This window comes from Oceanobacillus sp. B139/18 (assembly GCF_055524595.1).
This window is the reverse complement of the sequence record NZ_JBVFXI010000002.1, coordinates 115,343-173,013: the sequence shown is the minus strand read 5'-3', so window position 1 is coordinate 173,013 and position 57,671 is coordinate 115,343. Positions and strand designations below refer to the sequence as shown.

The following is a 57,671-nucleotide window of genomic DNA, read 5'->3' as shown; positions in this document are numbered from 1 at the left end:
TGAGGAGCATAATAATGATGAAGCTTCACAAGAAGATGGGACCGATCATGAAGACCATAATACAGAAAGTAATTCAGAGGAGGAAGAAGACATGGACCATAAACATGAGCACGAGCATGGACATGAAACGGATTCAGAAGTAAAAACGGATGTGTCCTATGATAATGAAGAACTTGTCATCTCATTGGAAGATGATACAGGAGCAGCACCAGAACTCGCTATCGAGCATGAAAAAGAAATGCATTTTATTCTGATCTCTAACGATTTGGAAGAGTATTATCATCTCCATCCTGAAAAAGAAGAGGAAGGAAGATTTCGAGTTAATCAAGCCTTAGAAGATGGAACGTATCAAGCATTTGTTGATATTGTGCCGGAAAACAAAGCTTATACACCTGCTCCAAACCTATTACAGGTTGGAACAGAAGAAACAGCCAAAGCACATTTACATGCGGATAATGAATGGACAAAAGAAGTAGATGGAAAAACAGTGACCTTAGAAGAAGTGGAAGCAATAGCTGGAGAAGAGGTTCCTTTGAATTTTGATATGCAAGGGGAACAACCGGAAACACACCTTGGTGCTTTAGGTCATGTGGTGATTGTAGATGAAGAGGTAGAAGAATATATCCATGTTCACCCTGCGTCAGATGATTCCACGACGTTTAATGCTCATTTCACAAATCCAGGGATGTATAAAGTCTGGGCAGAATTCAAATTTGATGGGGAAATTCATGTATATCCATTTATTTTAGAAGTAAAAGAGTAACTCATTTTAATATAAATCAAATGGAAGGAGTGAGATAAATGGCTAATTATCAATTAGAAATTTATACAAGACCAACTTGTTCTGATTGCCAAGACTTGAAAAAATTCTTGGAAAAACATCGGATACCACACAAACAATATGATTTAACCAAGCAGCCAGAAAAAGAAAAAGAGCTTAAAAGTCGAACAGGGGCTAGAGTGGTTCCCGGAATTGTCTTTTCTCAATCCTCCATTTTAGGTCTAAGAAAAACAAGAAAAAGTATGACAGGGTTTGAAATGAATAAAGAGGAGATTAAACGGCTCTTAGAAGTTGGATAAGGAGTGGTTTATCATATGACACCTTATTTTTAAGGAGGTGATATAAATGGCTAAACCAACGTGCTCTTGCTGCTCACCAAAAGAATCAGCAAAGACTGAGAATGCAAAAACAGATCAGCCAAAAAGTTCATCGAAGAAATAACGTATAAGGCAATCCTAGTATTGTAAGTTTCTCTTTCTGATATTAAATCGTCAGCTGAAACGGTTTAGAGGAAAGTTTAGGTTGATAGCCTAACATTCAGTGAAGGAAAATTTTACCCTTCACTGAATGTCCTTTTAAAATATATAAGTATTTTTTTAATGAAGAGGTGGATTATGTATAAAACAGTCATTTTAGGAACAGGTCCTGCTGGTTTAACATCTGCCATTTATTTAGCCAGAGCAAATATGGAACCATTAATCTTAGAAGGTCCAGAACCAGGTGGACAGTTAACATTGACAACAGCGGTCGAAAATTACCCGGGCTTTTCTGATCCAGTGATGGGACCAGAATTGATAGATACCATGCGGGCACAAGCGAAACGATTTGGAGCACAATTTAAAACGGCTTTAGTAAAAGAAGTAGATTTTTCAAGTCGTCCCTTTCGTTTAGAAGCAGATGGTCTCGGTGAAATTCAAGCGGAATCTGTGATTGTTTCTACTGGTGCCCGGGCGAAAATGTTGGAGATTCCAGGAGAGGCAGAAAACCTTGGTCGCGGAGTAAGTACCTGTGCAACATGCGATGGTTTCTTTTTCCGTGATAAAAAAGTGGTTGTTGTTGGCGGTGGAGATTCTGCTATGGAAGAAGCTTTATTTTTAACAAAGTTTGCGAAAGAAGTACAGGTTATTCATCGAAGGAACGAATTGCGAGCTTCTAAGATTATGCAAGATCGAGCAATGAATAACGAGAAAATATCTTGGATTTTTAACAGTATACCGATGGAAATTCTTTCTCAAAATAATCAGCTCACAGGAATTCGTGTTAAGAATAAAGAAACCCAGGAAGAACAACTTATTGAAACAGATGGTGTCTTTCTAGCGATTGGTCATATACCTAACACCGATTTTTTGAAAGAAGCCATCAATATTTACCCGAATGGATATGTTAAGGTTGAACCTGGTACGACAAATACGAATATACCAGGTGTGTTTGCAGCAGGTGATGTGCAAGATCAAAGATACAAGCAGGCTGTCACAGCAGCTGGAACAGGTTGCATGGCTGCCATGGATGTAGAGACATTTATAGAGACGAATCCTTTAAAGTAACTTTTTTAAACAAGGAAAAGGAAAGGAGGGATTTGTAATGGTCAAAGAATTGAGAGCTAATGAGTTTGACACATTGGTAAAAGCAGAAGAAAAACCTGTTGTGTTGAAATTTACCGCAGACTGGTGCCCAGGCTGTAAGCAGCTAGCTCCTATCGTTGAATCAGTTGCAGAAGAGTTGGAAGAAGAGATTGCATTCTATCATGTTGATGTAGATGAAGAGTTAGAGTTTGCCCAGCAATATCAGGTGATGAGTATTCCAACTTTAATTCTTTTCAAAAACGGGGAAGAGGCAGACAGAGTAACTGCACCGGAAGCAAGTGAGGAAGTCGTTCGAGACTTTTCATCACAATAATAGAGGTTAAAGTTAAGGTACTATCTTTCATGGTGAAGGAGATATCTCTATGCTAAAGGAATTGAAAACAGATGACTTTTGTACTTTAGTCAAAATGGAAGAAAAACCTGTTGTACTCAACTTTACGGCAGGATGGTGTCAAGGTTGTCAGCAGGTGACTCCCATTATTGAATCGGCAGCAGAAGAAATAAAAAATGTCATGTTTTATGATGTTGACGTAGATAAAGACCTAGAATTTGCTGTTCAGAGGTATAACGTGATAGGTATTCCAACTTTAATTCTTTTTAAAAATGGAATAGAAGTCGATCGGCTAACTACCTTAAAATTAAATGAAAAAACAATCAGAGATTTTTCTACACAATAATAGAAAATGAAATCAAATATCTTTCATAATGAAGGAGGAATTCCAAATGTTGAAAGATTTAAAAAATAACAATTGGGTGAGTATCATATCAAATATAGGAGGTGTGCAACATGGCTAATTCTAATAATCCTGAAGTACCTCGTGCAAATGCTCGACAATGGTGGGGGCTTGTCGTGTTAGTTTTACCTTCAACATTACTGTTCATGATGTTAACTATTTTGTTCTTAGCTGCCCCCAGTATGGCAGCTGACTTAGGGCCTTCCAGTACGCAATTGTTGTGGATTCTTGATATATACGGTTTTGTGATGGCAGGATTCTTAGTCGCAATGGGAGTTCTTGGAGATAGAGTAGGGAAACGATTATTAATGGTAATAGGTGCTATCTTGTTTGGAGTTGTTTCTATATTGGCAGCATTAACAAGTGATCCATCCATGATGATTGCTTGGCGTGCTGTTTTAGGTTTAGCAGCAGCAATGATGGTACCTGCTACACTTGGACTGATTTTCGTTCTGTTTCAAAATGCTGAACAACGCGGGGTTGCGATTGGTATTTGGGCAGGTGGAATTTCAGCCGGTGTAGCCCTTGGACCATTATTAAGCGGTCTGCTTTTAGAAGTATTTGGCTGGCAAGCGACATTTTTAGTAGCAGTACCAGTTATGTTAGTTGTTGCACTAGGTGCACCTATTCTAGTACCTGAACACCGTGATCAAAATAGTGGAAAGCTTGATTTATTCAGTGCTCTATTATTAGTTGCTACATTGCTAGCGATAATTTACAGCATTAAACAATTTGCAGCACAAGCTGCTGTAGGTCCAACAATTACTTTGTTAGTTGCAGGTATACTAGTGGGAATTTGGTTTGTAGTTCGACAACTACGAGCAAAACAACCTTTATTAGATGTTCGGTTGTTTAAAAATCGTACGGTTAGTGGTGCGCTTAGTGTATTCTTACTTTCGGCAGCAGCACTTGGTGGAGTATATTCTCTTTTCACTCAATACTTGCAGCAGGTACAAGGACTTTCGCCGATGACGGCAGGATTTGCTATTCTTCCAGCTGCCGCAGTATTGATTGTAGTCTCTACGCTTTCACCGATGATGGCACGCCGTTTTCGTCCAGGTAATGTTATTGCAATAGGTCTAGCAATTCAAGTGATTGGTTATATACTCTTTACACAACTTGACGCTGGTACGGGGCTTGCACTTGTTATTGCAAGTTTTGTGGTCACCTATCCTGGTGTAGCTCCATCGATGGCCTTAACTACCGATTTAGTAGTTAGCTCTGTTCCGCCAGAAAAAGCAGGAGGAGCTTCTGGTCTTGCGACAACAGCTAATGATTTAGGTATTTCGCTTGGGGTCGCAGTAATTGGAAGTATTGGAGTAGCAGCTTATCGCAGTGAAATTGTCGATACACTACCTCAAGATTTGCCTCCAAATGTTGCAGCAGCAGCTTCAGACAGTATTGATGGTGCTATTGTCTCAGCTTCTAATGTTTCGGAAACGCTTGGGGAGTCTTTGATTATGGCGGCTCAAAATGCGTTCACCAGTGGATTAAATACTGCCGCTATCGTTTCAGCTATAATTGCAGGAGTAGCAGCAATTATTTCCGCAACACGATTACGTCATATTCCACCTTCTGGTAAAGCACAGCAGAATGGAGAGGAATAATAAGCGGGTATATAAGTATCATTCATTCTTAAGAGTGATAAAAAAGCACAAAATGAAATAAGTTTTGTGTATATATTTTAATTAAATAAATACCTAACCTAGGTATAGTAGAAAAGAAGATTTAATTTAAATATCATTTGAAATAACACAATAAAGCAACCTGTATCTTCGTTATAAGAGAGGGTTGCTTTATTGCTCTCTACTAGATATTAGACGCTAATAACAAATTAATAATAGATATGGATTAAATAGTCAATACTTTATTACAGCCCGATAACTTATTTGTTATTCGGGTTTTTTCTTGTCTTTATAAGGATCTTCTCTCATTTTTGGCAAAATATGTACTACTATTTGTAGTAATGACAAAGGAAGAGGAGGAATTAATGCTATCACTGCTTTTACGAAAATGGAAGGAGCTGAAAATTATGAAGTTAACTTCCTATGAAGAGCATAAAAAGCATACTTTTGATAGTTATTGTAAGAAAACTTTAAAAAATGAAGTGATTAACATCCAAAGACAATTACAACGCCAGCGTGAAGTAGAGGTATCTTTTACAACTTTATCAAATTTTGAACCTCAAGAACTTGCAGTTATTGATGATTATGTCCTGGAAGGGTATTATTTTCAAGTTTTAGGATATGAAGTCATTTTAAAAAATGAAGAACTAATTCGTTCACTTTGTCACTTATCTGATAAAAAACGAGAAGTTATTCTTTTATCCTACTTCTTGAATATGACAGATAAGGAAGTCGGAAAAATATTGGGTCGTGCTCGAAGCACAGTACAATATCAAAGAAAGAAGGCACTAGAAGAATTAAAACAGAGATTGGAGGGGAATGATGATGGATCAAAATCAATTGATTTCTCTTAATTCAGTAAATGAATTGTTACCTTTCTCTATTATTGCAGAAGCTTCAAAGGGTGAGGTAGAAGCTATAAACGCAGTGCTTAAACATTATGAACCTTATATAAATAAACTATCGTTACGGTTAGTACAAGATGATTTTGGTGCTTCTCAAATGGTAGTAGATGATTATACACGTAGACGCTTAGAAACAAAATTAATTACAGCTATATTAAGATTTGAATTGACTTAGGGTTTTTATTCTTAAGCATTTTAATCCTCGTTCTTCCTAGTTGATATTTGATAAAGAAAGCTTTGAGAAAATTCAATGTTGTATTAGGAACAAATCAGAAATGTTTTAAATAAGAAAAGAGACAATTTGGAGGATTACAAGACAAATGATTATTATTAGCTAAAACTATCACCACTTTGTAAAGGTGATTAAAGGAAGTGGTGATAGTTTTGCAGCCCATGATGATTATAAGTTAATATTTAGCTTTTTCATTGTAACAAGTTTGCTAGGTTTATTGAGATCGTGGGCTCCTTTGCTGACTCTCTAAACATAAGTAAGATTTCATTTTTAGAATTAATTTGTTCTTCTAAACTATTTAGAAGATGATCATTTGTCATTAGTTGATTATACCTTTCTTTATTCACATTTATTGCTAAAAAGATTCCTTTTTTGTAGTTGTATCTATTAATGAATTGATCAATTTTCTTAATATCATTTAGCATATCTGTTGTAGAAAGTTTAGGATTAGCTTTGACTTCAATAATTAAGTCTTGATTTTCATATGTACCCGGTTCATGTATTAAAAAGTCAGGGTAATATACTCCGTCTGTACTATTTACTCCAAATAATTGTGTGATTTCATCACTTACTTGAGCCTTGCGAAGTTCAGCTTGTAAAATCACTTTTTCATTCAACCTATTTTCTTCCATAATTTTACGCAATTGATGATAAAGCTCATAACAGAAAACTCGCTCATTATGCATACTCAAATATGGCATTAGCTTTTCACGCTTTTTATCCTGAGATTTAATATTATGAACATTTAACATAGAATCAATCCAATTTTGGTTTCCAAAATACACTTCTTCCACATTATTGATTGCTCTGCGAAGAAATTTAATGTATTCATGAATGTTCAAGTTTTATTCCTCCAATCCTACCTATTCTTTCCTTTAAATACATAATATCATAAACACGTTATAGCCAATTAGTATTAAATTCTTAATCGTAACAGCTTAACAAATGTAGAACATTTACCAAACACATGCAAGTTCAATTTATGATTTCTTTTTTTGGTTTTTACTCGTTTTTGGCAAAATGGTTCTTTCTATTTGTAGTAATAGCAAAGGAAGGAGAGAAAGGAAAGTCAGCATTTCTTATTTAAAAAAATAGATGTGTGGCATATGGAACTTTCCTTTTTCTTTTAGCAGTCACTTAAAGTGGGAGAATGATTTTTAACGTTCTTTGATAAAGAAAGCATGATTAATCTCATGCATTATAAATTGGAAAATCAGATACGTTCTGCTGATGAAGAGCTACTTGATTCTTGCGCCATGACTTTCTGCTGAAACGAGCGATAAACAAAGAATCTAATGTAATCGTGGTGGATTACTGGCGATGACTCATTAGCAGTATAATGATACTCCCCTACCGTCATGGTTCGAGCGTTTGGAGCGTCGCAAGCTATGAGTAGGGCTGGAAGAAATACTTGCAGGGGTGAAATTCCCGTGGAGCTGTACCAACAGCCGTCTGATTTTTTATTTTGAAATTCTTTGAGGAGGTAGGTTTTTATGAAAAAGAATTTGATTAAATACAGTATGCAAATTTCTATGTTAAAACAATTACTGACTTATAAGTTAATTTCAGAGGAAGAATATAAAATGGCAAAAAGTAAATTAATGAAAGATTATCATATTATCTCTGATATTACAGGCTGACTTTTATTTTAAATCGCCGTAGAATATTGGTAATAAAATCCAAGGAGGGATTTGTAATGTCAGAGGTTGAAATTATAAAAGGAAACAATTCCCGTTTTAGCCATCGGCGAGGCAAAGCTATTGAACAGCGTCGAGTAGCTGCATATTGTCGGGTTAGTACAGATGATGAGGATCAATTAAGTAGTTATAAGTCACAAGTTACCTATTATAAGGATTTAATTAATAACAATCCGGAATGGGTATTTGCTGGTATTTATGCTGATGAAGCGATTACAGGAACACAAACGGTTAAGCGGGAAGATTTTCAAAGAATGATAAATGATTGTATGAATGGAGATATTGATATGGTTATTACCAAATCAATATCTCGTTTTGCAAGAAATACTTTAGACACGCTTAAATACGTTCGAATGTTTAAAGAAAAAGATATTGCAGTCTTCTTTGAAGATGAAAAAATTAATACGCTTACGATGGATGGAGAATTGTTACTTGTAGTATTGAGTTCGGTTGCTCAACAGGAAGTTGAAAATATCTCTGCTAATGTAAAAAAAGGCTTAAAAATGAAAATGAGCAGAGGGGAGCTGATAGGTTTTCAAGGTTGCATTGGTTATGATTATAACCCGGAAGATAAAACGCTTACTATAAATGAAAAAGAAGCAGAAATAGTACGATATATATTTGAAAGATATGTGCAGGGTGCAGGAGGAAAGATGATAGCAAAAGAGTTGGAAGCTTTAGGCCATAAAACAAAAAAAGGCAATACAAAATGGCAAGACGCAACTATACTTCGTATTATTAAGAATGAGAAATATAAAGGTGATCTTTTAATGGGGAAAACCTTTACAGTTGATCCTATTACAAAACGTAGATTAAGTAATTTTGGAGAAGAAGATCAATACTATATAAAAAATAACCATGAACCAATTGTCAGTGCTGAAATTTTTGAAAAAGCAGAAGAGATTAGAACACGCAGGAATCGGAACAAACTTAGAGTAGACAGAAATGGTGGCAAGAGGGAAAAGTATAGTCGTAAGTACGCTTTTAGCAGCTTGCTTGAATGTCCTTATTGTGGAAGCATATTGTCGAGACGAAGTTGGCATGGTGGCAGTTCATATCATAAAATAATATGGCATTGTATGACTAGTACAAAAAAAGGAAAACAATATTGCCCAGAGAGTAAAGGGATACAGGAAGAAATAATTGAAAAAGCATTTTTAGAAAGTTATCGTCTTATGTGTAATAATAATCAAGATGTCTTAGAAGAATTTTTGGAAAGAATGGAAGAGAGTTTAAGTGTAAATACAGCATATGAGAAGGTTTCTAAAATTGAGATAGAAATTGAAGCTTTAGAGAAAAAGAAAAATAAGTTGATTGATATGCATATAGAGGGTAGGCTAGATAAAGAAACATATGAAGATAAATATAATAAGACAATCAAAAAACTCGATGACAAGAAACGAAGAAAAGCCTATTTACAATCAAGTCTTGATGATGAAAAAGATATTAAAGAACGATTGTTAGAATTTAGAAAATTACTAGAAAAAGAAAATGGTCTAAATACTTTTGATCGATATGTTTTTGAAAGTATAATAGAGAAAGTAATAGTTGGTGGTGTGGATAATGAAGGAAATGACAATCCATATAAGTTAACATTTATTTACAAAATTGGAACAGTCGATTCATTAGATGGAAATAGTTTTAAACCTCCGAGAAAAAATAAAAAAAAGGAATCTTTTAATGAATTGTATTCCAATACTGAAAACGAGGAAAACGAATTGCGTTCCAATAGCAATTACCACACACGTGGAGGCTGTGACTTTACTTGAGCGTCGAATGTAACTATATAAGAATACTTAGCTTATCGCCAAGCCTGGCGGAAAACTCAGTTACACTTAAGCAGCAGGTAAGTTTTATACTTTTGCCAATGAAATAAATACGTTTTGAAGAAAGTGATATAAAAGCTTACTTCAAAGCGTATTTTTGTTTGCTTATATCAATAATTATCTCGAATTGTAGCTGCTATAAAAGGGAATGTAGAAGCAATAAGTACGGTACTCAACTACTATGAAACATACATCAATAAGCTTTCGCTACGCTTATTATATGATGAATTTGGTTTTCGCGTATGATTGCTGATGAGTATACACCTCGTATATTTGTCGAAGTGATAGGAAATGATTTAAAATTACTCACAAAATTTAGAGAATTAGCGAAATAAAGGAAGCATTTTTAACCAGATTATTTCGTAAGCGCTTAATTTATTATATAATAAAATGTAGACAATAAGATGGCGAGGGTTCTAAATGAATGGAATTATGAGATTTATGTACCAATTGGGTACGTGGCTATTTAACATTATGTATCTTCAAATGCTGTGGTATCTATTTACAGTGCTTGGTTTAGGGGTATTAGGTATTATTCCTGCTACATTGGCAACTGCAGGTGTAATCCATAAGTGGTTTAAAGATGGTACCAATATCCCTATTTTTGCTGAGTTTTGGGATACCTATAAAAAAGCATTTATAAAAGGTAATGGCTTGGGGTTGATCTTGGTAGTACTTGGTATGTTTTTTTATGCGGATTATGTTATCTCAAGAGATTTTATTCAATCTTTTTATTTTCATGCGTTTATTGTGGGAGTGATTGTGATTTATACGATTTTGGTATGTCATTTCTTCATTATATATAATCGATATGAGTTAACATTTTTCCGGTATTTTAAACAAGCTTTTTTGATTGCGTTAATACGGCCGTTTGAATCAGTGGCCATGTTAATCTCCTTGCTCCCTTTATACTATCTATATAATTTTTTGCCTGTTTTAATTATATTTATAGGAGTACCCTTAACACTTTACCCCATTCTTTGGTTTTCTTACCGGGCTTGTATAGCTGTAGAGAAGAGGAGTGTAGAGTTACAAGAGGATAATATCAAAGAAAACTAAGCAACAGGGTAATTGTGCAGGGGGGACCTCGTTGATAAAATCAAAGTTATTTAAACAATATATTATTTCTTATTTTATCGTTTTTTTAGTACCTTTCACCGTGATGTGTTCGATTGTTTATTTAAACTCTGTTTCTGATTTAAAAGAAGAGATAGAACAATCGAATATTGGCGGATTGGAACAAATTGCTACGATCACAGATGAAAGAATTAATGAGTTGGATATGCTTGCGAACAGAATGGCATATGATCCCAGGTTGACTCCCTATATGATCAGTCACGAATACTATAGTTCTGAAGCAATTAGTGAGTTAAGAAAATATAAAGCGAACAGTTCGATCATTGATGAGATTATGATTTATTACCACGGTTCTGGTCGAATTTTTTCTTCTAATGGTGCTCACTCTTTGGCTACTGCCTTTGATAATTATAATTGGGATGAAGAAGCTGTTTCAGAAGCAATGGAAGCCAGTGTACCTTTGACAACAAGAACAGAACAAGGCAATGGAGGAAGAGATGGTTTTCAGTATATCAATTATTTTGTGCCCCTGTCTTCAGACAGTAATAATAGCTATGGTACAGTTATCTACTTAATTCGAGAGAGAACTTTGGATAACCTGATAGATAATACGTTAAATGAAACACAAGGGAACGGTTTTATTATATCTGAGCAAAATCAAGTTATTGGTTCGTCGATAGTGGATGAAAATATTGATATCAGCAGTCTTGAATTGGATGAAGCCGTTAATGGTGAAGTGACCAGTATAGAACAAGGTGGAGAGAATTACTCCGTTGCCATGGTGGAATCAGAAATGACAGGCTGGAAATTTGTTATCATGATGAAAACTTCTCAGTTTTTTGAACGTTTAGAGAGCACCATTTTGGTTATGGCTTTGTTGTGTATCAGTCTATTTATAGTAGGGAGCTTGCTTGTCTTATGGCTGGCGAAAAAGCAGTATCAGCCAATCCGTTCTTTATTTAATTCTATTAACCAAAATAGAAAACTAGAAGTTAAAGGCATAAATGAACTAGAAACAATTAAACGAACGGTAACCTCTGTGTTTGAAGATCATGAGAAGTTAAGTGAGACGATGTATAAGCATCAATCCTTTGTGAAAGATCAATTCCTTATCAAAATTATCAAAGGTGATTTCAATAGTGAAGAGGAAATTGACAGCTATAATGAAACCCTATACCTTGATATTAATGGGGATTATTATTGCTCAATGATTATTTCACTTGATAAGCAAAAATTGCTTACAAATAGAATTATTGAACGTGAAACACTTTATAAATTATTTACCGATGTTTCCCTGGAGTATGTTACGGCATATGGTATTGACTTATTAAATATGGATGCAATTGCACTTGTGGTGAAATTTAATGGAAATAAATCAACCGCACAACAGAAACGGAAAGACTTCGTCAATCAAATAAAAGAAGATATAAGTAATATTTTTGAGATTAAACCAACGATTGGTATTGGTAAAATTTACGATAATAAGACAATGTTCAACCGTTCTTATATTGAAGCATTAGTAGCATTAGAGCATAAATACTTCTATAGTCAAGGCAGTAGCATCTATTTTGAAGATATAAAAGAAAGAGAATTTGATATAGGTTATCCTCGTGAAGATCTATTGAAGGTTGTTCAGAGTATTAAACAAGGGGATAAAGAAGTTGCTTACGAAACTCTTTCGACTATATTCAGTCAGTTACAATCTAATGAGCAATCTGTCTCTTTCTTACGGGCGATTTGTTTTGATGTCATTAATACGATTATTAAAACCATTACCGAAATAGGCGTCACTCCATCACAGCAAACCTATGAACAGATCTTTGATTTTGGCTCTCAAGAACAACTGCATGAACAGTTAAATGATTTAGTTTCCCTTGCATGTAAAGAAGTTAATAAGAATAAGAAAAGTCATAATGAACAGCTGAAGAACAATATAATTGATTATTTAAACAAAAATTATATGCTGCATGATCTATCCTTAGAGAAAATAGCGGTTAAATTCCGTTTGTCAGCTTCTTATGTCAGTCGATTCATTAAGGAACAGACAGGCTATACCTTCAAGCAGTATGTACAGTATTTACGTATGAAAGAAGTAAAGAAACAACTTACAACCACAGATAAGCCGATTAAAGCGATTGTATTAGATGTTGGTTATAAAGATGTTGCCAACTTCACCCGTAAATTTAAAAATGAAGTGGGTATGACACCAGGTAAGTACAGACAAGTTTATACGGAATAAGAGGAAAGCTGCTAAAGCACAAGACTTTAGCAGCTTATTTATTTTAGCATAGGAATTTATAGAATTATTGCCTTGTGGATAACTATTTATATAAAATCAGCCGTGTCCAGCTCCGAGCGCCAAACTTTAGAGATTTCAAGGCGCGCGCCCTACGATAACTTGGTGATTGGCAAGCCGATAGGCGCAGACAGAACCATAGTCGCACTTATGCCCTTGGGTGAAAGTCAACATCGGTTCGTCACCTCACCGTGTCTCCTTTATCTCAAAAGTAAAGGAAGTTAACCCTCGAAGACCAGGGGCGCAATTTCTACGTTTTTAAGCAGGCGCTCTACGCTTTTGTTCATGAGATCAGAAAGTAAAAAAAGGTTAGGTGTGACTCGCTCTAGAAATATACTGCACTTTTCGCGGGTTTGCGCTCAGCTCACCCTCGCAAAAGAAGAGAATTTTTTTCTGTGGGGGCTGCGCACTGCATTTTACAATGCGCAGGACGAGCAAATTCAGGTGTGGAGGTTGACAAGTGACGTCACGTTTTTAACTTGTAAGGCACTTGTCATTTTTTATACTGAAGTCTTGCCTATTTCTTCTGCTAGCTATGAATCAGTGTATGTTCTACTCCAATAAATTAACGAAAAGATAGGATGGATGAGCATGCTAGGAAATAAGAATATACAGAGGCAGCAAAAGTTCTATCAGACACTACTTAGTATCAAACTATATGGGAGGAGTGTTTGACATAACCATACAAAGAGTAAAGAATAGGGTAGAGTTGATGGTAGCTTGTCAAAGTTGCTGAGGTTATTCATCCTATAAATTGCCTTGGAAAACAAAGTTATGTCAAGTTCTACATATATTATGAGTTTTACATATAAAATACACCAAAAACAGCTATTAATTAAGGATTACCCATTGTTAACTGTTATTTTTCTGACAATTCATTGTCAGAAATACATATTGAAAGCGCTTTATATATGGTTGTATAGTGAAAGCAGTTACAATACTGGCAGGAAAGAATTCAGTTATAAAAATGAGCAGGTTATAGCAAAATGTTTTGACTTGCAAAGATAATAATAAAAACCACATATTGATAACTCTTACCGTAAAGGTTTGTGATGAAAACAGTTACACGAAAAGCAACAACTGTAAAACAAAGGAGGAAAGTAAATATGGCTTCAGAATCAGCAGTGGCTAATAAAGAAAAGAACAAACCTATTAATAATGCTAGAAAGACAAATTCATTTAAGAAGATTATACAAAATTGGCAGTTATACATTTTTATATTACCAGCAGTTTTGTATTTTATCATCTTCCATTATGTACCGATGTATGGAATTCAAATTGCATTTAAGGATTACGTACCATCACTTGGCTTCCTAGGTAGCGATTGGGTAGGTTTAAAACACTTTGAAAGGTTCTTTGATTCTTATTATTTCTGGGACCTATTAAAAAATACTTTAGGAATCAGTGTGTATGAATTAATTGTAGGTTTTCCACTACCAATTATACTAGCTTTATTATTAAATGAAGTAAAAGATGGATTTTATAAAAGGACAGTGCAAACGGTCACTTATGCGCCACATTTTATCTCTGTCGTAGTAATTTCAGGTATGATTATTGCTTTCTTATCACCGGCAACCGGTATTATTAATCACTTTATTTCATTCTTAGGCTTTGAGCCAATTAATTTTATGAGTGATCCAAGTTGGTTTAAGACGGTTTATGTATTCTCGGGAGTATGGCAAAGTGCCGGTTGGGGTACCATTATATACTTAGCTGCTCTATCTGGTGTAGATCCTCAGCAGCACGAGGCTGCAATTGTCGATGGGGCATCAAGATTTCAAAGAATTATACACATCAATATTCCAGCACTAGTTCCTACAATGGTTATCCTTTTAATCATGAACTTAGGGAATATCATGGCACTTGGTTTTGAAAAGATCTTACTTTTACAAAACCCATTGAACTTAGAATCATCAAACGTAATTGCAACATTTGTTTATCAGGCAGGTTTATTAGACGCTCAATATAGCTTCGCAGCGGCAGTTGGTCTATTTAATTCTGTTATAAACGCGATATTGCTGATCGTTGTTAACCAAATTGCTAGAAAAACAAGTGAAACTAGTCTGTGGTAAGGGGGCGTTGAGATATGGATTCCAATCTTAATGAAACGAAACAGGATAAACTCTTTAAATATTTTGTGTATTTTTGTTTAACAATTGCTTTGCTACTCGTACTTTACCCATTAATTTATATTGTCAGTGCGTCTATTAGTAACCCATCCTATGTAAACTCTGGGGAAATGTGGCTCTGGCCAAAGGATATTACTTTTGAAGGTTACCGGTTAATCTTTGGTAATGATTCTATTTGGAGAGGCTACTTGATGACAGTAGTTTACACAGTGTTAGGTACATCTATCAATCTATTGATAACGATTCCAGCAGCTTATGCGTTAGCACGTAAAGATTTTTATGGAAGAGGTTTCTTTACTGGTCTATTCGTTCTAACCATGTTCTTTTCAGGCGGGTTAATTCCAACGTATTTAGTAGTAAGAGATCTAGGGTTAATTGATACAATCTGGGCAATGGTACTTCCTAATGCCGCATCAGTATGGAATATTGTTATTGCGCGGGTATTCTTTCAGTCTACGATTCCAAGAGGCTTGGAAGAAGCGGCAACGATCGATGGTGCCTCTAACTTTAAACTGTTTTTCAAGATTATTTTACCTTTATCGGCTCCAATTATTGCGGTAATGGCATTGTTCTATGGTGTAGGTCACTGGAATGGTTACTTTAATGCATTGATTTATATTTCTGATCGAGAGTTATTCCCATTACAGTTAGTGTTAAGAGAGATCTTGGTTCTACAAGATATGTCTTCTAATAACACAAATATGACAGGAGAGGCTGCCCAGTTAATTCATAGTAATCAGCAACTGGCTGCCGTCATTAAGTATGGAGTAATGATTGTTTCCTCTTTACCTGTAATCATTGTGTATCCATTCTTACAGAAATACTTTGTAAAGGGTGTAATGATTGGATCTTTGAAAGGTTAATTGTGAATATATAAATAAACAAATGACATAATGTGTGTAACTAGCGGCATCTTGGATGGATTACAGCTATTAGTCTTAGCTGGCAGACATGTTAAGTACGACTGTTGTAGGATTTCTGCTGCAAGGGCTGCCTGGTAAATAAAATGACTATAAACGTTCATTTTTAGGAGGTGAATTTAGTAACCAGTAGTAAGTACAGCTAACAAGGGATGCCCAATTCGATAAAAAGATTATTAAGGGAGAGAGGTTACAAAATATGAAAAAACATTTTTTATCAGTTCTAGTCAGTGTGCTATTCGTTAGTTTATTTGCTGCATGTAGTAGTAACTCATCTGATGATGAGAGAAAACTAGCTTCAACCGAAGAAACAGTAGAAATAAATGAAGAAGGGTTTCCAATCGTTGATGAGAAAATTACGATTTCGTTAATGGCTCCAGGTACTGGGGTGGAAGACTGGGCAAATATGGAAACTCTTCAGGAATATTCAGAGATGACCAATATCGATTTGTCATTTGATACCCCTCCAGTAAGTGATTTCCAAACAAAATTGAATTTAGCATTTGCAAGTGGTGATATTGCAGATATTATATATGCCGCTGGTTCTGACGATTTTACTCCTGGTATGGAGGTTGATTATGGACAGCAAGGTGTATTACTCCCATTAGAAGATCTAATTGAGGAGCATGCGCCAAATATTCAAAAGTTATTAGATGAAAATCCAGAGATAGAGAAATCAATCACGACAGTAGACGGTCATATCTATTCTCTACCACGTGTTGCAGAGGGTGGTTCATCGGCACAATGGGTTACAGGTCCGATGTGGTATAACGGACAATGGTTAGATGAGCTAGGTGTGGAAGAGTTGCCAAAGACAGTGGATGAATTTTACGATTTGTTAATACGTTTTCGTGATGAAGATCCAAATGGCAATGGGAAAGCGGACGAGATTCCATTGTTAGACGTAAAAATGGACAGTACCCGTCCATGGTTACTTGCGGCATTTGGGCTAAAGGAATGGGGAATTGAAGAGGTAGATGGTGAAGTACGTTATACGCCAATTACCGAAAATTATAGAGAATATTTAATCTTTATGAATCAGTTATATGAAGAGGGGTTGTTAGACCCGGAAACATTCTCACAATCAGATGAACAAAAGAAAGCCAAAGGTCAACAAAATAGATTAGGTCTATTCCCGGATTGGTTCTCATTCTTTACAACTGGTGAAACAGAAGAAGAAGCGATGAATAATCCAATGTTCCATCCACTTACAAGTGAATGGTCTGAAGAGGCTGTAATGCCGCTAAGTTCAGGGATTTCAAGAGGAACTTTCTCTATTACAGTAAATAATAATAATCCAGAAGCTTCGATTCGATGGATTGATTATTTCTATTCAGAGGAAGGTTATGCCTTCTTGAATATGGGACCTGAAGGAGAACTGTGGGAACGTGGTGAAGATGGTGAAATTATCGAGCTTGATCCTCCTGAAGGATATGATAGTGCAGAGGATTATCGCGGGACATTAACACCAGATTATGGTATTGCTACACCAACAGTAACCTATCCAATTGAAGGAAAAGAAGAATCTGAATTTGATCAATTCATTAGAGCAGAAACAGAAGAAAAAATTGAACCATATGGTGAAGTACCATATCCGCTAGTATATTTAACTAAAGAGGAGCAAGATGAGTTAAACACGATTGAAGTAGATTTAGAATCTTATGTAAGGCAAATGGAGGCTAAATTTATTACAGGTGTTGAGCCAATTTCGAATTGGGACTCCTATGTGGAAACGATTGAGAATATGAATCTTGATAGATATATCGAAATCAATCAAGATGCTTACGATCGCTGGGTAAATAACTAATAGATAATAGCAAGAGAATGACTCGTTTTTTACAACCAAATTTTAAAGTAAAAGGACGAGCCATTTTTTTATTTAGATGAAGAGGATAGAGTCTCTCCATAAACATGAAATAAATGATGAAGCGGAGTTTTTCTGGCTTGGTTAAGGAGTGAATATGCATATGTGGTTAACAGAGAAGAAATTAAATGGAAGAATACAGGAAATTGCACCATACCGCTATCGAGATATACAAAAACTTGATACATGGCAGTATACCGAAGATAAGGCTGGGGAAATTGCAGCCTGGCCACCGACAGACTTATCACAGGCGAAGCCAATTAAGATAGGGGATCGCTGGAGCGGGAGGGATTTGTATGTCTGGCTTCAAAAGAAAGTAGCTATTCCTGATGGATGGCAGAATAAAACAATCGTAGGTTTTTTTGATTTTGGCGACACAGGGGCAGGAGGCAACTCTGGTTTTGAATCCTTACTGTTCATTAATCATAAACCATATCAGGGAGTCGATTCCAATCACAAAGAAGTCTTTCTATCAGAAGAGTTGACAGGGGAAAAGATCCAGCTTGACTTTCGCTTATGGACAGGATTGGAAGGCGGTGGGCAGCCAAGGGAACAGCACTATCGCTTTCAACATGCATGGCTTGCTGTATTAGACGAAGCCGTTGATCATTTTTATTTTGATGCCAAGGCGATTCTGGAAACCATTCAAGCTTTGCCAGATACACAGCTGGAGAAATCAAAACTTTCCCAATGTTTAAATGAAGCATTCGTACAGATTGATTGGCTGAATCCAGGCTCAGAATCATTTTATCAATCAGTATATCAAGCCAATCAATATTTAACAGAGCAGCTAAAGAAGATGCCAAAATGCAGTGAAGTCATTTTTCATTGTATAGGGCATACTCATATTGATGTGGCATGGTTATGGCGATTAAAACATACTCGTGAGAAGTCGGCCCGTTCTTTTAGCACTGTATTACGGTTAATGGAGAAATATCCAGAATATCTTTTCTTGCAGAGTCAGCCGCAATTATATGATTATATCAAACAAGATTATCCAGAACTATATCAGCAAATAAAAGAAAAGGTTAATGAGGGTAAATGGGAAGTAGAAGGCGGAATGTGGATAGAATCTGATTGTAACATCCCTTCAGGCGAATCCTTAGTCAGACAGTTACTCCTTGGTACTCGATTCTTCAAAGAAGAGTTTGGGAAGGAAAACGAGGTACTTTGGTTACCAGACGTATTCGGCTATAGCTGGGCTTTACCACAGATTTTGAAGAAGTCAGGATTTAAGTCGTTTATGACAACGAAGATTAGCTGGAACCAATATAATCGAATGCCGCATGATACTTTTCAATGGCGTGGAATAGATGGTAGTGAAATTCTGACACACTTTATTACAACAACAGAGCCATGGCCTGAATCAACCTATTATACGTATAACGGCTATATGGAACCGAAAATCACCCTGGATTCATGGGAAGCCTATCAAAACAAAAATCTCAATCAAGATTTACTGTTGGCTTATGGTTATGGAGATGGCGGCGGCGGTGTAAATCGTGAAATGTTAGAAATGCGCCGACGTATTGATAAAATTCCTGGACTGCCACAAGCCAAACCTTCAAAAGCAAAGAACTATTTTGAACAATTGCGAAATAAAGTTGCAGACACCGATCAATATGTGCATACATGGGATGGGGAACTTTATCTGGAATTCCATCGTGGCACCTATACATCTCAGGCATTTATGAAAAAGATGAATCGCAAGTTAGAGCTCTTGTATCGTGAAAGCGAATGGCTGAATAGCTGGGCAAGTGTAACTGGTCAAGGAGTGACGTATCCAAGTAAGATATTGACCGATGGATGGAAGATTATTTTACGTAACCAATTCCACGATATTATTCCAGGGTCTTCTATTAAAGAGGTATATGAAGATGCTGAGGTGGAGTACAAAGAGGCGGAAGAGCTTGGTCAACAAACATATGAGCAAGCAATGAAAGTACTTGTTTCTTCTAAAGCCAATCTTTCGTATCTGGTCTTTAATGCTGCTTCTTGGAAGCGAGATGATTTAGCCTTTGTTCCTAATCAAACTGGAGGAATATGGAAGGATAGTCAGGGCAAACTGCTAGAAGCTCAAGAAGTAGAAGGTGGGAGCCTTGTAAATGTTCAAGCCGTTCCAGCGTTAGGTTACAAAACAATCTATTTTGAACCAAAAGAGAAAAAAAGAAAAGAATCCAATTTCCAACCATTACCTAATGGTGTCGTTTCACCATTTTACGAAATAGAGTGGAATGAGCAAGGTCAGTTAATCCGTATATTCGATCGTATAGCGAATCGGGAAGTACTCGAGGCAGGTAGAATTGGAAATGACCTGCAAATTTTTGAAGATAAACCATTAATGTTTGATGCATGGGATATTGACATCTTCTATCAAGAAAAAATGGAACATGTTGATCAAGTGAAGGTTATCGAACAACAGGAAATTGGTGCGCTGTTTACCAGTATTCGTTTCCAGTGGAGCTATGGTTCCTCTACGATTTCACAAGATATGATTTTATATGCAGATCAACCGCGAATCGACTTTAAGACAACGGTTGATTGGCAGGAACGCCAGCGATTATTAAAGGTTGCCTTCCCAGTGGATGTACGTACAACGGAAGCAACTTACGATATCCAATATGGCAATGTAAAACGTCCTACACACTGGAATACGAGCTGGGATTACGCCCGATTTGAATCAGTGGGACATAAGTGGGCAGATATCCAAGAGCCGGGTTATGGCGTAAGCTTATTAAACGACAGTAAATACGGTTACGATATCAAAGACAATGTCTTGCGTCTGTCCTTATTAAAGGCACCGACCTTTCCAGATCCAGAGGGGGACAGGGGCGAACACCGATTTACTTATTCCTTGCTGCCTCATCTAGGAGATTGGCGTGGAGCGGAAGTACCACAGCAAGCCTATTATCTTAATGATAGATTAAAGGTAACTCCAGGTGAAAAAGAAGCTTCAGAACAGTCATTCATTGCTTCCAATGCAAATTATATCGAAATTGATGCAGTGAAACAGGCGGAAGATAGTAAAGAAGTTATTGTTCGTCTTCATGAATTCCATGGACGTCGTGGTCAAGTAAGATTAATAAGTGACTTAGGGATAGTCTCATGGCAGACATGTGATTTAATGGAGCGAAAAGAAGGGGCTAAACAAGAAGGTGACATTGTCTTCGATATAACCCCGTATGAGATTAAAACGATTGCTATAGAGTTTAATGAATAATTTGGAGGTAGAAACATGCAGGATACACAACAGAGAACTGTTCATATCATTTCCCATACTCACTGGGATCGAGAATGGTATTTACCATATGAAAAACATCATTTTTTACTAGTAAAATTCATGGATGAACTCATTGATACATTAGAAATTGATCCAAACTATAAAAGTTTCCATTTAGATGGCCAAACAATTATTCTTGATGATTATCTGGAAATACGTCCTGAAAAGAGAGAACAAATCAAGAAACTAGTTGAGGCAGATAGAATTCATGTCGGACCATGGTATATCTTACAGGATGAATTTTTAACCAGCAATGAATCCAATATCCGTAACCTGCAATATGGAATGAAAGACGCAAAGGAATGGGGGAATATTTCAAAAATTGGTTATTTCCCTGACTCCTTTGGCAATATGGGACAAGCTCCGCAAATAATAAAACAAGCAGGCATTCATCATGCGGCATATGGGCGTGGTGTAAAACCGACCGGATTTAATAACCTTATCAGTGAGGCAGATATGTATGAGTCTCCTTATTCTGAAATGAAATGGCAATCACCGGATGGCTCAGAGGTAATCGGAATTTTGTTCGCTAATTGGTATTGTAATGGCAATGAGATTCCAACGGATAAAGAAGCTGCCAAGAAATATTGGGATGAACATTTAGAAGCTATGGAAAAGTATGCCTCCTCTAATCATATGTTGATGTTAAATGGTTGTGATCATCAGCCCGTACAGTACAATCTGTCGAAAGCCATAGAGGTGGCACAAGAACTTTATCCTGATGTTCAATTTGTTCACTCGAATTTCAATGATTATGTGGCAGCACTGGATGATCAATTAAATCAAGAAAAGTTAAAAACGGTGGATGGCGAATTACGCAGTCAGCATACAGATGGCTGGGGGACATTAGTAAATACAGCTTCTTCCCGTGTTTATTTAAAGCAAATGAACCAGGAAGTACAAACTCTGCTGGAGAGTGAATTAGAACCATTAGCAACATTTGCTTATCTTGTGGGCGAACAATATGATCACGATATTTTAGAGTATGCTTGGAAAACCTTAATGCAAAATCATCCTCACGATAGTATATGCGGGTGTAGTGTCGATGAAGTCCATCGTGGAATGGTGACACGTTTTGAGAAAAGCAAGCATATGAGTGAGAGTCTAAAGAAAGATGTATTAGAGAAATTAACGAAACGGATAGATACAAGTGTATTTAAACAATATGGAAAGAAACCTGTTCCATTAGCAGTGTTTAATACAACAGGACATCAGCGTACAAGTATAGCAACAGTACAAGTTGATTTAGAGCGTCAATATTATGCAGATGGTGTCAATCGGCAACAATTAGTTGATAAAGATATTAGCGGATATAAACTAGTAGATTCTACTGGTAATGTTCTGCCATTTACTTTAGAAGATAAAGGGGTTGTATTTGATTACGACCTGCCAAAACATCAATTCCGTCAGCCGTACTTGACGAGAAGGGTAATTATTTCATTCGAGGCTGTGGAGATGCCTGGCTTTAGTCACCGTGCTTATGCCTTGGTAGAGACAGAAGCTCAAGTAGCAGAGGAAGCTAAGATTGCCTCTGCTGATAAAGTATTAGAAAATAAGTGGCTGAAAGTTAAGATCCAGCTAAATGGTTCACTTTCTATTTTTAACAAAACAACGAATCAGTCATTTGACCATGTATTAGTGTATGAAGATACGGGAGATATCGGCAATGAGTATATGTATAAACAGGCTAATGATGATCTTACTATCACAACGGAGGATCTAAAGGCAGATATTCGTTTGCTGGAGAATGACAGTTACCGTGCCACCTACGAAATTATCCATCAATTAGAAATACCAGAAAGTGCAGATGAGACATTAGAGCAAGAACAGCAGGCTGTTGTGTGGTTTACCAATCGAAAGGCAAAGCGCAGTAATAGGACAACCTTACTTACTATTCAAACCCAGGTTTCCTTAACAGAATATGGTAGAGGAATAGATGTGGAAGTAAAGTATACGAATAATGCCAAGGATCACCGCTTACGTGCATTGATCCCTACCAATATTCAATCGGATCACCATTATGCCGATTCTATATTTGAAGTAGCCAAACGTCCCAATGTGCCGGCAGAGGAGTGGACTAATCCCAATTGCTCTCAACATCAACAAGCATTTGTCAGTATGCATGATGAACAGAAAGGCTTGACCATTGCCAACAAGGGACTAAATGAATATGAAATATTAAGGGATGAACAGAATACAATTGCTATTACCTTGTTACGTGCAGTCGGAGAACTTGGTGACTGGGGACATTTTCCAACACCAGAGGCTCAATGCTTAGGAGAACAAACGGCAAGCCTTAAGATCTTTCCACATGGAGCAGATGATACTTGTTATGATGTCTATCAGCAAGCCTATTTATATCAAGTTCCATTATCGACTTTCGCTCTTCCTGAACAAACACGGGAATTAGCAGCAGAACACAGCTATATCCAGATCGCCTTACCAAGTCAGGTAGCTTGGTCTTCCTTGAAGGTAGCAGATGATACGAAGGACGTATATTTGCGTTTGTTCAACATGTCTGACCAGGAAGGCAACGCAACTATTGCTATAAATCAAGCGGCAGAGGCATATGAGAGTAATGTAATAGAAGAGAAATTGGCAGGAATAGCGAATGAGATTAAGCTATCGCCTTATCAAATAAACACAATTGGATGGAGATTAAAATAGAGGGAAGTGAAATGATTGACAAATCAATTACAACTTACTACATCGATTAAGCAATTAATCGATGTAGTAAAACAACATTATCAAAGAGAGCCGAAGCTTCAGCATTTATTTGAGAATTGCTTCGTCAATACGTATCAGACAACGATCCGCCCGCAAGAGGATGGTACTACCTTCGTTATTACGGGGGATATACCGGCGATGTGGTTACGTGATTCGGCTGCACAGGTACGCCCATACCTTATGTTAGCAGGTGAAGACCAAGCGATAGCCGATATAATAAAAGGGGTAATCGAAAAACAGTTTGCTTTTATTAATCATGATCCTTATGCAAATGCGTTTAACGAAGAACCTAATGGAAATAAATACCATGAAGACCAAACGAAAATGACAGATTGGATCTGGGAACGCAAGTATGAGATTGATTCCTTATGTTACCCTATTCAATTAGCTTATCTATATTGGAAAACAACTGGTCAAGTCAGCCATTTTAACGATACTTTTAAGAGTGCCGGTGAAAAGATCTTAACAGTATGGAAAACCGAACAACGCCATCATGAAGACTCCGATTATCATTTTGTGAGAGATAATGGTCCTGTACAAGATACACTGTCACATGAAGGTGCCGGAGCACCAGTTGTCTATACTGGTATGACTTGGAGCGGATTCCGGCCTAGTGATGACGCTTGTGAATACGGTTACTTAGTACCAGCGAATATGTTTGCTGTTGTATCTCTGCAGCAGTTAGCTGAGATTGCAAATGAGGTTTTAGGTGATCCCTTATTAGCAGAACAAGCAGAGAAATTAGCAGAGGAAATCGATAAAGGGATCAATGAATACGGTACAGTGAATCATCCGACATACGGTGAAATCTATGCCTATGAAACAGATGGACTTGGTAACTATGTACTGATGGATGATGCCAATGTGCCAAGCTTGTTATCTATCCCTTACTTAGGATACCGCCCATTTGATGACAAAATCTATCAAAATACCAGAAGGTTTCTCTTAAGCGAAGAGAATCCATATTACTTCACAGGAAAAGTAGCAAGTGGGATTGGCAGTCCACATACACCTAATCAATATATATGGCATATTGCATTGGCTATTCAAGGATTGACATCGATTGATGAGACAGAAAAGCAACAAATCACTGAATTATTTAAAACAACAGATGCGAATGAGAACTTAATGCATGAAGGTTTTCACGTAGATGACCCAAGTCAATATACAAGACCATGGTTCTCTTGGGCAAATTCGATGTTTAGTGAGTTCCTGTTGAGCAGGATAGGACGTGTTGTCAAAGGGAGTCCGCTTGATAAAGTAAGGAGCTTGTAAATAGTTTTACTTAAAGACTAGGGAGGATTGTCAAAGATCTAGCCAACCATGCTTAAGTTAGGGATCATAAGTTTTGCCCATATGCATGCATTAAATTATGCTGCCGCTCTAACCAAAAGCAACCAAGCAGAATTAGTGACAATCTGGTATGATGGCCACCATCGATCCGAGCTAGTCAAGGCCAAAGACTTTCCCGACATGGGGAGATGTGACGATGTCTATCTTTGGTGAAGAAGGTATGCTGGAGGTGGATGCCTTTAAACAGCACCATCTATTCTATAATGATAAAGAGAATAAGCTAGAAGAACAGACTTGGGCAGATGATATAGATTAGGCACTAGTAGAGGACTTTATTGATTGCGTGAGAACCAATCGTGAACCATCTATTGCAGGAATAGACGGCTTAAGAACTTTGGAAGCTGTCAAAGCAGCCTGCCTATCCAACCAAGAAAATAAACCAATAACAATTGAAGCGATTAGAGGAGGAGTCTCTATATGAAACTAGGAATGAGCTCATACAGTTTAGCAAATGCTCTCCACTCTGGAGAAATGACTATTTTAGATGTGATGCAATGGACTAAAGATTTGGGTGGAGAACATATTGAAATCGTACCGATCGGTTATACATTAACCAATAATCCTCAATTGATAGAAGATATTGTCAACAAGGCAAAAGAATTAGATTTAGCTATCTCTAACTATGCCATTGGTGCGGACTTCTTGTCTGGGGATGATGAAGCTTTTGAACAAGAAGTGGAGAGGGTTAAGAAGGAAGTCGATATTGCCAACCAATTAGGTGCGAAACGAATGCGCCACGATGTATCGTTCAAGCCTCCTCATGAAGCTGGCATTGAGCAGTTTGACAAAGATCTGCCAAAGATTGTGAAAGCCTGCCAAATCATAGCGGATTATGCGAAGCAATATGATATTGTAACTAGTATTGAGAATCATGGCTTCTATTTACAAGCAAGTGATCGTATTAATCTTATTATAGCGAAAGTAAATCGTTCTAACTTCAGGCATACCTTAGATACGGGTAATTTCGTCTGTGTCGATGAAGATCCTGTCTCTGCCATCAAGAAATGCTTAAATAATATCTCTATGCTGCATGTAAAGGATTTCTATGTTCGTCCAGATTCTCATGCTAATCCGGGGGAAGGCTGGTTCGGATCTGCAACAGGTAATTACTTAAGAGGCGCTATTACAGGACATGGTGATCTGCCATTAGCCGATATTCTCAAGATTGTAAAAGAGAATGGCTACCAAGGCTTTGTATCGATTGAATTTGAAGGAATGGAGGAGTGCAAGAAAGCGAGTGCCATTTCATTTGAAAATATCAAACAATTATGGAAATCACTTTAAGGGAGGATAATCAAATGAGCAAAATTAAAGTAGGTGTGATTGGATTAGGTTCTATTTCGGAAATGCACATCCAATCCTATCAGAAATCAGATGAGGCAGAGCTAGCTGCACTTTGTGATATTAATGAAGAACGTCTCCATAAGCAGGCGAAAAAATTGGGTGTAGAACATACATACACCGATTATCACGAGTTATTAGCCAATCCTGAAATTGATGCAGTAAGCATCTGTACATGGAATAACACCCATGCCCAAATTGCAATTGCTGCATTAAACAGTGGAAAAAGTGTGTTATCAGAAAAGCCTTTATGTAAAACGATAGAAGAAGCGAAGGCTGTTCAGCAAGCAGTAAAAGTTAACCCTGAACAATTCTTACAAGTGGGTTATGTGCGCCGTTTTGGTACAAATACCAAAGTTCTCAAAAAATTCATTGATAGTGGTGACTTAGGTGAGATTTACTATTCAAAGGCATCTTGTATTCGTGTCATAGGTAACCCGGGTGGATGGTTTGCTGATAAAGAGCGTTCCGGAGGGGGGCCTTTAATTGATCTTGGTGTCCACGTGATTGATCTTTGCTGGTATCTAATGGGTAAACCGAAAGTCAAATCAGTAAGCGGGAACACCTATCAGAAGTTGGGAAATCGTTCGAATGTAGAATTCAAATCTTTCTATAAAGCGGCTGATTATGATGCAGAGAAGAATGACGTTGAGGATTTTGCTAATGCGATTATTCGTTTTGAAAATGGCGCGTCCATCGTTGTGGATGTCAGCTTTGCATTACATGCCAAAAAAGAAGAAATTAATTTAAGCTTACATGGTGATAAAGGCGGGGCTGTTATTGAGCCGGCACTAGAAATTTTTACAGAAAAGAATAACATTATCTTAAACAGCACACCGCAAATTGATCATTTATCTTTCGATTTCGTTCATGGATTCCAAAAAGAAATTGATCACTTTATCGCGTGTGTAAAAGGCGAAGAATCAACGATTGCTCCTGTGGAAGACGGGGTAGAAATGATGAAGATCCTTACAGGTGTGTATCAATCAAGTTTAGAACAAAAAGAAATACATTTTGATATTTAGGTGGTGCAGAAGTGAATGAGCAGGAAAGAAAAATGGCAATTAGAAGATTGGCGATTTAAAGAAGCAGCAGAGGATGATTGGAAGAAAGCAACTGTTCCCGGGTGTGTTCATACGGATTTATTAGATCATGGCATTATTGAAGATCCATTTGTTGGAAAGAAAGAGCTTGATGTACAATGGATTGATAAGAAAAACTGGGAGTACCAAACAACATTTAACATATTAGAAGAAACTTTGCAAGAAGAACATATTGTGCTCACCTTTGAAGGTTTAGATACCTATGCCGATGTGATCTTGAATGACACTGCTATTCTTAAGGCAAGTAATATGTTCCGTATTTGGAAAGTAGATATCAAGAATCAGTTGAAAAAAGGTGAGAATACCCTCCGTGTCTATTTCCATTCTCCAATTCAGCATGATATCGATAAACCAGATCAAATTGGCTTCAATTATCCAGCAGATAATGATCACTCAGAAGATGGCGAAGTAGGTGAGAAGAAACTCAGTATTTTTACTCGTAAAGCCCCTTTTCATTATGGCTGGGATTGGGGACCGCGCTTTGTTACATCAGGTATCTGGAAAGAGGCTTATATTGAAACTTGGTCTAATTTGAAGATTCAAGATGTTTACTTTGAACAACAAGAGGTGACAACAGAGCAGGCAGCAGTAAAGGCTCAATTAGAGTTAAAAACTACGAAAGCACAAGAGGTGACCATTAAGATTAGCGATCAATATGGCTGGGAACACCTGCAAACTGTAGCAGTAGAGCAAGGTATACAATTAGTAAAAGTACCGTTTATCAAAGAATCACCAAAATTGTGGTGGACTAATGGTTTAGGGGAGGCACACCTGTATCAATTTGATATCGAGGTGCTTTCAGCCGAACAGCAATTGTTAGACAGTTACCAGCTTACAACAGGTCTTCGATCTATCCGTTTTGTAAGGGAAAAAGACCAAAAGGGTGAAAGTTTTTATTTTGAATTAAACGGTGTTCCTGTTTTCGCAAAAGGGGCAAACCATATCCCGAATGACAGCTTCCAAACAAGAATAACGAAGGAACGCTATTTACACGAAGTGCTGACGGCAGTCGATACGAATATGAATATGCTTCGTGTCTGGGGCGGTGGTATTTATGAATATGAAGCATTCTATGAATATTGTGATCAATACGGCATCTTGGTTTGGCAAGATTTTATGTTTGCTTGCAGTATGTACCCTGGAGACGAAGCTTTCCTTGCGAATGTGAGGCAAGAGGCGATTGACCAAGTCAAGCGCTTAAGGAACTATGCCTCATTGGCCTTATGGTGTGGTAATAATGAGATTGATCAAGCATGGGCGGAATATGTTGAAGAAGCAGGATGGGGCTGGAAGCAGCGCTATAATGAAGAACAGCGTAAACAGTTATGGGAGGATTATGAGAAGTTATTCCATCAATTACTGCCTGCTGTAATTGGACAATATAATCCAGCGATTTCTTATTGGCCAAGCTCGCCAATGCAGGATCTATCCAATACTTCAGGGCGCCATGCTACCTTTGATACCCTAGACAAAGGTGATATGCACTATTGGGATGTCTGGCATGGGTTAAAGCCAATGGAAGCCTATAAAGAGAGTGTCGGACGTTTTATGAGTGAATACGGCTTTCAATCATTCCCAGAAGAGAAGACAGTCAGGGAATATGCTAAAGGAGAAGAATTGGAATTAGAGTCAGAAGTGATGCTCCATCATCAGAAAAATGGTTCAGGTAACCGTTTAATTAAGAACTATATGGAGATGTATTATAAAGAACCGAAAGATTTCTCAGCCTTTTTACATGTTAGTCATGTATTACAGGCCGATGCGATTAAGCAGGCAGTAGAAGGCCACCGTTTGCATATGCCGGATTGTATGGGGACTTTATATTGGCAGATGAATGATTGTTGGCCAGTAGCTTCGTGGTCCAGTATGGATTACTTTGGCAGGTGGAAAGCATTACAATTTGTGATGAAAGATCGCTTTAAGTCAACGGTTTTAATTGTTGACCAAACAGAAGAACAGTTAACGATTTATGCGGTATCTGATGCAGTAGAAAAACAAGAAGCTCAATTGGTATGTAAGCTATATGATTTCAATGGCAAAATGATTGATAAAACACTTACTTCAGTTGTGCTTGAAGCGAATACGTCAAACAAGCTGTCAGAAGAAGCTATATCTGCTTTCGAGCATGCAGATTGGAGCAAATCGATATTACACTGTGAATTGGTAAAAGCGGAAGAAACGATTGATACAGTCATTCATCTCTTTTCTAAACCTAAGGACATTGAATTACAGAATCCAAATATTACGTATGAAATAATCGAAGGCGGTATTGAACTTAAAACAGATTCCTTAGCCTTAAATGTCTGGTTAGATACAGATGAAACTGGTCACTTTGATGACAACAATTTCTCCTTGATACCAGGTGTCAAGAAATTTGTATCTTTCCGACAATCGCTAGATCCGCAAGACCAGCAGTCAGCTGAACTTGCCAAGGTCCAAGTAACATCTATGTTTGACTATATTACGAATTAATAGAGAGAAAGAGGTGTGCTGATAGTAAGCGGGAAATATAGACCGCATTCCATTATCTTTAAACTATATAGTTTATTAATAGTGCAAAATACGGAACCATTTTAGTAGTCAGGTATATGTTTCGTAATTATATCTAATTAAGTCATTGCATACTAAATGCAATGAAGTTATGAATAAAGAGGTGGTGACATCAATGTCAAATGATTATACATTTCCAAATAATTTTAAGTGGGGCGCTGCCGCTTCTGCTACACAAACTGAAGGTGCTTCACAACAAGATGGAAAAGCTAAAAACATTTGGGATTATTGGTTTGAAATAGAACTGGAACGTTTTCATGAAGGTGTTGGCCCCATGTTAACGTCCGATTTTTATCACCAGTTTAAGGACGATATTAAACGTATCAAAGCTATTCATGTTAATTCATTTCGAACGTCTATTTCATGGTCACGTTTGTTGCCAGACGGATTCAATGTTAATGAAAAAGCAGTTGACTTTTATAATGAAGTTTTTGATGAGCTTCTTAAACATGACATTGAACCGATAATTAACCTTTTTCATTTTGATATGCCCTTACCATTGCAGGAAAAAGGCGGGTGGGAAAGCTTAGAAGTTGTTGAGATGTTTAAGCATTATGCAAAGACCGCTTTTGAGCTTTTTGGTAAAAAAATTAAACGGTGGACAACCTTTAATGAGCCTATTGTCCCTGTTGAGATGGGGTATTTAAATCATTATCATTATCCGTGTGTCGTAGATATGAAGCGGGCTGTGGTTGTTGCTTACCATTCTATGCTGGCAAGTGCCAAGGCAATTAAAAGTTATCGACAAATGGATTTAGAAGGTGAGATTGGAATTATTTTGAATTTGTCACCATCTTATCCACGAAGTGATTCTGAAGAGGATGTGAAAGCCGCAAGGATTGTTGATTTATTTTTTAATAGAAGTTTTTTAGATCCGTCTGTTCTAGATAAATATTCTGAGGAACTTATAGAATTGTTGCGAGACTATGATTTGCTTCCTGCAGTAAAAGAAAGTGACTTAGAATTAATCGACGATAATACGGTTGATTTTTTAGGTGTTAATTATTATCAACCTAGACGGGTTAAAGAAAAAGAAATGTCAATTGATTCTGACACTCTATTGCCAGAAAATTTTTTTGACTCGTATATTTGGTCAGAACGCCGTATGAATCCATATCGAGGCTGGGAAATTTATGAAAAGGGAATTTATGACATCGCAATTAATATAAAAGACAGTTACGGAAATATACCGTGGTATGTTGCGGAAAATGGGATGGGCGTCGAGCATGAAGAACGTTTTTTAGATGAAGCAGGCATGGTTCAAGATGATTATCGAATTGAATTTTATGAAGAGCATTTAAAATGGTTGCATAAAGGAATTACGGAAGGATCAAATTGTTTTGGTTATCATGTTTGGACGTTTATGGACAACTGGTCATGGTTAAATGCTTATAAAAATAGATATGGTCTATATCGTGTTAATCTTGATACGCAGGAGCGTTCTTTAAAAAAGAGTGGTCAATGGTTCAGTCAAGTTGCTGAGCAAAATGGGTTTTAATGACCATTTCAGTAAACAGAAGTTGATAATCCGATGTTAATGATAGAGGTGTAACTGGTATGACGAGTATTCTTTCGTTTGATTTTGGAGGAACACATATAAAGTATGGTTTGGTTGATACAGATGGAAAGATAATAACTAAAGAAAAAACGCAAACTCCAAAGGCGCTTGAAATTTAATATTTTTTATTAAAAATCAATTAAAGCAGTATTCAAACGAAGATATAAAGGGGATTGCCATTAGCTCTCCCGATTCTGTTTCAGAAGAAGAAATTATTTATGGATCCGGCGCTATCCCGTATATACACGGACCAAATATAAAAAAACATATGGAGACGGAAACAGGATTGGCGGTCCATATCGAAAATGATGCCAACTGTGCTGCCCTTTCTGAGGTATGGAAAAGAGCTGCAACGGGAAAAAACGATGTTGCCGTTGTCGTGGTGGGCACGGGAATGGGAGGGGCATTCATTAAAAACGGCAGCATTCATAAGGGCGGTCATTTACATGGCGGGGAATTTGGTTATATGATTCTTAATTCAAATAACCTCGGTAGCGGGATGAATAAATTTAGCGAAACTGCTTCCACATTTTCTATTATAAAGCGTGTCGCACAACAAAAACAAGTTGATATATCATCATTAACTGGAGAACAAATCTTTCTAAAGGCAGAACAAGATGATGAAGTATGCAAGTAGAAAAAAGGAGCTGTCATCAAATGCAAACCATGTATTTTGTGACAGTTCCTTTTTCATCTGCTTATACCTATTCATATACTTTCGCTTGGAAAATTCCTATTATTAGATAATTACGTTAAAATAGCATTGTGAGGATTAATTATCACAGAATCAACTCCCAGTACTGTATGAAAAATTTCTGGTCAGGGGAGATTTGTTATAGGAGAATGTGCTATATGTTTAAAAAGATTGCCAGTGATGCATTAGGATTGAGTGATATTGGTAAAATTATTCAATCGGATAACTTCGATAAAACGGAATCAGATGATTACGTATTGCATGAAGAAGGGGAACAAATTCATTTTCTGATTAAATCGAAATCAGATGAATACTGCTTTACGAATCGCTCCTTCATCCACTTAGATGGGGAAAAGGCAACAAGCAGTAAGCGGAATATTTATCGCTATGATTACTACCGCTATCCTATTCAGAACGTCACAGTAGAAACGGCTGGTACGATTGACCTGGACCTTGAAATAAAATTTACGATTGGCGGACAAGCTATTTCCGTAGATATTGAGAAAAAGGAAGGCGAGGCTATTGCTGATTTATATAAATCATTAGTTACCATTTCACATATTCAAGACAGTGATGCACGTGTGAAAGGTTATGCAAAAGATAGTCTTGATTTATCCAAAACCTTATTCACTGACAACCGTTTTCAGGAAGGAACCATAGCGAATGAATTTGAAAAAGCTGCGAAATTTGCTTTTGATTGGCTAAATACGACATACAATGACAATACACGAAAAGATTTTGGTGATATTTTTAAAAAATATATTCAAAATTAATAAGGAAACTTTATAATGAATAGTGTCTCCTGATACACCATGATTAGACCAGATTAAATCACGTTTTAAAATAATCATTATATCTGCTTGCGTGAGCGCTGAAGAAATTTGGTTTTTCTGTGTGCTCCGGTGATTGCTGAAAAGGTACTGACAAAGTAGAATAAAAACAAGCGTATTGTAGAAGATAGGAATTAATTAAAAGTTAGGAGAATGCCAAATGATTAACGGAGTGGAATTTGATTTTGTTGTAAAAGACAGCAAAGCAGCTTTAGCGCAGTACAAGTCTATTTTTGATGTAGAAGTAGTAGAAGAAACAAATTTTAAAGCAGGAAATAATGAAGCGGTATTTACCATTTACGGGACGCGTTTTCACATGCTTGATGAGAATCCTGAATATCAATTATTTGCTCCGAAAGAAGGGGAGACACAATCTTTTTGGTTCAATATTGCAGTTCCGGACATTCAAGAAACATATGAAAAAGCGATGGCTGCGAATGCAACAGAAATACAGCCTGTTACAAGGATGGAAGAAATGGGCATCTCTAATGCAATGTTTGCTGACAGCTATGGGTATGTATGGATGTTACATGAGATTCACCGCGAAGTATCCTTTGAAGAACGCGTGGATATTCTAAGTAAAGACTTTGAATAAATATCTGTGCTATTTTGTAGAGATGCTTACTTAAAAAGTTTCATACATCTGAAATCTTTATGACAGTCAAATATAAATGAAACAAAACGTTTACTAATTCCATTAGGGAAAATAGGAACGTTTTTTCTATATATGAATAGGAGAGATTGCAAACCCGTTAATCTATAAACAGGCCTTGTTCGAGGTATGGTGCTCTTTAATTTTCTTCACTATATACTTATGACCCTGAAATAAATAACAATCGTAGGAACGTTCCTTTTGTGAATGCTATAATGACATCATGTGATGAAGGATCTGGTTATTATGGGGAATTTATTAAAAACTCCTACAGGAATAATAATCTTTTTTATTATCATAATGATAGCGTATTTTATCATGGGGATGATAGAAAAGCGTTAATATTAGAGCTCTCTATATAATTTAATCTATTTAAAAGAAGGAGGAAAAATAATATGGACAAGTCAAATAAAAACTTTACTCCCGTACGTCTGCATCTGGAATTAACAGACGCTTATTTGTCGGATTATGAAAAAAGAATGCTGAATCGGTATGGGGAGACTTTAACTGGTGGATCAATATCCCGAGACATTCTGATTCCATCTGATATGCCGCTGCACAACCTTCATTATGCAATTCAAAAACTATTTGGATGGCAAAATGCGCATCTGCGCAAATTTCAACTTCCTGATCCTGTATTTCAGAAACTGACCGGAGGCACGGTAAAGGGCTGGTCTGATTTAGTAGGTACGCTATTTCAACCTCCATCTGAAGCAGAAAGTGATCTTTTTTGGGACGAAGATTATAAAAGTGGAAGTATCCATACATGGTTGAGGAAGAAGTATACAGGGCCTTTCATATATAAGGGGACACTGGAGCAGCCGGAAATAGCGAAGCAGGATATGAAGGAAATGTTAGATTATTTTACAATGATTGAAGTGAAAGAATCATTTACGGATTATCTGGAACGGAAAAAGCAAAATCCTGATACAGAAATGAGAACCATCCGGAAAGCGCCATTAGTTGAATTAACTCTTGCTGAAATGCGCTCAGCGTTTACTTTAGAGGGGGATGTGGAAAACTTGCTGGAGCGTCTGGAAGTGGATAAGGTAATCGCTGCGAAAGCGGAAGAAATACAGGACAATAAATTGTTTCCCGTAACAGATGAACTCATTTATCAGTATGATTTTGGAGATGATTGGACGGTGAAAATCACCAAATATGAGGATTGTGCGGATTTATTACATCGAAATTTGATAGATCAAGAGGAGTTGGCGGAAGCAGAAGCAATGGTTTTGGATAAGCATAAACCAGTTTGTATTCATAAACAAGGTATCTCCGTATGTGATGATGTTGGCGGCTTAAGCGGCTTTGCCAATTTTTTAGGAACTATTTATGAAAGCGAAGATAGGCTGGAAAAGTCTGAGATGCGGGCTTGGGCAAAAAGCCTTGGCTGGAGTGCGCAAAAGGTTTCTGTAAAAACATTATTATAGAAAGTTTAAGGGAAATAATTCCTTTCTTAAAGGGGTTACCATTTATTATTTTTCTCATACATAAGAAGCGAGTAGTATCCGTCTGATACGCTTTAGAAAGGTGCCACTTGAATATGTGCATGTTTCATGCAGATAAAACACATATATAAGGAGCTAGTTACATGTACAAAATCTTCTCCTGGGCGGCAGTGATATTTTGGATGGCGCTTATTTTTTATTTATCCCATCAGCCTGCTGCCATTTCCAATGAACTCAGTTCAGGAATTACCGAAATAATTATAAACACCTTGGAGAATCTTGCTTCTTCATTCCAGTTCCATATAGAAGAGCTGCATCATATCATTAGAAAAAATGCGCACTTTTTTGCTTATTTAATACTGGGCATTCTCGTTTTGAACGGATTAAGAAGAAGCGGTGTATTTGGCAAGCGAGGTATAGGTATTGCCTTGTTGATTTGTATTCTGTATGCCATCACAGATGAGGTGCATCAGTTATTTATCCCCGGGAGATCCGGAGAGGTGAGAGATGTCTTGATTGATAGTGGTGGTGCGAGCACAGGAATTGTCATTTATTTACTAATTTCCAAGCTGGTAAAGCGGCGCAACAAAAAGCGTATCCGCTGACAAATGGTTTTGCTTTGCAGTTCATTGTTTTTTAATGATAGCTTCCCAATGGTTTTAATGCTTCTGCAGTTTGATATGTATAAAAAATTCTAGAAGCTTTAGAGAAATTCAAAGAAAGTCTTTATACTTCAACAACAAAAAGTATAAAGGCTGTTTTTAATTTGAATCACTGGATAAAAAACAAAAATTACAACTATTTTTTCCATATATGCTAATATGAAATAAGAACTAATTTGATTAAAATAAACTAAATTATCATTATCTCTGCAGTTTTTAGACGTTAGTGAAAAGCGTGATAGCTTCTTAGTATCTAATGGAATTTTTCATATACGTTGGACCTGCTTCATGGCAGAAAAAGATAATTAAAGTGTGAGGGCAGCTATGGGACAGAATACAATAACGTTAGATCCAGACGAAAAAAATGCCACCAGTATTCCTGAAATTGAAAAGGAATATGCAAGGCTGGATAAGGACTGGCTCTGGTTTCATTATAAATTATCCATTTGGCTGGTGATTTTTACTTTTATTATAGAATGCCTTCTCAGCCTTATTATTGTCCGGACGGATTTGCTTAGCACGTCTGTTCCAATCTATATTTGGAGGTTTATTGCCGTACCAAGCATTCTGAATGTGATATTCCTCGCGATTGGTACGGCAGTGATGTATTCTAAACGCATTTCGCACCAGGGAAAGAATGGCGGTATATAAAGAGGGAGTAGATATCTCGCAGTGGTTTGCCAGGGCGGATTTGGCTCTGTATCAAGCAAAAGAAGCAAGAAATGCAATAAGAATTTATTCGTAATGTATAAGGAACTTGCAGGGGAAGTAATTATATTACAAAATTGTAGAATAGCATCGTTTGATATAAGTTCATATTGGGGGGATTTATAATGAAGCAGTATTTAGCATTTGATATAGGCGGTACGGAAATAAAATATGGCATATTAAATGAACAGGGAGATATATTAGAAGTAGAATTATTCTCTTCAAAAAATACAAACGGTAACTTTGTACTGGACAAGATTGTAGAGATTGCCTCTTCTAAATACAACGAAATCAATGGGCTGGCAATCAGCGCTCCAGGCTTTATTGATGCGGAAAGCGGCTACATTGAAAATGGTGGAGCATATAGAGATTTTGATCATTTCAATATGAAATCCTATCTGGATGAAAAGCTGTCTATTCCTGTTACGATTGAAAATGATGTTAATTGCGTGGCTTATGCAGAAAAATGGCTGGGGAATGCTCGGGAGGATACCGATTTTGTTTGTATGACCATTGGCACCGGCATCGGAGGAGCCTTATTTCTTAATAATCAGTTATATAGAGGTGTCTCGCACCGCGCAGGTGAATTTGGATATATGAAAACCAGCCCGGACAAAACACCGAACCTTTTCAGTAATTCCTTAAATCTTAAAGCTACGATGGCAGTTATACGAAAACAATTTTCATCTGTAAAAGAAATTCCGCTAAGCCAAGTAACTGGAGAAGCGGTGTTTCAAGCCTTTGATGAGGGCGATGCAGACGCAATAGAAATTATATCCACGTTTTATGATCATATTGCGAATTTAATATATCATATTTTTTATATTATTAATCCAGCAAAAATATTAATAGGAGGAGGAATTTCTAATCGTGATTCGTTTATTAGTGAATTAAAATCACAGTTAAAAGCATATGAATTAAATGAGGATTGGTTAGAAATCAACACCTGTTATTTTAAAAATCACTCAGGGATGGTAGGTGCTACATATCACCACCTGCTGAAAACAGGGAATTTGCTGAATGGGTGATGGGAGCTGCCTTTTTGTATTTAATGCCTTCTAAAAAGAAGGATACAAAAAGGCTTCTCATTGAAAGTTAAATGGTTATATGTTAATATGTTCATATAAGCAAATTAATAAGTAACAACAGTTAAAAGGGAGGCCAATAAAACAATGGAAGAGCTGGAGTTTGAAAATAGTCCTTCTAAGGAAATCGATGAAGAAACATTATTTATCGTTACACAGACCTTTAAAGCATTAGGAGACCCGACAAGAGTCCGAATTCTTCATCTGCTTTTTCAAAAAGAATGTTCCGTTAATGAAATTGCAGATACGTTGGATATCAGGCAATCGACCGTATCTCATCAATTGCGATTTTTGAAGAATCTTCGGCTTGTGAAATATCGCCGGGCAGGAACCACGCTTTACTATTCTCATGATGATGAGCACGTTATGCTGATATTAAAACAAATGATAGACCATGCTTGTCATAGTTAGTATCAAAACCATTGATGTTATAAAAGTAATCGTTTTAATATTTGTATATGATTACATACTAACCTAATGATGAAAAGATATATCCAAAAAAATAGCGGTGCTTCTTAAATTAGAAGGCAGGCGGAAGATTTCTGCAAGCGAACTATATGCGTATATATGAATATAAACATAAAGGAGGTTTTAGCATGGGACACGATCATCACAGCCATGATCATACACATGGTGCAAACAAAAAGACGCTGCTGATTAGTTTTCTTGTTATCACGGCGTTTATGGTTATAGAAGTTATTGGAGGTTTGCTGACAAACAGCTTAGCTCTTTTAGCCGATGCGGGACATATGCTGAGTGATTCCATCTCTTTATTAATTGCATTAATTGCTTTTAAATTGGGAGAAAGAGCTGCCAATTACGGGAAGACATATGGATACAAGCGCTTTGAAATACTGGCAGCGGTCATCAATGGTGCCACATTACTTATTGTATCCATCTATATTTTTTATGAAGGTTATCAGCGATTGTTTGATCCGCCGGAAGTAGCTTCCACGGGAATGTTAATCATTGCTGTTATTGGTTTACTTGTCAATATTATTGTAGCATTTATCATGCTGCGCGGCGGAGATACAGAAAATAATTTGAATATGCGAGCTGCTTTCCTTCATGTTTTAGGTGATTTATTAGGATCAGTAGGTGCGATTATTGCAGCACTTCTTATCATTTTCTTTCAATGGACTTGGGCAGATACGGTGGCAAGTGTGCTGGTAGCATTGCTTATTTTAGTAAGCGGCTGGCGGGTAACGAAAGCCTCTATCCATGTATTGATGGAAGGGACCCCTGCCAACGTGAATTTAGAAAATGTCGTTCAAAAGATGAGTGATATAGATGGTGTCGAGGGAATTCATGACCTGCATGTATGGAGTGTAACCAGCGGACAGAATGTGCTTTCCTGCCATATTATTGTCGATGGCCAGATGACTGTGGAAGAAAGTCAGCAGCTGCTCCGGAAAATTGAGCATGAATTGGAGCAAGAGAATATCGGTCATGTCACGATTCAAGTAGAAACAGGGGAGCATCCTCATGAAGATACAATTATGTGTCAGGCAGAGTATGTGATGGAAGAGCATCACCATCATGGGCATAGTCATTGATTCAGCAGGCCAGGGCGCAAATCTAAGAGTTTTAAAATAGAGACTTCACAGGAAGAATGGAAGTCTCTATTTTTGTTTGCAGTAATGGATGGACTATGAAATTTTAGAGTATATGTTAAATCAACTTTAATTCATTCTCACTTTGTAAGAATACAACGAAAAACTTTTTTTAATTTTCTTAGAAAAATTGTACTTATTAAAAAAACTCTTATTAACGCGGTAAAGCTGAGGTAACACTTGACTAAAAATCTTTTTCACTATATAATTCAATTAAACAATTGAATAGTTGATATGGTGAAATTTACATTTATACTTGGCTGTATCATTCTATTTTAATCTAATATCAATTTAAATACACTTCATGAAAAGGTGATGAGTATGAGGGAATCTCTATTATCTGCAACAGAATATAAAGATCAATTATATAAACAGTTATCAAGAATTGGGAAAAGCCTTTCTAGTGATAAACGTCTTGAATTATTAAGTTTATTAACACATGGACCAAAAACAGTGGAAAAACTGGCTGAACTTTCCGGGATGGCCATTGCAAATGTGTCCCGTCATCTTCAAGTTCTAAATGATTCTAAATTAGTAAAGTTTACAAAAAAAGGGACTTATGCATACTACTCACTTTCCGATGACTCCGTTGCTGATTTTTTAAATTCTTTATGGAAGATTAGTGAAAATCATCTTTCTGATATTAATCAAATAAAAAGGGATTTTTTAGAGAATATTGATGATGTTAACGTACTTACGTTGGAAGAGTTATATGAAAAATTAGAAAAAGATAATATTACACTTTTAGATTTAAGAACAGAAGAAGAATTTAATTACAGGCATATTGAAGGGGCTATTTCTGTACCAGAGGATCGTTTAGATGTATATCTTCAAAAATTACCAAAGGATAATGAAATTATTGTATACTGCCGGGGGAAATTTTGTGCAGCTTCTGCTATGGCGGCACAAAAGCTAAAGGAAAATGGCTTTACAGCTTTCAGTATGGAAGACAGTGTTTATGAATGGGATAAATATTTAAACGTAAGTCATTAGAAATAATTATTTTACGTTAATTAATAAGATAGAAGCTGCCATCTTGGCAGCTTCTAAAAAATAACATTAATTCAATTTATTGCAGGATTAGTTTTAGTTGTCAGCACAGTGTTATTTTACTAAATAAAGCAATCATGTTGACAGTATATTTTTTTATTTTATATTTAATTATTCAATTGAATATAAAATAAACGAGAGATTTTATTTAGGAAACATTCATAGGAGTGCCTCTCTAGAAAGAGGGGATGAATGAACTTATTTTTTATTTAAGGAGGAAATTAAATGTCTGAAGAAAAAATGTATGATGTTATTATTGCCGGTGCAGGACCTGCTGGAATGACAGCAGCTGTTTATGCGTCTCGTGCAAATTTAGATACCTTAATGTTAGAACGAGGAATTCCTGGCGGTCAAATGGCAAATACAGAGGACGTGGAAAACTATCCCGGATATGAGCATATTTTAGGACCCGATTTATCGAATAAAATGTTTGAGCATGCAAAAAAATTCGGAGCAGAATATGCATACGGGGATATCAAGTCCATTGAGAATCATGGAAGTTATAAGATTATCCATGCTGGAAAAAAAGAATATCGTACAAAATCTTTAATTATTGCGACTGGAGCCCAATACAAAAAAATTGGTGTTCCTGGTGAGGAAGAGCTTGGAGGGCGCGGTGTATCTTACTGTGCAGTATGTGACGGTGCATTCTTTAAGGAGAAGGATATCGTTGTTATAGGTGGAGGAGACTCTGCAATTGAAGAGGGTGTTTATTTAACTCGATTCGCAAATAAAGTCACTATTATCCATCGACGTGATCAGCTTCGCGCCCAAAAAATTCTGCAGCAGCGCGCATTTGATAATGAAAAAATTAATTTCATTTGGGATACTGTTCCAGAAAAATTTAATGAAACAGATGGAAAAGTAAGCAGTATTACTTTAAAAAATATGAAGTCTGATGAAGTCTATGACTTTAATACAAATGGGATATTTATTTATATTGGGATGCTTCCATTAAATGACCCGTTTACAGAATTGGGTATTACAGATGATACAGGGTATATTCTTACCAATGAAAATATGGAGACAGAAATCTCTGGAATCTTTGCTGCTGGTGATATTAGAGCAAAAAATCTTCGGCAAATTGTAACAGCGACCGGGGATGGAAGTATAGCAGCTGAAACAGCAATAAAATATGTGGAAAGCCTTGCTGAAGTGTTAAGTGTCCCAGAAAGACAATTATAAATCATTAAAAATAAAAAATAGGGGTGCTGCATAATCAGTTAATTGATTATGCAGCACCCCTATTTTGATTATAAAAAGAATCACCCAAGATAAATACGTTGGAACGGTTCCCTCTGTAAATTTAGGTTTTGTTTTGAAAGTGGGTATGGATAAATTAACTAACCTAAATTAAAGAGGTATTTTTTATGTTTGAAACCTTTTCACAGAATATTTCACAGTAACTACACGCATTTGAGTTTACTTATTTTATTGCAGACATTTTGCTGAAACTAAAAAAATTAGACCCGTTTTATTATGAAAAGTTATTTTAAATCCTTTCATCAAATTTTCACATTAAACAAGTACGATAGGAAAGGAGAGCGTTTGAAATGGAGGAGTATCTGAATGGTGATAGCAAGTAAATTAATTGCGGCAGGAATCATTGCTGCCAGCTTTTTGGTAGGGTGCCTTTCATTTTATATCATGAGTAACCTGCCTATAAAAATGAAGAAAAAGCATATAGCAGAAATCGTATCCCAACTAATTAATTTTGTTCTCTTTATGTGGGCAGGGAAAATCATACTAAATCTTTCCAGTTTCCTGTCTGATCCATTAACAATACTGGCTTATCCTGCTAATTCAATGGCTTTTTATTTTGCAGTGTTTGCAAGTATTATTATGCTGATTTATAAGGATAAACAAAAGAAATTGGATTTGTGTCCTTTTATGGAATCCTTTGTACATGTATTTTTAGTTGCTTCTTTTTTATACGAATTTCTTGAAATTATTTTAAAAGATAATGTATATGCATTCGGATACTTATTACTGCTCTCTGTTCTAATAATTTTATACTTTTTCCTCAGGGAACGGATTCAAATAAAATTATTGTTGCTTATTATCCTGGGCAGCTGGTCGCTCGGTATAATAACCTTATCTTTCATGCAGCCTTTCGTAACGGTTTTTGGTTATATGATGGACCCATGGTTTATTAGTATCTTTTTTATTATTGTTTTAGCATTATCCAATTTATTCTATAAAACAAAGCGAGGGTTTAAACAATGAGTATGATTGAAGCAGATACAATGCTGCTTACTGGTATGTTTTTAGCAATGGGGGCAGGCGTATTATCTTTTTTATCCCCCTGTGTATTACCGATTTTTCCAGCCTATATGTCATACATAACTGGAATTAGTGTAAAAGAGTTACAGGGAAACAAGAATGTTCAAATTCTTCGTCAACTATTTGCTCATTCTTTGCTTTTTTTATTAGGAGTTTCGCTGGTGTTCATTAGTTTGGGAGCAGGAGCTTCTCTTCTGGGACAATGGGTACAGAATTTGCTGTTTGGAGATTCGGGATTATTTATACAAAGAATAGCAGGTATTTTTATTATCATTATGGGTTTATTTATAGCAGGATGGATAAATATACCTTTTTTAATGAGAGAGCATCGTTTTCATTCAAGAAAAAAACAAGCGGGATATGTCGGTACATTTTTTGTAGGGTTAGGTTTTGCTGCCGGTTGGACACCCTGTATTGGGCCGATTTTTGGGTCTATATTATTTTTAGCTGCAAGCAATCCTGGTCAGGGAATATTCTACACTTTTTTATATGTTATCGGTTTTGCAATTCCATTTCTTGTTCTGACCTTGTTTATAGGAAAAACAAGGTGGATTGTCCGGCATAGTAATATCATTATGAAAATTGGAGCAATAATGATGATTATCATGGGTATTGTTTTGTTCTTTGGATGGATGCCTTTTATTTCAGGTTTTTTACTTGATTTGGTAGAGGATACTTGGTTGTCTAGGTTAGGCTAAGAGGAGGAGCGTTGTAATGAAAAAATGGATTTTCACTATGATTATTGTAGGAATGATTGGGTGGGCACTGTATGATTTTATAGATTCCAGCAGACAATCCACGGATGAATTTGTGCCTGTAGAAGAGAATAGCAGTGTAGAGGAAGACGTGAGAGAGCAATTAGAAGCAGCAGATAATGAAGAGGGGGACTCGGCGGCAGGAGAAAACACGGAAGTCGGTCTGGAGGTTGGAAATATGGCACCAGATTTTGAACTCCAGACGCTGGCAGGTGAAACAGTGAAGTTATCTGATTACCGAGGGAAAAAAGTAATGATTAATTTCTGGGCGACGTGGTGTCCGCCATGCAGAGCGGAAATGCCGGATATGGAAGCCTTTTATCAGGACAAGGATATTGTTATTTTAGCAGTTAATTTAACAGAGACAGAAAATAATCTGCAGCAGGTGCAGGATTTTGTAAATGAATACGAATTAACGTTTCCAATTTTACTGGATGAGAAAATAGAAGTCGCCGAACAATATATGATTCAACCAATACCCACATCATATATGATAAACTCAAATGGAGTAGTGGCATTTAAAGCCTTTGGTTCTTTGAACTATGATTTTATGGTTCAAGAGTTTGAGAAAATGAAGTAATTTTTTATAGAAGATTAGAAAGAAGGAATGGGGATGAAGCAGACAGTATTAGTTGTTGAGGATGACAAAATGATACGTGAACTTATCCGTATTTATCTACAAAAAGCGGATTATGAAGTTTTTACAGCTGCAGACGGAGAAGAGGCAAAAGCGGTTTTTTTAACGGAACATCCTTGTCTTATTATTCTAGATCTTATGCTTCCAAAGTTAAGCGGCGAAGAATTCTGTTTGTGGATTCGTGAACAAGAACGTAATGAGGTTTCTATTATTATGCTTTCAGCCAAATCACGTACAGAAGATAAGATTAATGGGTTAAAGATGGGAGCAGACGATTATTTAGTAAAACCTTTTGACCCGGATGAGCTTCTTGCTCATATAGAAGCAGTTCTTCGCCGTACAGGACAGTTTTGCCAAAAAATTGCTTACAATGGGCTTTGTATTAAGCCTCGAAAAGGGGAAGTATTGTTATTTAATACGCAATTAGAGTTAACCAAGCATGAATTTCATCTTTTGTACTGTTTTATGGAAAATCCTAATATAGTGATTTCCAGGGAAAGTTTAATGGAGCAATTATATCCTTATGCAGATAAATTAGTATCCGACCGAACCATTGATGCCCACATCAAAAAGTTGCGTAAAAAAATTGAAGAGAATCCTGCATCTCCAAAGCGTATTATGACAGTTCGAGGAATGGGGTATAAATTTGTTACAGAATAAATGGGGGAGGAATTTTCTTCCAAGACGTTTTTTATTTCAATTGACATTTATCAATATCATCATAATTGTAGCTTTTGTAATGTTTAGCAGCTGGGCAATTTATAATACAGCTTGTACGCTGGCAGATGGACTAACCTCGATGACTGCTCAAAAGCAGAGTCAATTCCAAGCAACGCTTTTTCAATACTTATGGTTGTTTAGTGTTTCTGCTGTTATTGTAGGCAGTTTGATTCATTTTTATTTAACAAAAAAAATGATCCAGCCTTTAAAAGAGTTAATCCAATCTACAAAAGAGATGAAAAAAGGGCAGTACCCAAGCTCCATTTATGTAAAGGGAGATGGAGAAGTAAGTGAATTAATCCGTCATTTTAATGATTTGGTTCAACAATTAGAAACCAATGAACAGCATAGGACAAATCTTGTATCTGATTTATCTCATGAATTTCGTACACCGTTAACAAACTTAAATGGTTATTTACTTGCTCTACAAAACGGAGTCATGGAAGGAGATAAGAAATTATACCAATCTCTTTATGCAGAATCGTCAAAGTTAACACAGTTAGTTGAACAAATGGAACAGTTAAAGGAATGGGACGATATGCAAGCATATTCTTTTTACGAAAAAGAACCAATAAATATGCAAGAATTCATTGAAAGATCAATTAAAATATTTCAGTGGTCCTTGAAAAAGAAGCATATTGATATAGAGATTGATGCCCATCAAGGTACAGCTGTTATAAATCGTACAAGTATTTCTCAGGTTATCGGCAATTTAATAGATAACGCCATTCGTTATTATGAAGGCGCAGGGCCAATTACCATAAAAGGAGAAAAAAACGCTGATGAATATAAAATTTCTATAACAGGTCCTGGAAGAAAGATTCCAGAAAAAGATAAAGAACGGATTTTTGAACGATTTTATCGTGTAGAAACTTCCAGGTCACGTGAATTTGGGGGATCCGGCTTAGGGCTTGCGATTTCAAAGGAAATTATTGAACGGCACCACGGGAAAATAGGTGTCCATACGGAAGGGCATATACATACTTTTTGGTTTATTATTCCTTTCTCCTGAAATATGTATTAACCTTTAATAGAGAGAATGATAATTGATAAACTAATTGCATTGAATGTTAAAAACCATCCCCTTTATTTATGGTAACTGGAGAAAATCTGAAATAAACGATTGCTGGAAGACACGATAGTTCTTGTTTTAACTTCCTGTTAACCATTTCATATGGTTAGTAATGCTCCAAACCGTTTTGTAGCTTATGTTTATCCAGTAAGAAAATAATAAAAATGGATAAAGAAATTTTATAGAAATTACATAGTGAGATAAATGAATAATTATGTTAAAGAGTATTAACACTAATTATACGCATAGACATAAAGAATTTTAGCAAATATGATTTTAAAATGTCTTTTTTTGAATCTCTCTATGAAAAAGGTGGTTATTACTATGAATATAGATAACTTGGAAATGTTTTGTAAGGTAATTGAACAGGGCAGTATTAGCCAAGTAGCTCGATCAAGCTATGTAACGCAGCCCGCAGTAACGAGTAAAATACGACAAATGGAAAATCATTATGGTGTTGCTTTGTTTGATCGGGATGGCGGTACAATACGTGTTACAAATGCAGGTTCTAAATTATATCCATACGCTAAGGAAATCGTTGAATACTATAAACGTTCTCAAGAAGTAATGGGCAATATATCTAATGATAAAGAGGAAACATTACATGTTGGAGCCAGCTTAACAATCGGAGAATATCTTCTGCCAAAAGTGTTAGGTAAGTTTCAAAAAAAATACAGAAATATTGAATTTAGTTTAGCTATCGGAAATACACCTACCATCATCTCTAAATTAGAAAGTTCGGAAATCGATATCGCTTTAGTAGAAGGGAAGGTTATGCATAAAGATTTTCACATTGAGAAATTTGCCAAAGATGAGCTGATACTGATAATTCCGAAAAACCACCGCTGGAAAAATCAAGAGAGGATAAATATAGAAGATTTAACGGAGGAAAGGCTCCTTTTAAGGGAAAAGGATGCAGGTGCGCGAAAAATTATAGAATCGGTATTTGCAGAAAATAATGTTTTGGAAGAAATACGACATTATTTAGAACTTGGGAGTACCCAGGCAATTATCAGCGGCGTTGAATCTGGTCTTGGTGTTGGAATAATCCCTAAACTTTCTGTGGCGCATGAACTTGAATTAGGGGCTGTTACACATATGCCTATTTCGAATATAACTATTTCTAGAGATTTATGGATTGTAAAAAGAACAACAAGATTTCCCAAAAATAGCATCAATTTATTTACTCAATTTTTAAAAGATCGGAAATCTAACTTTTAATCTATTATTTTTTACATATAGAGAAGGTCTGAAGTTCCTAAAGTCTATTGTGGAGGACAGGCAGTATGTAAATGACTCCTGTTAATACGGGATGAGTTTAAAGTTTGTACAGTTATACTCAAAATAGTATTTTTAAGGGGAGAGACAAAAAATAAGTATTTTTCAAAATCAGGAAAATATCAGGGGAAATCTGTATCCAGCTATGAAGGAAAATAGCAATGGTACAGATTTTTTTTTATGAAGTGAAATTAATGAACCCTTATAATTATCAGAATCTGAGCTTTAGTAAGAGATATGTAAGGATAAAGCAGCTACACCAGTAGTTGTGTCTGCATAGATAAACTGATTATTTCCAATATAGATATCTACATGAGCATGTCAATTTAATACGTTTGAGAAAAGAATACGGAATCCTCTATTAATAAATCGTTAATTGTATAAGGCTTGTCAAATTTTCTTTTCGCACTTTTCCGATGTCGAGATAAGTTTAACTCACAATATAATCTATACTGTCTGATGCCTTTTGAAAATACTGTTAGAGCTTGATTTAGAGCTGGCATTGACAATGTAACCTGAAGAGCCAAATGTATTTTTAAACCGGGTTTTATTGTGAAAACGGTTTTTCCTTTAAAGAATAATAAAATATTATGGCCCATAACATTCTTCTATAATTTATAAAGGTTTTTATATAGTAGGATAATAATAACAGCAAATTTATGATTAATCGATTTCTCAGATAAAGCTGATCAAAGTAATGTAACCTGAGAAGCTTTGATTAATTAAGTAGAATTTTTTCAACCTATCTTTAAAACGACTAATTAGGAGGGAGAAAAATTGAGTGAAAGTAAATTTTCAAAAATTGTTATTGTTGGTGCGGGTTCAGCGGGGATTTCCATTGCATCTCGAATCATTCGAAATGCACCTTATTTAAAAGAAAATATAATGATTATTGATCCTTCAGAGGACCATTATTATCAGCCTTTATGGACGTTAGTTGGCGGCGGTCAATCTAAATTAGAAGATTCTCATCGAAAACAGGAAACCCTTATGCCTGACGGCGTTCAATGGATTAAAGAAAATGTGACAGAATTTATCCCAGATACAAATTCAGTTATAACAGATGCACACTCACAGATTAATTATGATTTTCTAGTTGTAGCAGCTGGTATTGAAATAAAGTGGGACAGAGTTAAAGGGCTGAAAGAAGCAATTGGAAAAAATGGTGTCTGCAGTAATTACTCACCCGAGTTCGTGGAAAGCACTTGGGAAAATATTAGAAACTTTTCAGGTGGAAACGCCATATTTACTCAACCGAGCACCCCAATTAAGTGCGGGGGAGCTCCACAAAAAATTATGTACCTGGCAGATGATTATTTCAACAAATCTAGTGTCCGCGCAAAAACAAACATACAATTTATTTCTGGTACAGGTAATATTTTTGCAGTTCCGACCTATGCGAAAACATTAGAACAGGTTATTGATCGAAAAGGTATCGAAACCACTTATATGACAGATTTGATTGAAATAGATGGGGAGAATAAATTAGCGGTCTTTGAAAATATAGAAACAAATAAAAAAATGGAAGTTAATTATGACATGATCCATGTTACGCCGCCAATGAGGGCTCCCAGCTTTATTGCGGCCAGCCCGCTTGCAGATGCAGCCGGTTGGGTGGATGTTGATCCTTACACACTTCAACATAAAACGTTCCAAAATATATTTAGCGCTGGTGATTCATCCGGTCTTCCAACGTCTAAAACAGGAGCAGCTATACGTAAACAAGCCCCTGTAGTTGCTGAAAATATTCTTTCTATTATGAATGGCAGACAGATGAAAGCAAAATATGATGGTTATACATCCTGTCCCTTGGTGACAGGTGTCAACAAATTAGTGATGGCGGAATTTGATTATGATAAAAATCCACAGGAAACTTTTCCAATTGACCAATCAAAAGAAAGAAGCAGTATGTATATTGTGAAGAAAAATCTGCTGCCAATAATGTACTGGAATGGAATGTTGAAAGGAACGATGTAGTGAAATAATACAAGTTTATGAATATTAGTATATTCATGAAAAGGAGGTTTCAAAATTGGACACTACTCAAAAGCAGTCTACGATGGATGATGTAATACAAGAACTGGAGAAAAAGGAACAGGTAGACGCTCTATATTATCTCGTCCAAAAACTCCCTGATTTTGTGTCAAGAGTACAGAAGCTGGATGATAAATTGGATTTTATTGAGAATGTCATCGAAGACAAACAATCATTATCTACTATTAGTAATGAAATAGAAGAAAAAATAGAAAACCTGCATATTAACCAGGAACATTTAACTTCCCTTCTGGAACTGATGCATTTATTGCCTAAATTAGTCCCGTTATTAAAGAAGGCTGATGAAGTTTCTCAGTTCGTTAATGACTTTTTAAACGATACAGCATCTGTTGAATATGCATTAAAAGGAATAAATGATATTATTCCACTGGATAAGGCAGTCAAGGTTATAAAGGAGACAAATGAACAGTACAAACAGAATGATAATACTGCTAATTTTTCCTTATATGGAATGTACCGTTTATTGAAGGATCCAACCATTCAAAAAGGATTCCGATATTTAGAATCATTCCTTGAAGTTGCAGACAAAGAAAAATAATAGATGATGAAGGAGAAGGCATATTTTTCGCTCCTTTTTTGATGAAAATTTAGCACAAAAAATCTTATTTAATTGGCTGTCAACAAACTGGTGAAGCGATAATTTGGGAAGAAGGAAGAATAGCTGGTGCGCACCATATTATGTTAGGCACACATGTTGATCAAATTGAAGAATTACCTAAAAAAATTTATTTGATGCAATATCGTTCTGATGCCCGTTCAGCAGTTGCTGACAGCCTGACACAGGTAAATAATTTTAAAAATGTATTGAACGTAAAAGGCAGATATGTAGCATGGACGAAAGAAAAATTTCCAATAACAAAGGGATGACACACTTTATCGTTTTAAGTAATCGCACAAACATTATGCTTTTACTAGAAGATTATAAGAAATCAGCCTGCTAGTATTGGTAGGAAAACAGGTGATCAAATGGAATTAGGTTTTATTATTGTATTATTTTTTATTGGACTTATTGCATCGTTTGTATCAGGGATGTTAGGTATTGGCGGTTCAATTATTAATTATCCACTTTTATTATATATTCCGGTACTGCTTGGAGTAGGCTCATTATCTTCATCAGAGGTTGCTGGTATTTTAGCTATTCAGGTTTTCTTTTCAACAATTGGCGGCATGTGGGCATATAGAAAGGATGGATATCTAAATAAATCCTTAATATTAACGATGGGAATTTCTGTTTTAGTTGGAAGCTTTATAGGCGGATTTGGTTCTGATTTATTATCAGATAGTAATATTAATTTGGTATATGCCATGCTGGCCACTATTGCCGCAGTAATGATGTTTGTACCGAAGCAGCATGTAGAGGATAAGGAGAACAGTCAAGTGGAATTTAATCATTTGATTGCAGTTATATCAGCATTTATTGTGGGGCTGGGAGCTGGGATTGTAGGTGCCGCTGGAGCATTTCTGCTTGTTCCGATTATGCTTGTAATATTAAAAATACCTACAAGGGTAACAATCGCTTCCTCATTAGCAATTACCTTTTTATCCTCTATCGGTTCAGCTATAGGAAAAATTATTACAGATCAGGTATTATACGGGCCGGCAGCTGTCATGATAATTGCCAGCTTAATTGCTGCTCCAATTGGTGCAAATACCGGGAAAAAAATGAACATCAAAATATTACAGGCAATATTAGCATTGTTAATCTTTGCCACTGCCTTAAAAATCTGGACGGATATTATTTGAATGCTTTTATCTTATAAATATGCAGACGGCTAATAATTAAAGGAGAATAAGGATGAGTCAAGTTATAACAGTATATACATTTTATCAAAAAAAGATGTTATGCAAATAAGGTGAAAAAATAAAGTAATGAGGTAAAACCTTCTCGTTGAGGAGAGTAATCTTAGAATTTCCTGCACGCAGCTAATACAGTTTGTCAATTTTTATTATATTTTTTGTATGTCTCTTCACTTGCTTATTTAATATTAGGAAATAATTATAGCTTATAAAATACCCTGTACGGTATTTGACATCTCTCTAATCATCAGTTATTATACCCCTATAGGTATATAAAGGGGAGATTATTATGGCAAACTATCAAGCAAAACATATTAATGACTTTTCAAAAGAAGAGTTAGAGAGGTTAGGTGAGAAAGGGCAATTATTAGATGTACGTGAAACCTCGGAGTATGAAGCAGGTCACATTCAATATGCGTACAATTTTCCATTATCGGAAATTGAACACAAATATCCTGAAAATGATAAAACATATTATATTCATTGCAAATCTGGCGCTAGGAGTCAAAAGGCAAGTGAATTTTTAGCAGGTAAAGGATTTGAGGTTGTCAATTTAGATGGTGGTTATTCAGCTTTTGCTGAGAAAAATAGTTCTCTTGCTGAGGAAAAGAGAGAATTAAAAATTCAAGATAATCGTAAGCTTGTTAATTATAGCGGCATGCAATGCCCGGGACCAATTGTCAGTTTAAATGCAGAAGTTCAAAAAATGGATGCAGGGAAGCAAATAGAAGTTAAAGTTACTGACTTTGGTTTTCATAGTGATGTAAGAAGCTGGGCTGCTCAAACAGGTCATTCCATTGTGGAATTAGAGAAAAGCAATAAGCATATTAGAGCAATTATCCAAAAAGAAGAACAAATTAATAAGGATATGGCAATAAAAGAAACTTCGAATGGCACAACAATTGTACTATTCAGTGGTGAATTGGATAAAGCACTTGCGGCATTTATCATTGCTAATGGAGCAAGAGCAGCTGGCAGAGAGGTAACGATTTTCTTCACCTTCTGGGGATTAAGTGCTCTAAAGCTTAATAATAAAGAAAAAGTGAAGAAACGGGGGATGGAAAAATTATTTGATTTATTTTTACCTCGTACTCCTGTCAACATGCCTATATCGAAAATGAACATGCTTGGTTTAGGTAACCGGATGATGCGTTTTATTATGAAGCAGAAAAATGTAGATAGTTTGCCAGCATTAATAGACAAAGCAATTGAGCAGGATATTAAACTGATTGCATGTACGATGAGTATGGATGTCATGGGAATCAAGAAAGAAGAATTACGCTCAGAAATTGAATTTGCCGGTGTAGGTACGTATATCGGTGAAACAGAAAAAGCGAAACATAATCTATTTATTTAAAAACCAAGGAGTGAAATTATTATGTTTTTTAAACAGTTTTATGATCAGCACTTATCACAAAGTTCTTATTTAGTTGGATGCCAGCGTACAGGGGAAGCGATTGTTATTGATCCAAAAAGAGACATTCGTGAATATATTGAAGTGGCAGAAGCTGAAGGCTTAACAATTACGCATGCTGCAGAAACACATATTCATGCAGACTTTGCTTCAGGTATTCGTGATATTGCAGCAAAATTAAAAACAAGAATTTATGTATCTGGTGAAGGAGATGACACTTTAGGCTATAAAAATATGCCGGATGGTACGATATTCGTTAAGGATAATGATGAAATTCATGTTGGCAACGTTTCTCTAAAGGTTATTCATACACCTGGACATACCCCGGAGAGTGTCAGCTTCTTGCTTATAGATAAAGGAGGCGGCTCTTCTGTACCAATGGGATTATTCTCAGGAGACTTTTTATTTGTTGGGGATGTTGGACGCCCAGATTTGCTGGAAAAAGCGGTACAAGTCAGCGGTTCCACAGAAATCGGTGCAAAACAGATGTATCAATCCATTCAGGAGATAACAGCTTTACCTGATTATATTCAAATCTGGCCAGGGCATGGTGCCGGAAGTCCTTGCGGAAAATCACTTGGTGCAGTTCCAATGTCGACATTAGGTTATGAAAAAATAAACAACTGGGCATTTCAAGCACCTGATGAAGCAACATTTATTACAGTATTAACAACAGACCAGCCGGAACCGCCGCATCATTTTGCTCAAATGAAAAAAATTAATCAGTATGGCAGTGACTATTTTAAACCATACATTGTATATCCTGCGGAGGACATAACATTACAAACGTTTGATATTCGCACGCGAAGCGCCTATCACGGCGGACATCAACATAGTACTGTTAATATTCCGTTTGATAAAAACTTTATCAATCAAATCGGCTGGTATTTAGATTATGATCAGCCCATTAACCTTGCAGGTGATAACCAAACAGTCCAAGATGCTGCGCATGTCTTACAATTAATTGGTTTTGACATTGTAAAGGGATATGTAAAACCAGGAGATGAAGTTATTTCTCAGCATGTGCATAGTAAAGATATCACCGGTGAAGAGAAAAATGTGCTGGATGTCCGTAATGATAGTGAATGGAATCAAGGTCATTTAAAACAAGCTGTGCATATACCACATGGTAAATTGTTAGAAAGAGAAGTACCTTTTGATACGAATGAACCAGTATTCGTTCATTGTCAGTCAGGGGTTAGAAGCTCCATTGCAATTGGGCTGTTAGAGAAAAAAGGCTTTAGAAATATCATTAACGTAAAAGAAGGATATAAAGATATTAAGAAGGATTTATAGTAAGGAATAACAGAGAGATGTGTAATCTCCTTCTTTAAAAAATATTTCCATGGCAAAGAAAAACGTTAAAATTAAAAAAGGAAATACTCTCTAATATTCACCTGGGGAGTATTTCCCGCTTATGTTAAATAAAAAATAAATTCTTATTATAGCGTTTTAATACCCGATAAGTTAAAACATTTGGCGTACCTATAGGAGTAATGGTATCTTTGATGAAGAAAGGAGTAATTAGATGAATCATTGGGATGTGAAATTTAATACAAATGAATATGTGTACGGAAAAGAACCGAATGAATTCTTGAAAGAGATGCATAAAAATCATTCGTTTTCAGGCGAAGTTTTAGCAATTGCCGAGGGGGAAGGACGCAATGCAGTATTTTTAGCTGAAGAAGGCTTGGATGTCACTGCATGGGACTCGTCTAAAGAAGGCATCAAAAAGTTGAAAAATCTCGCCGATGAACGAAATGTGCATGTTAATACTGAAATGGTTGACTTAAATCAAGCTGACTGGACTAAAAATAAATGGGATGAAATAGTTTGTATATATGGTCACTTTGATTCAGAGCTGCGTCATAAGGTATTAGAAAATGTGAAGGAGTCTATTAAACCAGGCGGCTATTATGTCTCTGAGGTTTTTTCTATTTACCAAATACCTTATGAGAGCGGCGGTCCGAAAATAGAGGATATGCTATATGACCCTCAAGAAGTGTTAGAAGTCTTTAAAGATTGGAAAATGATTCATTTCTTTATGGGAGAAGTGGAGCGCAGTGAAGGTAATTTTCATAGTGGAACAGCTCATGTTATTCAAATCATTGCTCAAAAGCCAGTTTAAAAAGTAATACCTGCGAAATCTTGGATAAATATGAGGGATTTATAAAATTAATTAGAAAGAGGCGATGTATGGTGGAATATAATAACCAGATGAAAAATCGGATTAAACGTATAGAAGGGCAGCTTAGAGGCGTTTTGAAAATGATGGAAGAGGGTCAAGACTGCCGGGATGTTGTTTCGCAGCTGTCCGCTTCACGAACTGCCATTGATCGTACAATGGGGGTTATTGTTAGCTCAAACCTTGTTGAGTGCGTTCAAAGGGCAGTAGAAGAAGGAGAAGATACCACCGAGTTTGTTGACCAGGCAGTCAACCTATTAGTGAAGAGCCGCTAGGATGAATACTCCCGCCACTTCATTTCTAAAGAAATTTGAAGTGGGGGTTTCTGGGGTGTCGACTTTCAAGATGACGATTAACCGCCAGTGGAGTTGACACATCGGTGTGCTAAAAACACCCAACCCCGCTATCCCATTGGTCCTGCCTTTGGGACTACCTTTTCAGCTTATTTGGTTCACACGTTTGTGTGCCTTGGCTGACATGTTTGGCTTGAACATTTTACGTGGCAAAGCAACGATTTCCGCCACAACCTGCTATGTTCAGTTTTCAAAAAGCGTCTTTCTAGAACATTATAACATACGAACCTAAGTTCGTAAATGCAAAAAGGCGATTCATCTCCCACCTGCTCATTGGATTTCATCCTGTACATTCCTTGAGGTTGGGAATCCTCTCGCCTAATTATGATAGACGAAGATATCCATTCTATCTTAGAAAAATTTTTTAACAATAATAATACACGTACGGGTATATGGTAATAGAAGAGCGTAAGACAATTTAAAAGCTGAAATACCTTTTACTAATTATGATAAAGCAATTGCTGGTCAGACGGAGGAGTAAAAAATGATATATACAATCATAGCGATTTTTGTGCTGCTTGTTATAATACTCAATCAATTGAAACGAAAGGGAATTAAACAAATAACTACGGAGGAATTAAAGCAAAAGCTTAAAAAGAGTGATATACAGCTGATCGATGTTCGAACAAAGGGGGAATTTCAAGCAAATAAAATCAAAGAAGCGAAAAATATTCCTTTAAACGAACTGAACAGCAGATGGAATGAGCTGGTTTCAGATAGAGAAGTATTTGTAATTTGTCAAAGCGGAATGCGCAGTAGCCGTGCTGCATCATTTCTTAAGCGGAAAGGCTTTCAAGCGGTTGTGAATGTACAAGGCGGAATGAGCTCATGGAAGCATTCACAGTGATTGCGGATTCCGGTTATAAATTATTATCATTTCAAGAGTAAGTTTTTCACGGGTCTTTATCACTATATGTATACCCCGCGGAGGAAGCAGAAATGGAGAAGGATGTTATGAAAAGTATACAAGTAAACGAATTAGCGAAAAAAATAAGACAGTGCCAACATATAAACATAATTGATGTTAGAGAAGAGATTGAGGTAGCAGCGGGAAAAATCCCTGAAGCGAAACACATTCCCTTAGGGGAGTTAGCAGATTCATTAGAAAAGCTGGACAAGAATGAACATTATTACTTGGTTTGCCATTCCGGAGGCAGAAGTTCCACCGCATGTGATTTTTTAACTGAACAGGGTTACGATGTAATAAATATCACTGGCGGCATGATGGCTTGGCAGGGTGAAATAGAATAACGGAAGGTGTGATAGCAATGGGGAAGAAAATATTAATTGTTGGAGGAGTTGCTGGCGGAGCATACGTTGCTGCCAGAGTAAGAAGATTAGATGAACATGCCGAAATTATTATGCTTGAAAAAGGTCCGCATGTATCTTTCTCGAATTGCTCCTTACCTTATCATTTAAGTGGAATTGTAGAAGATAGTCAAGATCTTGTTTTAATGAATCCAGATATATTTAAAAACCGATATAATATTGAAGCAAGAGTAAATCAAGAGGTTATGAAAATTAATCGTGATAAAAAAACAATTACTATTAAAGATCTGATTGCGGATAGAACTTACGAAGAACCGTATGATTCTTTAGTTCTTTCACCTGGAGCGAAACCAATTCGGCCAAATTTGGATGGCATCGATCATCCCAACGTGTTCACAGTTCGTAATGTGGTTGATATTGAAAATATGAATGACTTCATAAAGCAAGAAGATATAAAAAATATTGCAGTGATTGGCGGGGGATTTATTGGTGTGGAGATTGCTGAGAATCTAAAGCTGGCAGGCTATCATATATCTTTAGTAGAGTTTGCCAGTCAAGTAATGCCTCCATTTGATTACGATATGGTCCAGATTCTCCATAAAGAAATGGTTGACCAAGGAGTCAATCTTATTTTAGATGACGGCTTAGCAAAAATAGATGCTGGTTTTGTAGAGACCAATTCTGGAAGAAGGATAAAAGCAGAGGCAGTTGTTTTAGCGATTGGTGTCAGACCAGAAACGCGCTTAGCGGAAGAAGCAGGTCTTTAAATCGGTGAAACAGGCGCCATCAAAGTGGATACGAATTACGTTACAAGTGATCCAAATATTTATGCAGTCGGAGATGCCATAGAAGTATACCATCGATTATTACACAAACCGGCCAGGTTAGCACTGGCGGGACCTGCCCAGAAGCAGGCCAGAGCAGCTGCAGATCATATGTATGGAATTCGAAGCAGGAATCAAGGGGTTATTGGCTCTTCCTCTATTCATCTTTTTGATTTAAATGCAGCTTCCACTGGTTTAAATGTCAGAACAGCGGAACAAGCCGGTATATCATCTGATTCTGTCTATGTGATGCCTGGAGATAAAGTAGGTTTGATGCCAAATAGTAATCCAATGCATTTTAAATTAGTATATGAATACCCGCCAGGGCGGATTTTAGGTGCACAAGCGATTGGAAAAGGTAATGTCGATAAACGGATCGATGTCATTGCAACGATAATCACGATGAATGGGACTTTAGATGATTTAAAAGAACTTGAATTAACGTATTCTCCAATGCTGGGAACGGCAAAAGATGTTGTTAATCATGCAGCGCTTGTAGCATTAAATCAATTAGAAGGCCGATATAAAGAAGTAAAGGTTTCCTGTGTACGTGAGTTAGTGGAGAATCATGCTTTTATCATTGATGCCCGTGAAAAAGGAGAGTACAATGCTGGTCATCTAAAACATGCAATAAATATTCCCTTAAGTGAATTTAGAGACAGATTAACAGAAATTCCGAAAGATGAACCTGTATATATACATT

The 57,671-nt window shown here is 36.4% G+C and carries 52 protein-coding genes and 1 pseudogene (2 of these 53 running past the window's edge); 52 read left to right on the top strand and 1 reads right to left on the bottom strand.

Annotated elements, in window-relative coordinates; all coding sequences use genetic code 11:
- The 8 genes from ACZSMY_RS08215 to ACZSMY_RS08180 all read left to right on the top strand — a co-directional run.
- On the top strand, positions 1-763 hold the 3' portion of the coding sequence (locus ACZSMY_RS08215) for a hypothetical protein (protein ID WP_244882382.1). Its footprint begins 140 nt before the window's first position; 763 of the gene's 903 nt are visible here — the last part of the coding sequence; its start codon lies off the left edge, out of view; the stop codon is at positions 761-763.
- A gap of 38 nt (positions 764-801) precedes the next feature.
- Complete coding sequence (locus ACZSMY_RS08210) at positions 802-1,080, top strand: glutaredoxin family protein (protein ID WP_042533169.1); 279 nt, start codon at positions 802-804, stop codon at positions 1,078-1,080.
- Between the two features lie 315 nt (positions 1,081-1,395).
- Positions 1,396-2,325, top strand: coding sequence for a thioredoxin-disulfide reductase (trxB, locus tag ACZSMY_RS08205; RefSeq protein WP_042533171.1), 930 nt, complete (start codon positions 1,396-1,398; stop codon positions 2,323-2,325).
- A gap of 37 nt (positions 2,326-2,362) precedes the next feature.
- On the top strand, positions 2,363-2,677 hold the full coding sequence (locus ACZSMY_RS08200; protein WP_042533173.1) for a thioredoxin family protein: 315 nt from the start codon (positions 2,363-2,365) through the stop codon (positions 2,675-2,677).
- A 49-nt stretch (positions 2,678-2,726) separates the two neighbouring features.
- Positions 2,727-3,041, top strand: a complete 315-nt coding sequence (locus ACZSMY_RS08195; protein WP_042533175.1) for a thioredoxin family protein — start codon at positions 2,727-2,729, stop codon at positions 3,039-3,041.
- Between the two features lie 110 nt (positions 3,042-3,151).
- Positions 3,152-4,705 carry an MFS transporter gene (locus tag ACZSMY_RS08190; protein ID WP_042533177.1) on the top strand — a complete coding sequence of 518 codons (1,554 nt, stop codon included), beginning with the start codon at positions 3,152-3,154 and terminating at the stop codon, positions 4,703-4,705.
- A gap of 359 nt (positions 4,706-5,064) precedes the next feature.
- Entirely contained in the window at positions 5,065-5,577 is a 513-nt protein-coding gene (locus ACZSMY_RS08185) for an RNA polymerase sigma factor (protein ID WP_379591192.1), read from the top strand.
- The gene (locus tag ACZSMY_RS08180; RefSeq protein WP_042533179.1) at positions 5,549-5,803 is read left to right on the top strand and encodes a helix-turn-helix domain-containing protein; all 255 of its coding nucleotides are present in this window, start codon (positions 5,549-5,551) and stop codon (positions 5,801-5,803) included. The genes ACZSMY_RS08185 and ACZSMY_RS08180 overlap by 29 nt, the downstream gene beginning before the upstream one ends.
- Before the next feature lie 248 nt (positions 5,804-6,051).
- Here the strand turns inward: ACZSMY_RS08180 and ACZSMY_RS08175 are convergent, their stop codons facing one another.
- Complete coding sequence (locus tag ACZSMY_RS08175) at positions 6,052-6,702, bottom strand: hypothetical protein (RefSeq protein WP_042533181.1); 651 nt, start codon at positions 6,700-6,702, stop codon at positions 6,052-6,054.
- A gap of 651 nt (positions 6,703-7,353) precedes the next feature.
- On the opposite strand from ACZSMY_RS08175, the gene ACZSMY_RS08170 reads away from it, so the two are divergent.
- The 44 genes and pseudogenes from ACZSMY_RS08170 to ACZSMY_RS07955 all read left to right on the top strand — a co-directional run.
- Positions 7,354-7,500 carry an SHOCT domain-containing protein gene (locus ACZSMY_RS08170; RefSeq protein ID WP_042533183.1) on the top strand — a complete coding sequence of 49 codons (147 nt, stop codon included), beginning with the start codon at positions 7,354-7,356 and terminating at the stop codon, positions 7,498-7,500.
- Between the two features lie 56 nt (positions 7,501-7,556).
- Complete coding sequence (locus ACZSMY_RS08165) at positions 7,557-9,326, top strand: recombinase family protein (protein WP_465147656.1); 1,770 nt, start codon at positions 7,557-7,559, stop codon at positions 9,324-9,326.
- 183 nt (positions 9,327-9,509) lie between these two features.
- Positions 9,510-9,629, top strand: coding sequence for a helix-turn-helix domain-containing protein (locus ACZSMY_RS08160; RefSeq protein WP_465147765.1), 120 nt, complete (start codon positions 9,510-9,512; stop codon positions 9,627-9,629).
- 174 nt (positions 9,630-9,803) lie between these two features.
- Positions 9,804-10,442 (top strand): YesL family protein, encoded by a 639-nt coding sequence (locus ACZSMY_RS08155; RefSeq protein ID WP_193063859.1) that lies wholly within the window; start codon positions 9,804-9,806, stop codon positions 10,440-10,442.
- 31 nt (positions 10,443-10,473) lie between these two features.
- Positions 10,474-12,699 (top strand): helix-turn-helix domain-containing protein, encoded by a 2,226-nt coding sequence (locus tag ACZSMY_RS08150; RefSeq protein ID WP_193063858.1) that lies wholly within the window; start codon positions 10,474-10,476, stop codon positions 12,697-12,699.
- Positions 12,700-13,862: 1,163 nt separating this feature from the next.
- Entirely contained in the window at positions 13,863-14,828 is a 966-nt protein-coding gene (locus ACZSMY_RS08145; RefSeq protein WP_193063857.1) for an ABC transporter permease, read from the top strand.
- Positions 14,829-14,842: 14 nt separating this feature from the next.
- Entirely contained in the window at positions 14,843-15,748 is a 906-nt protein-coding gene (locus ACZSMY_RS08140; RefSeq protein WP_193063856.1) for a carbohydrate ABC transporter permease, read from the top strand.
- Between the two features lie 256 nt (positions 15,749-16,004).
- Positions 16,005-17,612: an extracellular solute-binding protein gene (locus ACZSMY_RS08135; RefSeq protein ID WP_465147655.1), complete on the top strand. Its 1,608-nt coding sequence runs from the start codon at positions 16,005-16,007 to the stop codon at positions 17,610-17,612.
- Between the two features lie 160 nt (positions 17,613-17,772).
- Positions 17,773-20,889 (top strand): alpha-mannosidase, encoded by a 3,117-nt coding sequence (locus ACZSMY_RS08130; protein ID WP_465147654.1) that lies wholly within the window; start codon positions 17,773-17,775, stop codon positions 20,887-20,889.
- A gap of 15 nt (positions 20,890-20,904) precedes the next feature.
- Positions 20,905-23,616, top strand: a complete 2,712-nt coding sequence (locus tag ACZSMY_RS08125) for an alpha-mannosidase (protein ID WP_465147653.1) — start codon at positions 20,905-20,907, stop codon at positions 23,614-23,616.
- Between the two features lie 15 nt (positions 23,617-23,631).
- Entirely contained in the window at positions 23,632-24,951 is a 1,320-nt protein-coding gene (locus ACZSMY_RS08120; protein WP_465147652.1) for a glycoside hydrolase family 125 protein, read from the top strand.
- Between the two features lie 495 nt (positions 24,952-25,446).
- The gene (locus ACZSMY_RS08115; RefSeq protein ID WP_193063851.1) at positions 25,447-26,313 is read left to right on the top strand and encodes a sugar phosphate isomerase/epimerase family protein; all 867 of its coding nucleotides are present in this window, start codon (positions 25,447-25,449) and stop codon (positions 26,311-26,313) included.
- Positions 26,314-26,327: 14 nt separating this feature from the next.
- Positions 26,328-27,395, top strand: coding sequence for a Gfo/Idh/MocA family protein (locus ACZSMY_RS08110; RefSeq protein WP_193063850.1), 1,068 nt, complete (start codon positions 26,328-26,330; stop codon positions 27,393-27,395).
- Positions 27,396-27,410: 15 nt separating this feature from the next.
- A complete protein-coding gene (locus ACZSMY_RS08105) occupies positions 27,411-29,945 on the top strand; it encodes a beta-mannosidase (RefSeq protein ID WP_193063849.1) in 2,535 nt (844 codons plus the stop codon).
- Between the two features lie 184 nt (positions 29,946-30,129).
- Positions 30,130-31,521 (top strand): glycoside hydrolase family 1 protein, encoded by a 1,392-nt coding sequence (locus tag ACZSMY_RS08100; RefSeq protein WP_465147764.1) that lies wholly within the window; start codon positions 30,130-30,132, stop codon positions 31,519-31,521.
- 59 nt (positions 31,522-31,580) lie between these two features.
- On the top strand, positions 31,581-31,700 hold the full coding sequence (locus ACZSMY_RS08095) for an ROK family protein (RefSeq protein WP_193063847.1): 120 nt from the start codon (positions 31,581-31,583) through the stop codon (positions 31,698-31,700).
- Entirely contained in the window at positions 31,700-32,218 is a 519-nt protein-coding gene (locus ACZSMY_RS08090; RefSeq protein ID WP_193063916.1) for an ROK family protein, read from the top strand. The genes ACZSMY_RS08095 and ACZSMY_RS08090 overlap by 1 nt, the downstream gene beginning before the upstream one ends.
- Before the next feature lie 215 nt (positions 32,219-32,433).
- The gene (locus ACZSMY_RS08085) at positions 32,434-33,048 is read left to right on the top strand and encodes a PH domain-containing protein (protein WP_193063846.1); all 615 of its coding nucleotides are present in this window, start codon (positions 32,434-32,436) and stop codon (positions 33,046-33,048) included.
- Positions 33,049-33,265: 217 nt separating this feature from the next.
- Positions 33,266-33,700 (top strand): VOC family protein, encoded by a 435-nt coding sequence (locus ACZSMY_RS08080; protein ID WP_212928292.1) that lies wholly within the window; start codon positions 33,266-33,268, stop codon positions 33,698-33,700.
- 452 nt (positions 33,701-34,152) lie between these two features.
- Positions 34,153-35,190, top strand: coding sequence for a plasmid pRiA4b ORF-3 family protein (locus tag ACZSMY_RS08075; protein WP_256705999.1), 1,038 nt, complete (start codon positions 34,153-34,155; stop codon positions 35,188-35,190).
- Between the two features lie 161 nt (positions 35,191-35,351).
- Positions 35,352-35,813, top strand: a complete 462-nt coding sequence (locus ACZSMY_RS08070) for a VanZ family protein (protein WP_042533187.1) — start codon at positions 35,352-35,354, stop codon at positions 35,811-35,813.
- Between the two features lie 381 nt (positions 35,814-36,194).
- Positions 36,195-36,521, top strand: coding sequence for a hypothetical protein (locus tag ACZSMY_RS08065; protein ID WP_042536142.1), 327 nt, complete (start codon positions 36,195-36,197; stop codon positions 36,519-36,521).
- A 182-nt stretch (positions 36,522-36,703) separates the two neighbouring features.
- Positions 36,704-37,606 (top strand): ROK family protein, encoded by a 903-nt coding sequence (locus ACZSMY_RS08060; RefSeq protein WP_042533191.1) that lies wholly within the window; start codon positions 36,704-36,706, stop codon positions 37,604-37,606.
- A gap of 144 nt (positions 37,607-37,750) precedes the next feature.
- Entirely contained in the window at positions 37,751-38,074 is a 324-nt protein-coding gene (locus ACZSMY_RS08055) for an ArsR/SmtB family transcription factor (protein WP_042533193.1), read from the top strand.
- A 185-nt stretch (positions 38,075-38,259) separates the two neighbouring features.
- Entirely contained in the window at positions 38,260-39,219 is a 960-nt protein-coding gene (locus tag ACZSMY_RS08050; protein ID WP_042533195.1) for a cation diffusion facilitator family transporter, read from the top strand.
- 378 nt (positions 39,220-39,597) lie between these two features.
- Positions 39,598-40,269, top strand: coding sequence for an ArsR/SmtB family transcription factor (locus ACZSMY_RS08045; protein WP_042533197.1), 672 nt, complete (start codon positions 39,598-39,600; stop codon positions 40,267-40,269).
- Positions 40,270-40,551: 282 nt separating this feature from the next.
- Complete coding sequence (trxB, locus tag ACZSMY_RS08040) at positions 40,552-41,511, top strand: thioredoxin-disulfide reductase (protein WP_465147651.1); 960 nt, start codon at positions 40,552-40,554, stop codon at positions 41,509-41,511.
- A gap of 384 nt (positions 41,512-41,895) precedes the next feature.
- Positions 41,896-42,552, top strand: coding sequence for a hypothetical protein (locus ACZSMY_RS08035; RefSeq protein WP_042533201.1), 657 nt, complete (start codon positions 41,896-41,898; stop codon positions 42,550-42,552).
- Positions 42,549-43,307: a cytochrome c biogenesis CcdA family protein gene (locus ACZSMY_RS08030; RefSeq protein ID WP_042533204.1), complete on the top strand. Its 759-nt coding sequence runs from the start codon at positions 42,549-42,551 to the stop codon at positions 43,305-43,307. The genes ACZSMY_RS08035 and ACZSMY_RS08030 overlap by 4 nt, the downstream gene beginning before the upstream one ends.
- A 16-nt stretch (positions 43,308-43,323) precedes the next feature.
- Positions 43,324-43,944 carry a peroxiredoxin family protein gene (locus ACZSMY_RS08025; protein WP_042533206.1) on the top strand — a complete coding sequence of 207 codons (621 nt, stop codon included), beginning with the start codon at positions 43,324-43,326 and terminating at the stop codon, positions 43,942-43,944.
- 33 nt (positions 43,945-43,977) lie between these two features.
- Positions 43,978-44,661: a response regulator transcription factor gene (locus ACZSMY_RS08020; protein WP_193063843.1), complete on the top strand. Its 684-nt coding sequence runs from the start codon at positions 43,978-43,980 to the stop codon at positions 44,659-44,661.
- Positions 44,648-45,733 (top strand): sensor histidine kinase, encoded by a 1,086-nt coding sequence (locus tag ACZSMY_RS08015; RefSeq protein ID WP_465147650.1) that lies wholly within the window; start codon positions 44,648-44,650, stop codon positions 45,731-45,733. The genes ACZSMY_RS08020 and ACZSMY_RS08015 overlap by 14 nt, the downstream gene beginning before the upstream one ends.
- Positions 45,734-46,117: 384 nt before the next feature.
- Positions 46,118-47,014 carry a LysR family transcriptional regulator gene (locus ACZSMY_RS08010; protein WP_193063841.1) on the top strand — a complete coding sequence of 299 codons (897 nt, stop codon included), beginning with the start codon at positions 46,118-46,120 and terminating at the stop codon, positions 47,012-47,014.
- 834 nt (positions 47,015-47,848) lie between these two features.
- The gene (locus ACZSMY_RS08005) at positions 47,849-49,048 is read left to right on the top strand and encodes an FAD/NAD(P)-binding oxidoreductase (protein WP_332094154.1); all 1,200 of its coding nucleotides are present in this window, start codon (positions 47,849-47,851) and stop codon (positions 49,046-49,048) included.
- 55 nt (positions 49,049-49,103) lie between these two features.
- On the top strand, positions 49,104-49,664 hold the full coding sequence (locus ACZSMY_RS08000; protein ID WP_193063839.1) for a hypothetical protein: 561 nt from the start codon (positions 49,104-49,106) through the stop codon (positions 49,662-49,664).
- A gap of 140 nt (positions 49,665-49,804) precedes the next feature.
- Positions 49,805-49,993, top strand: a complete 189-nt coding sequence (locus tag ACZSMY_RS07995) for a hypothetical protein (protein WP_193063838.1) — start codon at positions 49,805-49,807, stop codon at positions 49,991-49,993.
- Between the two features lie 99 nt (positions 49,994-50,092).
- The gene (locus ACZSMY_RS07990) at positions 50,093-50,869 is read left to right on the top strand and encodes a sulfite exporter TauE/SafE family protein (RefSeq protein WP_042533220.1); all 777 of its coding nucleotides are present in this window, start codon (positions 50,093-50,095) and stop codon (positions 50,867-50,869) included.
- A gap of 343 nt (positions 50,870-51,212) precedes the next feature.
- Positions 51,213-52,280 (top strand): DsrE/DsrF/DrsH-like family protein, encoded by a 1,068-nt coding sequence (locus ACZSMY_RS07985; protein WP_193063837.1) that lies wholly within the window; start codon positions 51,213-51,215, stop codon positions 52,278-52,280.
- 21 nt (positions 52,281-52,301) lie between these two features.
- Positions 52,302-53,633: a persulfide dioxygenase-sulfurtransferase CstB gene (cstB, locus tag ACZSMY_RS07980; protein ID WP_193063836.1), complete on the top strand. Its 1,332-nt coding sequence runs from the start codon at positions 52,302-52,304 to the stop codon at positions 53,631-53,633.
- Positions 53,634-53,865: 232 nt separating this feature from the next.
- The gene (locus ACZSMY_RS07975; protein WP_465147649.1) at positions 53,866-54,465 is read left to right on the top strand and encodes a class I SAM-dependent methyltransferase; all 600 of its coding nucleotides are present in this window, start codon (positions 53,866-53,868) and stop codon (positions 54,463-54,465) included.
- A 71-nt stretch (positions 54,466-54,536) separates the two neighbouring features.
- Positions 54,537-54,797 (top strand): metal-sensitive transcriptional regulator, encoded by a 261-nt coding sequence (locus tag ACZSMY_RS07970; protein ID WP_332094336.1) that lies wholly within the window; start codon positions 54,537-54,539, stop codon positions 54,795-54,797.
- A gap of 562 nt (positions 54,798-55,359) precedes the next feature.
- Positions 55,360-55,722: a rhodanese-like domain-containing protein gene (locus tag ACZSMY_RS07965; RefSeq protein WP_332094152.1), complete on the top strand. Its 363-nt coding sequence runs from the start codon at positions 55,360-55,362 to the stop codon at positions 55,720-55,722.
- Between the two features lie 92 nt (positions 55,723-55,814).
- Positions 55,815-56,126 carry a rhodanese-like domain-containing protein gene (locus ACZSMY_RS07960; RefSeq protein WP_332094151.1) on the top strand — a complete coding sequence of 104 codons (312 nt, stop codon included), beginning with the start codon at positions 55,815-55,817 and terminating at the stop codon, positions 56,124-56,126.
- 17 nt (positions 56,127-56,143) lie between these two features.
- Positions 56,144-57,671: pseudogene (locus tag ACZSMY_RS07955) on the top strand (FAD-dependent oxidoreductase); it runs 167 nt beyond the window's last position.

What these genes read in the sequence shown, in the direction of transcription:
- ACZSMY_RS08155 (WP_193063859.1), top strand. Translation starts at nt 9,804, where the DNA reads ATGAATGGAATTATGAGATTTATGTACCAATTGGGTACGTGGCTATTT.
- ACZSMY_RS07960 (WP_332094151.1), top strand. Translation starts at nt 55,815, where the DNA reads ATGGAGAAGGATGTTATGAAAAGTATACAAGTAAACGAATTAGCGAAA.
- ACZSMY_RS08065 (WP_042536142.1), top strand. Translation starts at nt 36,195, where the DNA reads ATGGGACAGAATACAATAACGTTAGATCCAGACGAAAAAAATGCCACC.
- ACZSMY_RS08125 (WP_465147653.1), top strand. Translation starts at nt 20,905, where the DNA reads ATGCAGGATACACAACAGAGAACTGTTCATATCATTTCCCATACTCAC.
- ACZSMY_RS08210 (WP_042533169.1), top strand. Translation starts at nt 802, where the DNA reads ATGGCTAATTATCAATTAGAAATTTATACAAGACCAACTTGTTCTGAT.
- ACZSMY_RS08130 (WP_465147654.1), top strand. Translation starts at nt 17,773, where the DNA reads ATGTGGTTAACAGAGAAGAAATTAAATGGAAGAATACAGGAAATTGCA.
- ACZSMY_RS08030 (WP_042533204.1), top strand. Translation starts at nt 42,549, where the DNA reads ATGAGTATGATTGAAGCAGATACAATGCTGCTTACTGGTATGTTTTTA.
- ACZSMY_RS08060 (WP_042533191.1), top strand. Translation starts at nt 36,704, where the DNA reads ATGAAGCAGTATTTAGCATTTGATATAGGCGGTACGGAAATAAAATAT.
- ACZSMY_RS08045 (WP_042533197.1), top strand. Translation starts at nt 39,598, where the DNA reads ATGAGGGAATCTCTATTATCTGCAACAGAATATAAAGATCAATTATAT.
- ACZSMY_RS08115 (WP_193063851.1), top strand. Translation starts at nt 25,447, where the DNA reads ATGAAACTAGGAATGAGCTCATACAGTTTAGCAAATGCTCTCCACTCT.
- ACZSMY_RS08025 (WP_042533206.1), top strand. Translation starts at nt 43,324, where the DNA reads ATGAAAAAATGGATTTTCACTATGATTATTGTAGGAATGATTGGGTGG.
- ACZSMY_RS08020 (WP_193063843.1), top strand. Translation starts at nt 43,978, where the DNA reads ATGAAGCAGACAGTATTAGTTGTTGAGGATGACAAAATGATACGTGAA.
- ACZSMY_RS08190 (WP_042533177.1), top strand. Translation starts at nt 3,152, where the DNA reads ATGGCTAATTCTAATAATCCTGAAGTACCTCGTGCAAATGCTCGACAA.
- trxB (WP_465147651.1), top strand. Translation starts at nt 40,552, where the DNA reads ATGTCTGAAGAAAAAATGTATGATGTTATTATTGCCGGTGCAGGACCT.
- ACZSMY_RS08180 (WP_042533179.1), top strand. Translation starts at nt 5,549, where the DNA reads ATGGATCAAAATCAATTGATTTCTCTTAATTCAGTAAATGAATTGTTA.
- ACZSMY_RS08200 (WP_042533173.1), top strand. Translation starts at nt 2,363, where the DNA reads ATGGTCAAAGAATTGAGAGCTAATGAGTTTGACACATTGGTAAAAGCA.
- cstB (WP_193063836.1), top strand. Translation starts at nt 52,302, where the DNA reads ATGTTTTTTAAACAGTTTTATGATCAGCACTTATCACAAAGTTCTTAT.
- ACZSMY_RS07975 (WP_465147649.1), top strand. Translation starts at nt 53,866, where the DNA reads ATGAATCATTGGGATGTGAAATTTAATACAAATGAATATGTGTACGGA.
- ACZSMY_RS08170 (WP_042533183.1), top strand. Translation starts at nt 7,354, where the DNA reads ATGAAAAAGAATTTGATTAAATACAGTATGCAAATTTCTATGTTAAAA.
- ACZSMY_RS08165 (WP_465147656.1), top strand. Translation starts at nt 7,557, where the DNA reads ATGTCAGAGGTTGAAATTATAAAAGGAAACAATTCCCGTTTTAGCCAT.
- ACZSMY_RS08055 (WP_042533193.1), top strand. Translation starts at nt 37,751, where the DNA reads ATGGAAGAGCTGGAGTTTGAAAATAGTCCTTCTAAGGAAATCGATGAA.
- ACZSMY_RS07995 (WP_193063838.1), top strand. Translation starts at nt 49,805, where the DNA reads ATGTTAGGCACACATGTTGATCAAATTGAAGAATTACCTAAAAAAATT.
- ACZSMY_RS07985 (WP_193063837.1), top strand. Translation starts at nt 51,213, where the DNA reads ATGGCAAACTATCAAGCAAAACATATTAATGACTTTTCAAAAGAAGAG.
- ACZSMY_RS08110 (WP_193063850.1), top strand. Translation starts at nt 26,328, where the DNA reads ATGAGCAAAATTAAAGTAGGTGTGATTGGATTAGGTTCTATTTCGGAA.
- ACZSMY_RS08195 (WP_042533175.1), top strand. Translation starts at nt 2,727, where the DNA reads ATGCTAAAGGAATTGAAAACAGATGACTTTTGTACTTTAGTCAAAATG.
- ACZSMY_RS08145 (WP_193063857.1), top strand. Translation starts at nt 13,863, where the DNA reads ATGGCTTCAGAATCAGCAGTGGCTAATAAAGAAAAGAACAAACCTATT.
- ACZSMY_RS08085 (WP_193063846.1), top strand. Translation starts at nt 32,434, where the DNA reads ATGTTTAAAAAGATTGCCAGTGATGCATTAGGATTGAGTGATATTGGT.
- ACZSMY_RS07965 (WP_332094152.1), top strand. Translation starts at nt 55,360, where the DNA reads ATGATATATACAATCATAGCGATTTTTGTGCTGCTTGTTATAATACTC.
- ACZSMY_RS08080 (WP_212928292.1), top strand. Translation starts at nt 33,266, where the DNA reads ATGATTAACGGAGTGGAATTTGATTTTGTTGTAAAAGACAGCAAAGCA.
- ACZSMY_RS07990 (WP_042533220.1), top strand. Translation starts at nt 50,093, where the DNA reads ATGGAATTAGGTTTTATTATTGTATTATTTTTTATTGGACTTATTGCA.
- ACZSMY_RS08010 (WP_193063841.1), top strand. Translation starts at nt 46,118, where the DNA reads ATGAATATAGATAACTTGGAAATGTTTTGTAAGGTAATTGAACAGGGC.
- ACZSMY_RS08075 (WP_256705999.1), top strand. Translation starts at nt 34,153, where the DNA reads ATGGACAAGTCAAATAAAAACTTTACTCCCGTACGTCTGCATCTGGAA.
- ACZSMY_RS08095 (WP_193063847.1), top strand. Translation starts at nt 31,581, where the DNA reads ATGACGAGTATTCTTTCGTTTGATTTTGGAGGAACACATATAAAGTAT.
- ACZSMY_RS08135 (WP_465147655.1), top strand. Translation starts at nt 16,005, where the DNA reads ATGAAAAAACATTTTTTATCAGTTCTAGTCAGTGTGCTATTCGTTAGT.
- ACZSMY_RS08050 (WP_042533195.1), top strand. Translation starts at nt 38,260, where the DNA reads ATGGGACACGATCATCACAGCCATGATCATACACATGGTGCAAACAAA.
- ACZSMY_RS08105 (WP_193063849.1), top strand. Translation starts at nt 27,411, where the DNA reads ATGAGCAGGAAAGAAAAATGGCAATTAGAAGATTGGCGATTTAAAGAA.
- trxB (WP_042533171.1), top strand. Translation starts at nt 1,396, where the DNA reads ATGTATAAAACAGTCATTTTAGGAACAGGTCCTGCTGGTTTAACATCT.
- ACZSMY_RS08070 (WP_042533187.1), top strand. Translation starts at nt 35,352, where the DNA reads ATGTACAAAATCTTCTCCTGGGCGGCAGTGATATTTTGGATGGCGCTT.
- ACZSMY_RS08035 (WP_042533201.1), top strand. Translation starts at nt 41,896, where the DNA reads ATGGTGATAGCAAGTAAATTAATTGCGGCAGGAATCATTGCTGCCAGC.
- ACZSMY_RS08185 (WP_379591192.1), top strand. Translation starts at nt 5,065, where the DNA reads ATGACAAAGGAAGAGGAGGAATTAATGCTATCACTGCTTTTACGAAAA.
- ACZSMY_RS08140 (WP_193063856.1), top strand. Translation starts at nt 14,843, where the DNA reads ATGGATTCCAATCTTAATGAAACGAAACAGGATAAACTCTTTAAATAT.